The organism is Clostridium guangxiense, from assembly GCF_021043395.1.
In the GTDB taxonomy this organism is placed as follows: domain Bacteria; phylum Bacillota; class Clostridia; order Clostridiales; family Clostridiaceae; genus Clostridium_S; species Clostridium_S guangxiense.
Genome location: NZ_JAJNKE010000008.1, coordinates 1 through 57,671, shown reverse-complemented (window position 1 = coordinate 57,671; position 57,671 = coordinate 1). Strand labels below are relative to the sequence as shown.

The following is a 57,671-nucleotide window of genomic DNA, read 5'->3' as shown; positions in this document are numbered from 1 at the left end:
GTTACATCCATCTATGCTGAGTTTTAAATATGCGATTAAATCCTTACATATAAAATGTTGAAAAAAATTATACTCTCTGTCTAAAAATGTAAAAGGAATATTTCTTCTTATAAAACTATCAATTAAACTTCTACTTTCCACATTAGTTCTATAAAGCACAGCGATGTCAGAATAATTACACCCCGATGCCGCCTTTATCTTATGTATTTCCAAGGTTATTTTTTCCGCTTCACCATTTTCATTTTTACTATTAATAACAGTTATGTTTCCATTAGAGCTCTTAAATGAATTTATATCTTTTGAGTTTCTCATAATGTTATTACCTATAAGTTTCTTTGATATTTCAATAATATTATTTACACTTCTGTAATTAGTATTTAAATACTCCTTCTGTCCACCATTAAATATATTTTGAAACTCCACCATACATTCAGGTTTTGAACCTCTAAAGGAATAAATGCACTGATCCTCATCACCAACTGCATATATGTTACTTGTATCATTAAACATTTTAAGAAGTTCTATTTGAAGCGAATCTACATCTTGAAATTCATCTACTAAAATATGCTTAAAAAGCTTGCCATAACCTTGAAGAAGCTTTTTATTTTCCTTAAATAATTTTATGCATTCTATCTGTAAATCATCAAAATCCATAAGTTCATTTTCTTCTTTATATCTATTATAGCCTTCAACACATTCCTTAAAAACCTCTAAATCGACATGGGATTTAAAATCGTTTATAGCTTCCTGCCTGCTTTTCATCAAAGATATATCATTTACAACTTCTTTTATTTTATCATCACTTATTTCGTCCATATACTTTAATAAAATACCTCGAATAAGTCTGTACTTTTCATACTCCTCAATTATTTTTATGCTTCCCTTGTATCTTTTCAATATTTTATAAAACAAGCCATGAAAGGTTCCAAAAAAAGGTGTATACTTTTCTCCATAAATCTTAATATACCTTTCTTTCATATTTTTAGCTGCGGCTTTAGTAAAAGTTATAACAATGATATTTTTAGGTGATATCCCTCTATTTTTTATCAAATATGCAGTTCTATTTATTATAACAAGCGTCTTTCCAGAACCAGGCGCTGCAACAACAAGTATATTCTTTTCATTTGCAATAACTGCATTCTTTTGTGAATCATCTAATTTGTATTTCATAATTTCTCCTTATAATATATATTCTACATTAATTATGTGCATTTTTTTCATTTTAGATAACATATGTGCTATTTTTTAATAGTTTTTTATTTTTTTATATTTTCTATTGACATACTACTCGTCAGTAGTAAAATTTAAATAATTATTTTATATTTGTATATAAGAAAAGCAGTTTAATTATTAACTTATATATTCTGAAAGACTCATCCATGCTAAGTCTCTTCACAAATATATAAGTTAAATTTTATACTCGTTTTTTCTTTAATACAATTATAACATTTATGAAAAGAGGGCTATTATGGACAAAAAAATGAAATACGGAAATTTAGAAATAGATATTCCGGTACATGAAAAAAACGTAATTCAAGTAATAAAAAGCAATAAATTTGAAGTTACAAAATCAGAAGATCAAATTATACAGGATGCAATAGAACACCCAACAGATAGTGCTAGATTAAAAGAATTAGTACATTCTGGGGAAACTGTTTGTATAGTCATACCAGATGTAACAAGAGCATGGCAAAGAACAGATAAGTATCTTTCTCACCTTGTAGACGAAATAAATGCTGGTGGAGTGCAAGACAAGGATATAACTTTTTTATCCGCTACAGGAACTCATAGAAGACAAACAGCTGAAGAACATGAAAAACTTTTAGGAAAAGAGCTTTCTAAAAGATTTAAGGTAATTGATCATGACTGCCTTGACAAAGATAGCTTAGTTTATTTAGGCAAAACCAACTATGGCACACCAGTTTCAATAAATAAAATAGCATTAAATTGTGATCATATCGTTATAACTGGTGGAATAATATATCACTTTCTAGTTGGCTGGAGTGGCGGTAAGAAAACTATACTTCCAGGGATAGCTTCTTATGAAACAATAATGGCAAATCACGCTTTGTCCTTAAGCAAGGATTTTGGAGGCGGGACTTACCCAACTGTTCGTTCTGGAAACATAGAAAATAATCCTGTACATATAGACATGCTTGAGGCTGCAAGCTTTGTAAAACCTGATTTTATGTTTAACGTAGTAGTAGATAAGGATGGTAATATTGTTGGTGCAGTATCCGGGAATTACATATCTGCACATGCTAAAGGACGTCAGATGGTAGATGATAAGGACGGTGTTAACATATCTAAAAAAGCCGATATTACCATTGCCACCGCTGGAGGATATCCAAAAGACATTAATTTATATCAATCTATAAAAACCATGATAAATGCTAGAACAGCAACCAAAGATAATGGTACAGTCATAATTTTATCTGAATGTAGTGAAGGTCTTGGCGGCGACGAAGAAATGCAATCTATGCTTTTGAACTTTGATACCTCAGAGGAAAGGGAAAAGGATCTTAGAAATAAATACAGCATTTCAAAATACGTTGGCTACTATTTCTGCGAAAGTGCAGATAAGTTCAATGTCATTTTAGTATCTTCTTTAAATCCCGATTTACTTAAAAGGACAAACGTAACCGTTGTTAAAACCATAGAGGAAGCTTTAGAGCTAGCTTATAAAACAAACAGCAAAGATGCCGCAATCACCCTTATGCCACAGGCTGCTAACACTCTCCCTAAGATTAAGGTAAGTAACAATGCTTTCTAACATTAAAAAAACTCTATAAATTTAAGGTGGAAAAATCGTAAAATCCTAAGATATTTTAATAACTCGCTAAATGCTTGGTTACAATATCCTTAGAATATTCTTTGTATATACAAAAGTATTGTAATAATAACGATATGGTATTAAAATATATAATAAACATGCTCGCATGATTAAATGTAGGGCATGCTTGTTTAAAAATAAATAAACTATGATTAGCCTATTTAGTTTATGATGGGAGATTTTTTTATGGAATATAGAAAGAACTTTGATGTAAGAAATGAACGTAATCTAACTATGCTTGTTGATTTTTACGAACTAACTATGGGAAATGGATACTTAGATAAAAAACTTGGAAACAAAACAACTTATTTCGACATGTTTTTTAGACAAATCCCAGATAACGGTGGATACTGCATAATGGCAGGCGTTCAACAGCTAGTAGAGTATCTGTCAGCTTTAAAATTCACTGATGATGATATAGAATATTTAAGAAGCAAGGGTGATTTTTCAGAGGAATTTTTAACTTATTTATCAGATTTCAAATTTTCCTGTGATGTATGGGCAGTTCCAGAAGGCTATCCTGTTTTTCCAGGTGAACCTATTGTAACTGTAAAAGGTCCTGCAATTCAGGCACAACTTGTTGAAACCATGGTACTGTTAACTATTAATCATCAAACTTTAATTGCAACAAAAGCAAATAGAATATGCCGTGCTGCTAAAGGACGACCTGTTATGGAATTTGGTTCTAGAAGAGCACAAGGTTATGATGCTGCAATATATGGTGCAAGATCTGCTGTAATAGGTGGCTGCAGCTCAACCGCATGTACAATTTCTGAGCAGATGTTTGGTATAAATGCTGTAGGAACAATGGCACACAGCTGGATACAGTTATTTGATACTGAATACGAAGCTTTTAAAGCTTGGGCTGAAGTTTACCCAAATAATTGTCTACTTTTAATTGACACTTATAATGTGCTTAAGTCTGGACTTCCAAATGCTATAAAGGTTTTTGATGAAATATTAAAACCACAGGGAATAAGGCCTGCTGGAATAAGAATAGATAGTGGAGATATAACTTATTTGACAAAGTTATGTAGAAAAGCACTTGATGATGCTGGTTATGAAGATGCTAAGATTGTAATTTCAAATTCCCTTGATGAGCACATAATTGAAGATGTTCTTACACAAGGTGCCTGCATTGACAGCTTTGGTGTTGGTGAAAGGCTTATAACAGCAAAATCAGAACCAGTTTTTGGTGGTGTATATAAGCTCGTTGCTGTTGAAAGCAATGGTAAAATAATTCCCAAAATTAAAATAAGCGAAAATGAAGCTAAAATAACAACTCCCGGCTTTAAAAAGATATACAGAATTTTTGACAAAAAAACAGATAAAGCTGTAGGTGACTTAATAGCTTTAGATGATGAAGTAATAGATGAAGGCAAGCCTCTTGTAATATTTGATCCAGTTTATACCTGGAAAAAGAAGAAGCTTACAAACTATTATGTAAAAGATTTAAGAGTTCAATTATTTAAAGCTGGAGTTCAAAAATATGAAAATCCTGATGTACTTGAAATAAGGGATATAGCAGAGAAAGAAACAGAAAAGCTTTGGCCTGAAGTTTTGCGTCTTGAAAATCCTCATACTTATTATGTTGATTTATCTTCAAAGCTTTGGAACTTAAAGCACAATTTACTTCAAGGTTACTCTGATACCTTTAATGAGTAAAAAGGTTAAGAAATAATATTTCAGAACATTAAATAAAATTAATAAATCTAGAGGGGTACATTTTAAAAGTTCTAATTCTTTTCAAAATGTACCCCTAAGATTTATAGAATTTTATTTAAACTGTTCTTTCAATACTATTCCTTAACCTACCCAACAATCAAGGAAAATTTTTCTCCGTTTTACTAAGAAAAATAAACCCCAAACTTTTATAAGTTCAAAAACTTTTCAACTATATTTTTCATTTCATCTTTCTTACAAGTGTTTTTGTGGAGAATTTCTCTTTCTTCTATGCCACGTATTCCTGCTGGTATATCTGAATTCATTAAAGCACTCATTTTTTTCATAAGTTCAAAACTATTGCAGTTTAAATATTTATCATCTACCGCTTCCATTACTGCATTTGTAAATTTATATGGGCTTGCTGTTGAAGCTATTACAGTTTTTGTACTGTCATTCTTCTCATCTTTATATTTTTCATACACACTGTATGCCACTGCTGTATGAGTATCAATTAAATAATCATTCTCATTATACATTTTTGATATTGCCCTTTTAGTCTCTTCTTCTGTAGCATATCCTCCATAAAAATCCTGAAGCTTATCACTCATCTCACTTGTTATTTGATATTTTCCATTTACCGAAAGTTCACTCATAAGTTGAGATACCTTCTTAGGAGTTCTACCGCTAACAAGATATATAAGTCTCTCGAGATTGCTTGATATAAGTATATCCATAGATGGTGATATTGTAGTTACAAATTCTCTATCCCTATCATAAACTCCTGTTTTAAAGAAATCAAAGAGGACTTTATTATCATTTGAAGCACATATAAGCTTATTTACAGGAAGTCCCATGTTCTTTGCAAAATACGCAGCAAGTATATTTCCGAAATTTCCTGTTGGAACAACAAAATTTACTTTTTCACCACACTCTATCTCTTTCTTTTTGCATAAGCTTCCATAAGCATAAAAATAGTAAACAATTTGAGGAACAAGTCTGCCTATATTTATTGAATTAGCTGATGAAAACCTATAACCATTTTCCTTAAGTTTGTCTCCAAATTCCTTGTCAGTAAAAATTTTCTTAACGCCACTTTGAGCGTCATCAAAATTCCCCTCAATACCTACAACATGAGTGTTTGAACCTTTTTGAGTTACCATTTGCAGTCTTTGAACTTCACTTACACCATCTTCTGGAAAAAACACTATAATTTCAGTATCCTCTACGTCTGCGAATCCTTCAAGTGCTGCTTTTCCAGTATCTCCAGAAGTAGCTGTCAAAATAACTATTTTATCTTTAATATTGTGCTTCCTCGCTGAAGTTTTTAATAAATGTGGAAGTATTGAAAGTGCCATATCCTTGAAAGCAAGCGTAGGACCATGATACAATTCAAGAAAATAAGCATCATCAGTCTTCTTTATAGGTGCTATTTCTTCTGTATCAAATTTAGCATCATATGCTTTTTCTATGCAGTTTTTAAGTTCTTCTTCAGCAAAATCTGTCAAAAAGCTGCTCATTACAGTATATGCTGTTTCTTTATAGTCTAGTTTTGAAATTTCTTCAATAGTGCATTTAAGCTTAGGGATTTCATTTGGTATAAAAAGTCCACCGTCTTCTGAAATTCCCTTTAAAATTGCTTCTGAAGCAGAGACTTTAGTTTCACTTCCTCTTGTACTACTATAATAAATATCTTCCATATTAAAATTCCTCCAAATCTATTGTATGTTTTCTATTCTTATTATGTTATCCACACATTTTACATGAGCCGAAGCATTTATCTTCTCTATAGCTCTATTTATATTCCCTTCAAATGTAGTATGAGTAAAATACACTACAGATGTAAACTCTTCACGTTTACCTTTTTGCATCACTGAAAGTATGCTTACATCTTCTTCTCCAAAGATTGTTGAAATTTCACCAAGAACTCCTGGTAAATCCATGACCGAAATCCTTATATAGTATTCACTTTTAGTGTTTGCCATCGGACTAGGCTTTATATTCCAGTAATTGTTTTTAACCGCACTTATAGCCTCTACATCTGTATTTCCTCTTAATATTGATATTATATCAGATACTACTGCGCTTCCTGTTGGAAGGTCTCCTGCGCCCCTTCCATAGAGCATCATATCTCCAACTGCATTTCCTCTTATAAATATAGCATTAAATGAATCATTTACACTTGCAAGTGGATGCCTTTCTGGAAGCATTGCTGGATGAACTCTCATTTCAAGCTTACCAGAAACTTCTTTTACTATAGCTATAAGTTTGATAACATACCCAAAATCCTTCGCATATTTTATATCTATTGGTTTTATGTTTGTTATTCCCTCTCTATATATATCCTTTATATTAATTCTTGTTCCAAAGGACAAGGAAGTTAGTATAGCAAGCTTATACATCGCATCATATCCTTCAACATCAGAGGTTGGATCAGCTTCAGCGAAACCTTTCTCCTGTGCTTCTCTTAAGGCATCTTCAAAAGTCATATTTTCAAATGTCATTTTTGTAAGTATGTAATTTGTAGTACCATTTATTATTCCTATTACCTGTTCTATTTTATTGGCAGTCAAACTTTCATTTATAGCATGTATTATCGGTATACCACCTGCAACACTAGCTTCATAATAAAACATTACCCCCTCATTTTCTGCCTTTGCAAATAGTTCATCACCTTCCGTTGCAAGAAGCATCTTATTTGCAGTAACCACATGTTTTTTATTTTTCATAGCTTCTAATATATATTCCTTCGCAGGCTCAACTCCACCCATAAGTTCTACTACTATTTCAATAGAATTATCTTTTAACACATCATCTGGATTATCTGTTAGAAGCTCCTTTGGAACATCGATTCCTCTATCCTTATTAACATCTCTTACTAAAATTTTTTCAATTTCAATATCATATCCAGATCTTTTTCGTATCTCCTCTTTATTTGTATTTAATATCTTCCATACACCTGTTCCTACATTACCTAAACCCAAAATACCTATTTTAACTTTATTCACGTCAACCAAGCCTCCTAAATATACATGTAATAAATGTTTATTTATAACTTATTATATATTAACATGTTTAGTGTCAAAATACAATTGTTTGCCCAACATCTACAATTTTTATTGAGCCATCATTGATAGTATTAAGTCTTTTTAACGTTTCATTATCATCATCTTGAGCTAAAATATATGTTTTATAGTGTATTGGAATCATTTGCTTTGCTCTCATCATTTTAAACATTTTAAAGGCCTGCTCAGGTGAACAATGCATCTTTAAAAACTCATCTGGTTTATAACATCCTACTGGCATAATTGCTGCATCCACTTTTATATCCTTATATACTGTTGTATAAGCAGTATCTCCTGCAAATAAGACACTTTTTTTATTTCCTTTAATAAGGTATGAATTACTGTCCTTGTATCCAAAAAAATAATATCTTTTTCCATTATGATTAGCTTTTATAGCATCAACCTCTATATTTCTATCCTTATAAGCTTCATTTTCACTAAGCACATTTACTTTTTTAAATCCTATAATTTTTAGTGTCTTTTTAACTCCTCTTGAAGTTATAACAGTAGCATTCTTATCAAGTCCTGCAAGAACACTATAATCAAGATGATCCATATGTCCATGGGTTATGAGAATGTAATCTATTTTTAGATTTTTTAAATTCACAGATGGTTTTACAAGTCTTTTCATGTAACCTAAATGTTTCGTAACAGGGTCTGTCAATATAATTTTGCCTTCCATGTTTATTATGGTAGTTGCATGCCCAACCCATTGAATTGAATTTGTAACTATTTTTTCAGATTTAGGCCTTACTGGCTTTTTCAAATAAGCTTTAAGATTCCTTTTATTAAGTTCAAATATATCTCTAGTTTTCATAATAACTTTAGATTTACCCATATAACCACTTTCCCTTGATTTTTAATAAAGATAAACTGCCTAAAATTCAAACTTCATTGTACATTGAATTTTTAAGCAGTTTATTTGAAAGCTGTATTTAATAAATTTATATATTAATAGATTTTTTCTCATCGAAAGCAACTTTACTTACTATGTCTGGAAACCATATTGCTATTTCTCTTTCTGCATTCTTAAAATTATCCGAAGCATGTACTAGATTTTTTGTTCTATCATCGGCATATTTTCCTCTTATACTTCCCAATTCAGCTAGATTAGGGTCCTTATTCCCATTAATTTTTCTAACTATGTTTATTGCTTCTTCTCCTTCTATAATCATTGCACATAATTTTCCGCTTGTAATATAGTTTATCAATTCCTCAAAATAAGATTTACCCTTATGCTCCTCATAATGCTTTTCTGCTGTTTTTCTACTGCATTGAACAAGTTTTAACTCAACTATATTGAGATCCTTTTGTTCATAAAAACTTATTATTTCTCCCATTATTTTTCTCTTTATTCCATCTGGTTTTATTAAAACTAATGTTCTCTCAATCATAAAAAACACCCTTTCAAATATTTTTCCAGGCATACAACTATAAAATTTAAATGAAAATTTACACTATTTTTTAGTTATTCTATCCACATATTTAATATATATTCCTAATTATTAAAAATTGGCACCAATGTATTTTTTATAATGTTCAATTATATCATTTTCATCATCTTTCATTGAAACATACTCATATAAACCTGCTGAAGTGTTTTTACTTGATTCTAACCTTTTAAAGGGACATAAATTATGATTACCCTTTTCTTTAAAAAAAACACATTCCCTAAAACATTCCACCTTTTCCTCAGTTGTGGTTAAAAATGGACAATCATCCATAGCACATACCCCCCTATTGCTAATCCAAAAAATAGAAATTAATTTTATTTATTACATTATACAGCCATACAAATCAAAATTAAAGTATTTTCTTAATTTTTAGAAAACTATTTAATAGTAAAAATTAAAGAGGGCATAAACCCTCTTTAATTTGATGAATATTTCCATTCAATTTTATCACCTTGCTTAAGTTTATAACCACCGCAGCCAACTTGTGGTGAATTTCCATTTACAAAATATATCCACCCACTATTTTTTCCATGCTCTCTTTCCCTTATTCCAGATATCGATGAAATATATAAAGCATATCCTGAACCTGTGCTTTCAACTGGTATTCCCTTTGACCTCAATGCATCTAACGTAACTTCTCCAACAGTTTTTCCATTTACATCAATATATGTCGAAAGAATTGTCTTGTTATTCAAAGCATCTACTACAGTGAGATTAGGCTCCTCACTCGGCTTAGGTGAAATTGGTGACGATACACCAGTATTACTAGTACTACTACTTACACTTTTATTACTAGTATTACTGCTCTTATTTACAGCACTTGACTTATTACTTACAGCAGTTTCTTTACTATTATCAGTACTTTGTTTTTCCTTTGTATACTTTTCATCACTTGACGTTTTTGTTTCTATTTGTGAAACATCCTTAACCGGAGTACTTTTTACTTGTTTTTCCTTAGCTTTATTTACAGCTGTAATCTTTTTAGAAATATTATTAGGCTTGTTATCTTCCAAATTATTTCTTAACGCATTGCCACCTAAAATTAAAACTAAAGATAAAACTATTATTGAAATACTTAAAACTATCTTTTTCTTCAATATGATCCCTTTCTCCCCTTAGAAATATATCCTATAATTTTTTTAATTTGAATTAGTATATATGCCCTTTTCTGCAGTATACCTATTATACAAAAACCTATTGCCATAAGAGCTATTCCCATTATAAATAGCAACTTGAAATCAAAGAAATATCCTGTTTTAGGAAGTGTTCCTCTAAAATCTGTACTTCCTTTTAACACTTGATTTTCACTTACATTTTTAGAATTATTTACATTAGTATTAGTGTTGCTTGCCCCTGAACTAATTGCTACATTATACACTGGTAATTGAGCAGCATTTATGTTACTTTCATAATAATTATAGACACCTTTGCTTTTACTAAATTCATTAAGTGAAAAAAGAGCTCTAAATGCTTCCTCAGTTGAAAAGTCATTTCCTTCTTCATCTTGAAGATTGTGCTTATAATGTCCATCTGAAGTTTTATATGAAAGAAGAGCACTAACTAAATTTCCTTTTGGCTTTTGAAAATTAACTTCTCCACTTGAAATTTTAGTGGTACCATATGGATCAACATTTACCGATAAAAGGCCTATTATAGCAAAAGCATTTGTTTCACTTGAATCTCCATAAGTTCCAGGTATATACCCACTGTCGTTTTCAATGTCATTTAAATGTTTAATAGCTGAATCTACAGCCGAAATAACTTCCTTATCGCCAGAATTATAATAAGTAGATAAAGCAGAAATAGTAGCTCCTGTCATATCTGCATCTGCAGTTTTAGTTGAAGCATCATAAGACCAGCCTGCAACATTTCCATTATCATCTTTTATAGCATTTTGAAGTATATAATTTTTAAGTGTATCTTTTTTTATTTTATAATTTTCATCGTTTATATTGGCAAAGTTATACGCCATTAGCCCATAAATAGCATCATTGACGAGAAAATCATCTATATTTCTATTATAAAGTTCAGATGCTAAGTTTATTCCTGCAAAGTTATATGGTGTATATCCTGCTGCTGTTAATCCTATTATTAGCTTTTCAATTTGAGTATTATAATATTTTGATATTCCATTTTTATTTATGTTATTTAAGGCATCCGTTATAAATTGCTTATTTATGCTGCCCTGCATTCCAGTTTTATAAAAATCTAGTGCAGCCCACTCATCAGTGTAATTCTTTACTACATTTTCTGTAAGCTTCATTTCATTTTCGATATTAAAGTTGCTATTACTGTTATTATCACCATTGCCATTTTGTGTATTGCCTTGCCCATTTCCGTTACTCGTAGTATCTTCTTTTGTAATATTAAATTCAAATCTATCTGCTGCAACTTTAGGTATTGAAGTATTACTATAATCGCTTAAGTCCAAATAGTAATTTCCTTCCTTAAGCCCACCACTTATATTTATTGTATTTTTATCTAAGGAAACTGGCACTTCATCTCCATTTTCGCTGATAACTTTTGCAGTTATATTTTCAATTGGAGTAGTAACAGTTTGGTTTGTATTCCAGTCTAAACTTTTATTGTTAATTGAAATAGTAACAGGTTTATTCGCTTGTTTTGTTGAAAACTCTATATCATTTGCAAGATAAGTAGTTCCCCAAAGTGAAAAGTACACCAAAAGCTCATCCATACTATCTAAATTTGTGTTATCAATAGAATTATCAGGACTAACGTAAGTTCCATCTGATTTTTTAATTGCATACATCCACCCTGAGCCTTTTTGAACATCATTGGTTTTTAAATCGCCTATGCTATCTATAAATTTTCCATACTGTCCATCAGGAACGCTATATTTTATTCCTTTACTATCTAAAACATCTTTCATAGCTTCTAATGCATTATGTTGCTCAGTTACACCACTTGCAATTTGACCCTGAGTACCATCAACAACAACCTTTATTGTTGTTACATCAGCCTTTGCAATTAAAGGTGAAGCACTTAGCGCATATGCAAAGATAATAATAAAACTTAGTAAGCAGCAAATACACTTACCCATAATTTTTTTTAATTTCATGTCTTTTCCCCCTCTTTTATATATGTTACTTTCATTTTCTTCTTAAATCTAAGAAGTATTTTATAAAATTTATCATAAAACACAATACAAAATACAAAATTACCTACTGCATGCATTACATCAAAGGTAATTCCAGATGCGTAAGCCAAAAATACAGTTTTTATATTTATAGGCCTTATGAAGCCTAGGACATGCCATAAATTCATTATCCAATCAAACATAAATCCATATAAAAAACATATCACAGAAAATAGTTCAACAGATAATTTTTTATCCTTTTTACCAATAATACCAGACAAATATCCCACAATCCCCCATGAAAACATCTGCCATGGTGTCCATGGTCCTTGACCTAAAAATATATTAGATATGAAGGCTGTAGTACTTCCAATGAGGAACCCCTCAAAAGAGCCAAAAACGATTCCTGAAAGTGCCACAATAAAAGTTACAGGCTGAACATTTGGTATAGCTGCCAATACAACCCTAGAAGCAGCTGCAAAGGCAGAAATCCCTCCAATAAGCGCTATTTCCTTTGTGCCCATATAACTTTTTTCAAAATAAAAATATGAAATAATGACAATACAAAAAACTATCAAAGTAATTATTAAAGGAAAATAATTTTCTCCTCCATACTTAAATGCTATTGCCATAAGAAAAAGAACAAACATCATTATCAAAAAAGAAAGCAATCTTTTCATTATAATGCATCTCCTTTTATGTCCTCAATGACAAAAACATTTGGCTCCACATCCCTAAACAGCTTATTTATGTTTGTTGTATAGTATATTCCATCTTTAAGTACATCATATTTACTACCGCTGCTGATTACCTTTCCATCAAACATTAAAATAAAATTACTACAAAACCTAGCTGCAAAATCCAAATCATGCGTAATCATAATTATAGTAGATCCATTGTTATTTAAAGTTTTAAGGATGCTGCCCAGCTTATACTTTCCTTCTTCATCAAGTCCCCTTGTAGGTTCATCCAATATTAAAATTTCTGGTTTAAGTACAAGCACTGAGGCAATAGCTGCCCTTTGTTTTTCTCCTCCGCTTAAATCTCTAGGATTTTTTGATTTAAGCTTATATATATCAAGTTCTTTTAAAGTATGGTCTATTAAGTTGTCATCATTTATTCTATAATTGTTTAATGTAAATTTTAACTCATCATAAACCGTATCCTTTGATAAATAATCATTTGGGTTTTGTGATACATAACCAATTTTAATTCCTATATCTTTAAATTTTAATTTTTTTACTTCATGTCCTAATATTTTTATGTTCCCATTATAATTTACAAAACCCATAATCGCCTTAACCAACGTACTTTTTCCTGCACCATTAGAACCTATAATTGCATTAAAGCTTCCACTTTTTATATTTAAGTCAATATTGTTATTTGCCGCAATATCTCCATATTTGCAGGTCACTTTTCTCATCTCAATAGCACAGTCTTCTCGCACTGAATTGATTTTTTGCTCATCTAAATTAGTTATGGAAACTTCAGATTTACTTAAACTCTTTCTAAGGCTTTTAAAACTTTGTGGCATTTTTTTTCTTCCTAAAATTTTAGAAGCCTTTAAATATGATGGCAAAAAACTTTTCACCTCATTTAAATTATCACTGTACATTTTCACTTTATCTCCATAAAAAACTATTCTTCCATCCTTCATAACAGCTATTTTATCTGCAGCATCAAAACATCTATCTATTCTTTGCTCTATTAAAACAACTGTAATGCCAAGTTCACTGTTAATTTTTTTTATGAGATTTACAATTTCATCTGAAGCTTCTGGATCCAGCTGCGAGGTTGGCTCATCAAATACAATAATCTTAGGCATATATGCTAAAGCCGATGCTACTGCTACCTTTTGTTTTTCTCCTCCAGAAAGTGTATTTATAAGCCTATCTCTTAAATGTAATATATTACAAAACTGCATGGTTTCAATTACTCTTCTTTTTATAACTTTGCTTTCTACCCCAACATTTTCAGGTCCAAAAGCTATTTCTCTAAATACTCTATCCATTAAAATTTGTTTTTCAGGATCTTGAAATACCATTGTTACATAAGAGGCCCTTTCCCTTTCAGAAAGTTCGTTTAATCTCTTTCCGTTTATTATTATATTTCCTCCTATTGTCCCTCCATAAAAATTGGGAACTGCACCTGTGAAACATCTCCCAAGAGTTGACTTTCCAGACCCTGATTTTCCACAAAGAAGAAGTATTTCCCCATTATCAATTTCAAGATTTATGTCACAAATGCTTTTATTTTTTTCGTCAGGATAGGAATAATTTAAATTTTCCACTTTTATGTAAGACATATCTTTTCTCAACTCTCCACTCTGCTTAATTTCAATTTTTTGCCTACTAAGATTAAGCTTAATAAGGTCATAACTGCAAATACATAGACAGATGAATTTAAAAATGAACTTTTATTTATACCTTGAGAATATATATCAAATTTATCTAGCTTTAACAAGTGTACTACAATAAAACATGTTAAATAGCTTGAATATATAATCATTAATATATAATCCTTTTTATGAAACTTTTGCTTTTCATACATAGTTCTTTTTCCACTTAAAAATCCTCTTACATATGAAGTTTCAGCTATATTAAAAAAAGTCTCTAAGGAGTCCTCCAAAAGCACTGATAATATTTCCATATTGCTTTTTACTTTGTCTTTTAAATTTCCACTTTCAAATTCAACGCCTCTAACTTTATATATCATTTTTATGCTTTTTAATCTTTCTTTCATTGCAGGAAAAAACTTAATACCAATCATCATAGCTAAAGTCGTTTTAGGCATTTTACTTAAAAAGTATGACACTGCTGCATCTGAATCTATAAGAATACCTAAGAATATAAATATGTATATTACTACTAAAAGCTTAAAGGTAAGTGTAAAAGCATAAATAACTGATTCTAGGGTAAAATATCTTCCAGAAATGCTTAAAAATACAAAACTTCCTTTAGATACAAAAAGCATATTTATTATTATATTTATGGTCGCTAGTGGTACGAAATATATAAATCCATTTTTTAATTTTAAAATTTCATGATTTCTAATAAAACCTATTATTATAAAAACAAATATACAAAATATTATGAGTGGATTATCTTCTAAAAAAATTATTATAAGCAGTACCAAACACAAATTAACAGGACTAATAACATGAATTTTCTCCAAATTTACCACCTTTAATTATTAAAAATATATTGACAAAAAAAACAAAAGAACCCTAAGGTTCATAATACAACAAAAAGCCGCTCACAGCTATTTCTCATAAAAACCTTAACCTTCCCTCCGAAGGTGGAATTACCATAATGGAAAAACCAACTCAACTATTAACTTATGTATATCGCTGATAATTCAATATTTTCACGATGTATAAATTAATTTTTAAGTTTCAAGTAGTTTATCTTTAATATAAGATATCCTGGCTTTCACTTCATCCTCATGATTTACCTTCCCCAAATTAAGATAATTACTATAGAAATCACCTTAAAAATGAGTGGCGTTAAAGATATACTCATTGAAACCAGCTCAAGTAAAATCTATATATGTACCATAATTCCTTAAAAATTAGGATTTTAGAACATAAATAGATTAGTTTTACGGTGGTTCCACCATATACCTACAAATCATTCGTCTATGATTACAGTAGCGGGGGCTGCTGTGGCATATACCACATTCCCTTATATTAAAGCTAATATTAAATATTAAGCTTATGTTACCATATATATTTTTTTTTTTCAAATATATATATAGTGAGTTTACTTAAACATTTAAAACACCAAAATTGTTCAAGTACTACTCTTTAGTTCACAGTTAATATAAATTTATGCTTTAAAAATTTTATTTTTTATTTTATAATTTTACTATAAAGTATTATATGGAGATGATATTATGAAAAATAAAATACTAAACATAATTTTAACTTTACTCATTTGTATCATAATTGCACCAGCCATTCTTTATGCTCTTTTAAGCACATCATCTTTTGAACATATAGTATACTTAGTCCCTAAAAAAAATATTGTTACAATGTATATATTTGTAAGTTTGTTAGGGCTAATTATATATAAAATATTAACATATATAAAAAATTCAATACTATATAGAATAAGTAAAAGCCCAGTTATACGCTCTGAAATTATTTCTATCGAAAAAGTTTCAGAAAAATCACTTTCACTTGGATTTGTAGAAATAGGTTATGATTCTGAAGATGTTTATGTAGTTAAATTTAAGCATAAAAATCAGCTAATCAACATAACCATCCCAAAAGATGATGTAGAAAAAGATTTGCCTAAAAATGAAAATCCATATATAGAGTATCAATATATAAAGTGTATAAGATTGTTCAATAAATTTAAAAATATAAAGGTTCACACCAATAAAAATAGAGTATAATTTTCTAGTTTAAGGATAAACTTATAGTAAAGTAAACAAAATCATATTTTATTCACTTTACTATAAGGAGCGATTTTCATGAATGTTACAACTATATCTTTATCATATTGGTTCTTAGGAATAGCTTTAATTGGAATTTTATTTTCAATATATTTTAAATCGTTAGTTACAAAAACTTCTCCCGGAAATAAATCCAGAGATAAAATTTTAGGTACTATGAAGGATCCTATGTCTTGGCGTCAAAAAAATAATATGTTATCATATATATCCATATTTTGGACCGTTGTTTCTTTAATACTATTTATATATTTAAAGTTTTTATCTACTGCTGGTTTGCTTCCAGCTTATTATGTATTCGCATATGTCGCTTTAATTGCAATCTCATTGCTTTTCGTAAATGTAAAAAACAAAAGTGCGGAATAATTCTAAGCTTTGTTTTAAATAAGTATTGGCTTTACACTTATTTAAAGCAAAGCTTTTTATCACTCTTAGCTATATTTAAAAAATGTTGATATTATATTACGAGATTTATGCACTTTTAGAATTATTGTTTCAAAAGCTATAATTTTATTATATTTTTGAAACAATGTTTTTTTTACTACTTCCATTATGATATACTTTTTATATAATTTTAAATACTTAAATAAATGGAGCGATGACATTGAAACACAAATTTTTATCTACCTTAATAAGTTTTACATTATTATTTTCTATATCTTCAACTGCATTTGCTGCTGCACCCACCTCTTCGGAGCCAAACATAGTTGGAAAAACTGCTATCTCAATTGATGCAGATACTGGCGAGGTAATTTATTCTAAAAATTCAGATAATAAAATTTATCCAGCAAGTACTACCAAACTATTAACTGCTCTTTTACTCGCTAAAAATAAAAAACCTACTGATATATTAACTTATTCAAATAGTGCAAAAGAGCAGCCAGAATTTTCACTCAACAAAAATATTCATCCTTTAAATGTAGGAGAAAAAATTTCTGCCGATAGCGTTATGCAGGGACTTTTAATTTACTCTGGAAATGATATGGCATATGTTATTGCGTCAAACTTATTAGGAAAAACAAATGATTCCACTGATGAAACAAAAAACAACTTTTCATCCATTATGAACAAAGAAGTACAAGCTCTTGGATTAAAAAATACACATTTTGTTACTCCAAATGGCCTTCATGATGATAATCATTACAGCACTGCTTATGATATGAGTAGACTTGCTAAAGTAGCCTTTGAAAATAAATGGATATATGACACTATTTCAAAACAAAAATCAACTGTATTTACTGAAGACAAAGTAAAATTTCCAATAACAAACACAAATAAAATAATAGACCCTAAACAGCCAGTTTATGATAAAACTTGTATAGGCGGTAAGACAGGTTCAACTTCAAATGCTGGCAAATGTCTTATAGCATTATATAATAGGAACGGCAAAAGAATAATAGGTGTAGTAATGAAATCCGTGTATGATAGTCAAGATCTTCAAGTATTTAAAGACATGGAGAATTTAATAAATTACAGCTATGAGAGTTTACCTACAACACTTTATAATAAAAATACCCCTTATAGTTCAATAAAGGTATCTTACAAACTTTTTAAATTTTTCGGACCTGAAAAAACAGCTAATATTAACTTAACTTTAAATAAAAACATAATTTATTATAAAAACCAGCTAAACGACAGCGAAAAGTCACTTAAGCAAAGCGTTTCCAGCATAGATCCTTGGAAGCTAAATTCGAATAGCGCAGTTGGATCAGTAACTCTTAGTGAAAGAGGAATCACCAAAACTTATAAATTATATTCATCCATTTCTACAAAGGATTTATTAGCTGCTAACAAGCTTTTATATGGATTTAGCTTACTTTGCATAATCGCAGTAATTGGAATTTTAATTACTATAATTTACAAAATAGCTAAAAGATCAAGAAGCAAAAAATCATACTTTTAATCTTTAAAACAACGCGTTAAAATTAAAGCTGCTCCAAATATTTAGGTTGACTAAAATATTTGGAGCAGCTTTTAACTTTTATATAGAATAAACATATAATTCTATATATTTTACTTGTTCTTAATCCATTTATCTATAAAGTAATAGCATTTTTCTCTAATATCCTGTGGGAACGAACTTTCGCTGTTAAACACTATGCTGCTGTATTTATTAGGTACCCTCATATCTAAATATCTTTCTCTAACTTTGCTATTTATTTTTTCAAAAGATAATTCAAAGTCATTTTTACTATTTTGGGTAAAAATAAAAGGCCTTGGTGCAATACCTGAAAGTATGTCATATTCAGCAGCATACTCTTTTAACCCAGGAATAGAAATGCACATATCAAACCCTTTAATAAATTTCACATTATTATCATTATACAAGTTGGTAGTAAAATACATATTGTAATTACAGCACCCAACCTTTATCCTTTTGTCTAAAAACATAGTCAATATTGCAAATAATCCGCCTTCTTCAGATCCAATTATACCTATTTTTTCACTATTCACCTCCTCGAAACTTTGCAGAATATCAATTGCTCTTTTCATTTCAAACATTTCATTAGCCATTTCAGTACATCCGCTATACAAAAGCTCATTACATCTAAATATCCTATAGTTCTCGCTTACATTTGCTTTTCTACCTATAGAATTTTTTTTCATAAAATCATCATATAAATTAGATTTTTCAAAGCTTCTACTTTCATAAGGAAATCTATCAGGACATATAACAACATATCCATTTAGACAAAGTTCAAGCCCATAATTTAGTTCATCGTTTTTGCATATTCCAGCAGCAGTACTTTTTCCAAACTTATAATCCTCATCATTTTTATTTCCATGTATAGCTAAAATCCCCGGCACCTTATTTTTTATATTTTTAGGAATAAGCGCGTATGCCTCCACTCTTTCATTTACATTAACTTTATACCTAATTAATTTTATTGTGTACTTATCAAATTCTTCTTTTGAAAGCAGCTCAATTTCATTGTCCAATTTCACTTCATTATAACCTATAAGTTTCTTAAATTCTTCAGGAGTTAACTTCAAATTTTCACATTTTTCATACTCTGACACATGATTAAACTTCACAATTATCCCTCCCAAACGTAAACGTTATCGTCATAATAATTATAAAATTAATTTTCATATTTTGCAATAATTTAGGAAAATGAAAACTATTTTTATTTTATATATTTTTGTTCAACTCGGCATTTCTCACTCTATAAGCTTCCTCAACCATTTCATTTTTAAAGTCTCTCTCATCCATATCTAGATCTACATTATTTTTAATACTTTTTATGGATAACTCTGCAACTTTTTTTATGAGCTTAACACCATATAATTTCAAAAGTTCTTCCTCAACATCACTTTGATTTTTTAAACTTTCTTTATTAATTATATGCTCTAGTCTTATTCCTCTATTCTTAAGTACATAAGCTATAATTACGCCTCTATTGCAGCAAATAGGCTCTTTCTCTATACCCATAACTACAATTTTAAAGCCTTTTCTAATTCCATTTTCTATCCTAAGTATTCCATTTATAAATTTTTCATTTGAACGTACTTTTTCAAAGTCATTGCCGTCAAACTCATAATTTCTTAAATCAAATTCCTTTCCCATAGGTATATAATAAATTCCAAGCTTGTTGAGAAAGTTTTTAATATTGTCCCCATTGTATACACCACTTATATCATTTCTCATAGCTCTTATATCTACCACACAATTAATTCCGTATTCTTTTAAAATCTCACTAAAATCTTTTAATTCTCTTTTATCATACCCTATTGTATAACATAAATTTATCATATAATCATCTTTCCTTAATCTTTTAATTATGGATAAACCACTACGAAACTTAAACTTAAAATTAATAAAAAGCTTTCTGTTAACATTTCATTATAATTGTAGTCAAATAAAAAAAGACTGTCAATGCCGTAATTTTATATGATTTCTCATACATAATCTTGACATAAAATACGTTATATTATATTATTAGATTAGCATTTTATGAAGCCTTTCGTCCCTTTGGATGGGAGGCGTTTATTATTAATAAAAATAGGAGTGATTTTTTAATGGTTGCAAAAGAAGTAAGAACAAGATTTGCACCTAGCCCTACCGGTTATATGCACATTGGAAATTTACGAACTGCTTTATATACTTATTTAATTGCAAAACATGAAGATGGTAAATTTATATTAAGAATTGAGGATACAGATCAGGAAAGATACGTTGAAGGTGCTGTAGATGTAATTTATAACACCCTTAAAACAACTGGTTTAAAGCACGATGAAGGTCCTGATATAGGTGGTCCGGTAGGTCCATATATCCAAAGTGAAAGAAAAGGACTTTACCTTGAATATGCAAAGAAATTGATTGAAAAAGGTGAAGCTTACTATTGTTTCTGTAGTAAGGAAAGACTTGACATTTTAAAGACAAATTCAGAAGCACTAAAAAGACCTTTTAAGTATGATAAACACTGCATGCATTTATCTAAAGAAGAAATTCAAGAAAAGCTTGATGCAGGAGTTCCTTACGTTATAAGACAAAACAATCCAACAGAAGGTACTACAAGTTTTGATGACGTTATTTATGGAAGAATTTCCGTTGACAATTCTGAACTTGACGACATGATTTTAATAAAATCTGATGGATTCCCTACATATAATTTTGCAAATGTTGTCGATGACCATCTAATGGGAATAACTCATGTAGTTAGAGGAAATGAATACTTATCTTCTGCTCCAAAATACAACAGATTATATGAAGCCTTTGGATGGGAAGTTCCTATATACGTTCACTGCCCACCAATAATGAAGGATGCTCACAGCAAATTAAGTAAAAGAAATGGCGATGCATCTTTTGAAGATTTACTTGCAAAAGGTTATCTAAAAGAAGCTGTTTTAAATTACATAGCACTTTTAGGTTGGAATCCTGAAGGAGAAAATGAAATACTATCTCTTTCCGATATGATAAAGGTATTTGATTATAAACATATAAACAAATCTCCTGCTGTTTTTGACCCTGTAAAACTTAAGTGGATGAACGGAGAATATATAAGAAAGCTTTCCTTAGAGGAGTTCCATGAACTTGCTTTACCATATTACAAAAAAGTTATAAAAAAGGAAAACATAAATTTAAATGAAATAAGTGAACTACTTCACACTAGAGTTGAAGTATTCAGTGAAATTCCAGACATGGTAGATTTCTTTGATGAACTTCCTGAATATGATATAGAAATGTACACTCATAAAAAAATGAAAACAAACACTGAAAACTCTTTAGATGGACTTTTAAAATCTCTCCCTATTCTTGAAGAATTAAAGAACTGGAATTTGGAATCCATTCAAACTACGGTAATGGGATTTATTAAAGAATTAGGTGTAAAAAATGGTTTAATATTATGGCCTTTAAGAACAGCTCTTTCAGGTAAAAAATTCACACCAGGTGGCGCTTTTGAAATTGCAGATATAATTGGCAAAGAAGAATCCATAAAAAGAATAAAAATTGGTATTGAAAAATTAAAAAATGGCAAGTAACAACATTTTGGAATATTAAATAAAATTAATAAATCTAAGCGTCAAATTGTTAAAAGCTTAAGAGGTTTCAATAACTCGTCTTTGACTCAAACAAATTGAAATTTCTAAAGCTTTTAACAATTTGCCACTAAGATTTATAGAATTTTATTTAAACTATTCCTTCAATGTTGTTACTTCGCTGTGCTGACGAAAATCAAGGTAGATTTTTCTCCGTTTCTTTACGAAAAATACACTGTAAACGTATTTTGATGAAATTGTACTAGTCTATTTCAGAGAATATATTATAAAAATTTAAGTGATTACAAGAATTCATACCTAAAATTCCGTAGGCACGGAGGAATTTTTTCCTTGCACTACCGTGAGAGCGAAATAACAATGCTGAAGGAACGATTTAAAAAAATACTAATAAATCTTGGTAAAAAAATCATAAAACACTTAGATATTTCAATCTGTCTGAGCGATAGCGAGTTATTGAAATATCTTAGTATTTTATGATTTTTTTACCTTAGATTTATAGGATTTTTTTAATGTGACAAAGCATTGTTATTTCGCATTTTTATTTAAATTCAATTAAATCTTTTCCAAGCTTTTTTATACGTGCAAGAGAATAAACATCATATCCTCTTTTTTCCAATGTTTTACGTCCAGGTTGAAATGACTTTTCAATAACAATTCCTATCCCAGAAACCTTTGCCCCACATTCTTCTACCAAACGTATTGCACCTAAAGAAGCTTCTCCATTGGCTAAGAAATCATCAATTATAAGCACATTATCTTCTTTTGATATATACTTTTTTGACAAAGTAAGTTCATAATCTGAACCCTTAGTAAAGGAATGTACAGTAGTTTGATAAAAATCATCCTTTAATACTTTTGATGTTTGCTTTTTTAGTATAACCATAGGTATATTCATTTGCATTGCAGTCATAACTGCTGGAGCTATACCTGAACTTTCAATAGTAAAAACCTTCGTAATTCCTTTATTTTCAAAATATTTTTTAAAATATGTCCCTATTTCATACATCAATTTAGGATCAACTTTATGATTCAAAAAAGAATCTACCTTTAATACTGACTCATTAAGTGCATGTCCTTCTTCTAAAATCTTTTTACGTAGTTCTTCCATATTTAAACACCTCGTATATTTTATTTTTAGGTTTTGTTTTAAATAAGCATAAAAGTTAATTTTTATGCTTACTTAAAACATATCTTACTTTTTCTCTTTTAGTATAAGATTTAGTATAAGTGCAACAATTGTTCCAGTTGAAATTCCAGACGAAAAAATCATTTTTAAACTTTCTGGAAGATTCGATAAAATCTCTGGTCTAAAAGTTACTCCTAACCCTAATCCAATTGAAGTTGCTATTATAAGTATGTTTCTATTATCTAGTTTTACATTACTTAAAGTCTGAATTCCAGCAGCAGCTACTGTTCCGAACATAACAATTCCAACTCCTCCAAGTACTGGCTGAGGCATTACATTTATAATTGCTGCAAATTTAGGAAATAAGCCTAGTATAACAAGAAGTATTCCAGCTGTCATAGTTACAAATCTACTTGCAACCTTTGTAAGGGGTATAAGACCTACATTTTGACTAAATGAGGTGTTCGGCATTGCTCCAAATACACCTGCAAGCACACTTCCAACTCCATCTGAAAGTATTCCTTTAGAAATTCTACTATCGTCCTCTTTAATACCAGAAATCTCATTAATAGCCCTTAAGTTTCCAACAGTGCTTATAACAGACACACAGTAAGCTGGAATAAAAGGCAAAAGCACATCTAAGTTAAATTTTATACCATGACCAAAAACCTGTGGAAGAGATATTATGTTTGCCTTAGATACCGATGAAAAATCAACCATGCCAAGGCAAATGCAAATCACATATCCTACTGCCATTCCTATTAAAATTGATGCACTGCTAAAAAGTCCTTTTCCATAATGATTTAATAGCAGTGTTATTAAAGTAACAACTAGCGCTATGCTTATATTTCTTAAGCTTCCATAATCATGCGCTCCAGAGCCTCCTGCTGCCCAATCTATTGAAACTGGTAAAAGAGTAAGCCCTATTAAGCAAACTACAATACCTGTTACAATTTCCGGAAATAGCTTCATTATATACTTAATAAAAAAACTTAAAATTATTACTAAAAAAGCTCCTAATATGGTAGCTCCAAATATACCTGCTAAACCAAATTTTTTACCTACCACTGCAGCAGGCGCAACAAATGTTATATCTGTTCCCATAATACATGCTACACGTGCTCCAATAGGTCCTATACCTTTAGATTGTATAAAGGTAGCAATTCCGGCCATTAAAATTGCAGCGCTTATCAAGGCTGTAGATGTTTTTACATCAAGTTTTAGTGCAGCTGCTATAATTATTGGTACTACTATGATACCACCAAAAGCAGCAAAAATATGCTGAAATCCCAATAAAATTTGAGATAATAACTTTGGTTTATCGTCTACTTCATAAGCTAATTCAATTTGTTTTTCATTTTCTTTTTGTGTCTCCATCTTTTTCTCCCTTACATTTTATTATTGTATGCAAAAAATACCTCATAAATATATAAGGTATTTTTGAAAACAATAGCATAATAATTCAAAAACACCTCGTAGTCTGCTCATTTAAGGTTAGCAGGTAGAAACTTTCGGACCATATTACCGATTATATACGAGTTTAAAAAATTACAATAAAAATTATATCATATTTTATCAACTATTGTTTATATTTTTAATTCAATTTTAAATTTAATATAGAAGACCACTTTCTTTTTTAATTACTTTTATATTTTTAGTAATACTTATGCTATCATCTTTCTCCAAAGTAACAGTTATATTAGTATTCTTGCCTCCCGCTCCATCAATTCCAAATGCAGTTAACACATCAGCTCCAGCTATAACATCACTTTTACTTTGATCTGAATCGCTAATATCTTTGCTATTATTCGCCACTTTTATTATATTACCATCATCTGATTTTACTACAACTTTTACATTATCATCTTTTGATGAATATATTGGTTCTCCTTTTTCATCTGTTCCTATTTTAACCTTTACTATAAAATCAACACTTCCCCCTTCAGGTATAGTATTAAAAGTCAAACCTTCTAATTCAATATCGTTGTTTGTTATATTTATGATATTTACTTCAAGTTCAGCAGTATCAGAGTAATTTCCTGCTTTATCTTCTTCTCTTGCATATACAGTGCAACTATTTGTAACTTTAATGCTTGTGTTTTCAGAAGCACCTTCCGTCCAATTTACTCCATCCAAGCTATACTCTCTCTTGTCAATACCAGACCCATTTTCTCCGTCATTTCCAAATTCTATTAAAATGTTCGCCTCTTTTATAGAAATGTTTCCATCCTTGTTTGTTATCTGAGGCTTTGGAGGTTTTATCTTATCTATTTTAACCTCCTTTTGATTTATAGCGCTCTCGCCTAAAGTAATTTTATCAACAGTTTTTGCCGCAATTTCATGTTTTCCATCATCTCGCATAACAACTGGTTCTATATAATCAGTCCAATCCCCATCATCTATTTTGTACTGAATCTTTTGTAAACTATCAGGGAAATTAGCAGGTTTCACTAAAGTAGCAGTAACATTAGTATTATTCCATCCATTCGTGTTAGGAGCAGGACTTAATTGTATATCTGGCGCCGTCAAAGTTTGAAATTCAAATATGACAGTTGGTTTAGGATTATCATAAGATAAATTTATATCTTGAGTGCTACTGCCAACTAAACTATATCCAGTGGTATTGTCTACAGATACTTTATAACTACCGGAAGTCTCCTTTAAAAACTGTGTTTGCCCCGTATTATCTGTATTTTGACTCACGACCTCACTATTCGGTCTTGTAATGTTAATTTTAACTGATGGAGTAAATACCCTTCCAGAGCTATCAACACACTTTACGTAAATGTCTCCCTCTTTAACATTAAGGTTGTAGTCATATTCATAATTCTTCTGAACTTTGCTATCGAGATTTAAGAAATTGTATTTAAATAAATTTTCAACTTTATAACTTCCTTCACTGTTAAGCTTAAGGGTAAAGTTTTTTGGTGTGTTTGGATTATCGATATTTCCTGACTTAAAATTAATATCCTTTAAATTTAGATCCGAGCTTTCTACTACATCAGCATTACTGCCATTTGAAGTATTTATACAATTTAAAGATAGCCCATCATTTTGTAATGCTGCAGCATTATTATCACTAAGAAACATTGTATCTGTAATTGCGCTAGTAGAATTTATAGCATTTATGCTAAGACTTGTCTCTGCAGTATCGCCTACTAAATATCCATTTTTAAGCCCAGATACACTTGCACTAAGAGTTGGTTCATCTACGTATTTAAAATTAATAGTTTTTTCTCCTTTTGCATTTTGAGTATCCAAAACTTCAATTTTAATTGATACATCTGCATTTGTTCCAGCTAATTCTTTTAATTTATCCTTCGGTATAGATACCTTTACTTCATCTCCAGAAGTCATTGTTTTATAATCACTTATACCGTTACCATTCTCATCTACCAATTTATCATTAATATAAATATTTCTTCTCAATGCATCTTTTTTTTCATCATTTTGATCTGAATCCTGTGCCATAAAACTAAAATCAAGTGAATTTTGACTTTTTGATACCAATTGTCCCTCGTTTAAATTAAACACATTTACAGTAGGTGCATGATTTGCCGTCCTAGCAGCTTTAACAATGGTATTTAAGAACATTTCCTGCTCATCTTGACTATCCCTAGGAGAGCTATGACCTGTACCTGAATAAGTTATATTGCCTTTAGAATAAGTGTAATAATAATTTCTAGGGTCATTTACATTTCCTGCACTTCCACCAGTATTTATTACCCCACTTAAATCATACCATGGCACAACATCTTCATCCTCTAAATTAAGCTGAAAATATTGATGATGCGTTTGAGATATATTTAAAGTTTTAGGATTAACGTTATTTCTGCCTAAAACATATGGATATTCAGAAAAAACTCCGTCATTCACTTTAGCCGCCTGTTTGTGATCAAAATAATCATGAGCCCCCCAAGATTTAGGTTTTTCATTATTATAATCATTATGAGATAATATCATATCTGTTGTAAAACCATATGATGGTATTCCATCAGCATCTGGATAGCTATCATGAGAAATTTCACTTCCATCATAATCAGTTTCATTAGGATTATTTTCATCTACATATCTACTTTGTCCTAAATAGTCCCTAAGCTTTTTATTAAATTGGAATCCATACATATTCTTTTTCTCAGGACTTAAATAAGCAGAAAGAGTATCATGTGTAAACATAACGCTTTGACCAGTCTTTATAAAATCAATTATAGCATCCGTCGCATTTTCAGTAAAACTAGATTTTCCATACATATCTGCAAATCCAATTATGACCATATCATAATTTCCATTAAGAGATATCATTGAATTTTTGACTTCATTTAGATTAGCTTTGGCATCATTAAGTACTTCAAGATAATCTATTGGATTCCACCATGAACCACCATACCTTCCGTATTTGTTGTAATTATTTAATGCGGTATTATAATCATTTAAAGCCTCATTATAGGTTGACTGATATTCTTTATCATTGTATTTATTAAACTCATCACAACTCTTTTTAGTTATTTGAACATTATAGTATCCTTGTTGTTGTAATTGGATCTTTGTTAAATCTTGTGTCAAATCCAATGAATTACCTTTAGGATATATCTGCAGTACTCTTATTGGGACCACATTATCGCTTTTATAAAGTGTATATCCATACTGATAACTTTTGACATTCGTAACATCATCCGTAACCTCAAGCTTCCATGGCATTAAGCCAACAAAATAGTCAGGCACCATATAACTCAATTGCAGGTTAGCCCCACCTGTCTGTTTATTTACCGATGCATAACTTTCATAATCCTTAAAAAGCCCGTCCCCATTCATATCACAATATAACTTAGTAGTAAAAGTATGAGAAGTGTCACCACTTATATCAAATACAAAATTCATATTTCTGTCCGGATTATAATTTTTCAAATCACCAGTATAGGGGAGTGGAGAACTTTTTATTGTAACAATAGGTCTTTTGTTAGAATTGTTATAATAATTCGTTATTAAGCTTGAAGTTAAATTTGAATCCACAGCTTTAAAATTAGGCATATTCTGATAGTTTTTTAGATTATTCCACAGCTTTGATCCATCAAGTTCTTCATCCTTGAATATTGAACTGTCAAACAAAAACAACTGTCCTGATTCTATGTATTCCTTAAGTTCTTTGGCTTTTTTATCCGTAATATCATTTTCGCTATAATATTCTACATGACCAGGGTCATTCTGATTGCTTTCACCAAAATCGACACCTGTTTTTGGAGCTTTTGTACCAACTTTACTGTACTTAATTGCATATGCATTTTTACCTGATACTTTATTTCCACTATAGGTTGTAACATATTTTGTGTAGGTTTTATTCCCAACATACACAATATCATACATTCCGTTTACTTTATCTATTTTGCCTATGAATTCTGACATAGGCATTTGTGTAATATCAACATTATTTGAAAACATGTTTTTGCTTAAAACATACTCATCCCCTGGTTCTATTTCAAGTATCTTTAACTTAGCTGCATCATTGTTATCTGCTGCCTTTACATTTTTCACATTTATATTTAAATTAAATTGAACTGTTATAAGCACTAATATAAGCAGCAAACTAAACATCTTTTTTACACGATTATCCATGGCTTCACCCCCTATATAAATTTAACTTTCTACCCAACCTATAATTCTAAACTTAAGACCATAAGCATACTCATTTATGTTATTTAAAAGAATTTTATTTACAGCCACTCTATCCGCTGGATTAAACTCACCTGCGGCACTTGCTGGGAAAACTGCATCTGCATGTTTAGTGGCATCAATTGCATTATAATAATTTTCAAGCCTTGTGTACGGCTGAGAATCAACGTCATAATTCATAATATGCTTCAAGATTGAAGTTTTAGCTTTATCTGAATTTATCCCCATTATTTCTATATTTGGCTGTGGACTCGCTTCTTCTCCATTACTTCTAAAAATCACCTTTTGCTCATTCTTATCATAATAAGCAATATTTGAGTTGGCATCTCCTGCATTATCTATACTTTGACTATCATTTAACTTATAAACTGTACCATTTTGAGTTGTTATGGATTTTGCATAAATATTACAGTTCCAAAAACAACTTGGATTTGAAGAGTTGAATTTAATAGAGCCATCGCAATATATTATATAGTTTACAAGAGGCCTATTTAGATCACCAACCTCAATATCACCCTTAATAAATATAATTTTATAAAAGGTTGAATATTGAAGCATATTTTCAAAATCATTTGTACCTTTACTATTTTTAATTTTAATATAATCATCTAAGCTATAATCTTTAATTCTGTCAATTTCTTCTTGAGTTTTAGCATTTTTCAGCATTTCACTAGTTGGAATCCAGCTTTCTTCAATATTATCAATACTAATTTCCGAATTAACCTTGCCACTCGCAATGCCATTTTCAATATCAGTATACATATTTGACACAATATCATCTAACTTCTTAGGCGTATCACTAGTATTATCATATTTATAAACCATTAAATCAGATTTTCCATCTGAATTGTTTTTAACGGTATCGCTATTTAAAGGAATTGCACCATCTTCCATAGCGTTGTTAAAGGTAAAATCACCTGAGTTTTCTTTGTTTGAATCTATACTTGTTAAAGTGCTGTTAAACATCCTATTAAAGTATGCATTAGAAATATTCGCTACATCTATGTACGCTTCTATAGTTTGGGTTGATAATTGATACTTTCCAGTTGAAGTTATTTTAATACATTTTTTATCAGTTTCCGTTACAGTATCCTTATAGGAAGCTGCATTATCGAACTCCACCTTGTATGATGCACCACTTTCTAGTGTAGTATCAGCTATATTATCTGGGACATCAAACTTATAATTTCCAGCAGGATTTTCTTGAATATCAAGGTATTGTTTCCAATCATCTTTTGCTATTTTAGCCTTAAGAGCAGAAATACCTTTGTCTATTCCAGTTTCTGCAGCTAATTTTGCTTTATCAGTCCTCTCTATGTGCGCTGTTGTAATTCTATTAGTAGATAGCAGTAATAAAGCAGAAAGCGTTAGGGCACTTAGAAGCATAATTACACATATTACATATATAAGGGCAAAACCTCTATTTTTGCTTTTTCTCACTTCTAATCATCTCCACTATATTTTATCTTTGAAACACACATGGTATAACTTTTTGTTATACTTGGGTATTTTTTACTTGTAAGAGTGATAAAAATATTATAAGCATTGCTTTTATAATCCTGGGTATTATTATCAGCTTCACTAGTATCATCCTTACCCAAAACATAATTAAGAGGTTCTACATAATTTTTATCGCTAGGAAACACATCTACATTTTTAGCTATAACTTTTTCACTGTTTGCTTTCAATATATAATTTGCCTTTTCCTCCAACCGAACTTCATAATGTTTTCCATCATTTATATTATATACAAGATAAAATTCTCCATTTTCTTCGTAAATAAACTCTCCTATCCAATTTGAAGGAACATCTAAATGTCCAATTTCGTTGTTGAATTTATCAGCAGCTAATTTCTTTCCTACATAATCACCAGTTGTATTATCATCATTATAGTTCAATATACTTCTTGTATTTTGAACATTATTATCAGCATCCTTATCTAGCGAAAAAGAATTTGTGGTAAGCTCAAGTCTTACAAGCTCTGTTTCAGAGCCGATTTTTTTCAAAGCGTACATACAACCTTCACCATCTATTTGTTCTATATAAATAAGTGGTGTATAATTGCTGCCAAGCTGAATATTAAACAAATTATCAAACCTTGTGCCAATGTCAAACCTTTCCGTTTTTATTGAATAAGGGCTTTGTTTCGCCTGTTTAATATCTTGTGCTATTTGCGTAACTGCTGTTTTACAATCAAATTGTATATCTGCCTCTTCCTTTTCGTAGCTATATACTTTAAAATTTCCACTTTCAAAATAATACACTCCAAGTGAAAAAATAGCCATCATTGCTACTACTGTTATTACCTCTATTAATGTAAATCCCCTATGTCTCTTTTCCACACTATCACCTACTTACACTTGTGCTTGCACTTGACATAGAACTGTCACCTGCACTCATATCCCACACTTTTACTTCTGCCGTATAGACATTATAAAGCCACTCAGTATTAAGATTAATCTCACCATTTTCATTATCTATTTTACGGCTGTTATCTACAGCTTTTTTTAAAGTTATATAAGCAGCATATTTTTTAGAAGAAGCTTTTTGTTTATTGAAATTAATCACAGAATCAAAATCTGAGTTTACATTATCTGCAGCATTTATATATTCAGTATCTTTTAACACATCTTTTAAATCGCCATAATTAAAGTAAATTATATAAATTTTTTTAGCTATGCTGGCATCATTATCAATGGAGTACATATCTTCTACATTGTTGATTGGCTGTACAGCTTCTCCTGGAATACTAGCAGTCTTCTCTCCAATACCCTTTGCCTTTAACTGCTGCACTAAACTATTGGCCGCAGAGTATGTTGGGAATTTTACATTTTCTTTTTTATAGATTTTTGCTGAACTATCTATTGTAAGAACTATAACAGAAGATGCTATTGCAAATATGGCCATAGCAACTAGCATTTCTATTAATGAAATCCCCTTATGTTTTATATTTATCATTACATACACCTCATACTATCGTTAATTTCCAGAGCCAAAATTATATTGGACATTATTCTTATCCTTGCTTACAATATAAAAATAGCTTACCGTTACGCTGAGAGTAAATTTTTTATTTTGAGAATCATCACTATTTAAAATTATATTGGCATTATCTATTTCTGAAATTCTATTGGTTGATTCAATACTTTTAAGAAATGACATAACGCTGTCTTCATCATTGCCAACTACGCTTATATTTACTGGTATTTGCATTAAATCTCCATTTTTTTTAGAGTTATTACTCTCTATTTGCTCATTTTTATCGCTGCTAAATCCATCAAACAGTTTAACATCACCAAAGATCATACTTGAAACAGTAACCTTACTATTTGCAGCTATATTTTGTATATCGTATTCAATTTCAGGATTTCTCTCATTTATCGGCAGCTTACTTTGTGAATCATTATATTCATCAGTAATTTTTTTTAACTTTTTCTTCATTGTTAAATTTTGTAGTTTAGTCATTTCCATTTGATTTTCCTTTAGTTCTAAATCATTTATAGCGCTCTTACTCTGGCTTATAGATTTTAATGATGGCAAAAGCACAAACTGACAGTATACAAATAATACAATAACTGCCGCTAAAACTATTAATATCTTTTTATCCCTTTGCGTTATTTTTTGCATTTAAACCATCCCCTAAGTCTATAGTAAATTTATAAACATTACTAACATTGTTATTACCTGAATTATTATCTTGTGAATTTGTCACCTTGATAAGTCTTGAATTTTTATAGGTGTCTGACATTTGAAGATTGGCTACTAATGCAGCTGGTGCTTTACTATTAGTGGTTTCTCCTGATATGATTATTCCACCTTTTTTATCAAAATCTATGGAATCAAATTTGACATCTGATGGAACGTATTTATTTATATCCTGAATTTTTTCATTGAGCATTGTTTTGCCTTTTGTAAGTTTATCTACGAGTTTTATTCTAGAGTTATATGTATTAATCTTTTTCAAAAGCACATCATGTTGAGCTTGTAAATTTGTAAATCCTTTAAGCTTATACTCATCATCTTTCTCCCTACTAGAATAAATATGAGCTATAGTTATTGGAATTACACATGCCGCAATAAATACAACCATTAAAGATGCTGCAACTATCTTAGCAAAACTAGAGCTTAAAATATTTATTTTATATTTTCTTTTATTGTCAGGAACTAAATTTAATTCCTTTTTGCCTTTCCTTAATAATGAACCATAGACATTTAAATAATTATTAAAATTATTTTGATTTTGAAAGTTAACCTTTAACTTTATGCTTTCTGGATCCTCTACTGTAGTTACATCTGTCCCCATAAAATCTTGAAGATATGCTTCTATACCATATATTTTTGCACCTTCACCTACTATGAATACTTTATCCAAAGTTTTTTTCGTTTTACCAGCTGTATAAAACCTAACAACTCTATCAAAAGCCTTAAATATATCATCAAAATTATTTTTGAGATTTCCATATATTTCATCAGAATAATCTTGTTTTGCAAAATTAAATTTAGACATAAAATAGGAATATGCTTCTTCATAATCCTTATGGATTTTATCCTCAACTATCCCAACTGCATTATATATGCCTTTATCAACTTCTTTTTCAATAAAAATTTTTCCTCTGTCTAGTATAACTATGCTGCTAAATTTATTTTCTATATCTATAATTCCAACACTTGTTACATCGCTTTTCTCAAAGTAATTTTTAAAAGTTCTAGATACACTAATAGGAAGTATATCTATTGCTTTGAGTTTCATGTCCAATTTTTTAGTTAATTCAACATATCCATTAATTTTAACTCTCGGGACTGCTGCAACAAGAACTTTATATATTTTCTTTTCATCATTATTTACTTTATCTATAATCTGATAGTCTATGTAATAATTAACCCCCTGTCTTGGAAGATACTGACCTATTTCTCTTATGGCAGCCTTTCCAACCTGTACCTCTTGCATTATGGCTATTTCTGTATGCCTTATTATAGTATCCTGACCATGGACCGTGTATATAACATTATCTACAGCAACTTTATTCATTTCTATAAAATCGTTTATTACTTTTGCAACAGCTTCTACATCAACAATTCTATCATTTTCAATAGCTCCATTTGGCGTGTTTAAAATTTGGCTTTTTGAAATCTTTCCCCTAGTTCCAATTACTATTTTTATATATCTATTTTCTATCTCTACAGCCATAGTATTTTTTGCCATACAACTTTCCCCCAATCATATATAGCGAAATTATCTCAGCAACAATTTGCATATGCATCATGATGCCTTAACACACGGCATTTTGATACAATAATTGTGAACTACTTACAGCATCCCAAGGTACCAATTAACTATTCCTTGACCAAATAGCACGGAAACAATAGCGCTAACTGCTATAAATGGTCCGAATGGTATGTAGTCCGTTCTTTTTCTTTTTCCAAGTAGTACCAGTGAAATTCCTACTATTCCTCCAATGACTACAGATAAAAGCAGCATAAAAATTACACTTTTACTTCCTAAAAAAAGTCCACAAACAAGGCATATTTCAGCATCTCCGCTTCCCATTCCATGAGTGAAAAATATTATAAGTAAAATAAAACCTGCTCCGATTATTCCTCCTAAAATGTAATCCATAATAGAAAAACTAGTATTTAAATTTACTTTATATAAAATGTACTCTGATAAAATTAAAATTGCAGCACCTACTATTCCTATAATTATAGTCGAAGTATAAACATCCGTTGTATCTAAATCTATAAGTCCTATAACAATTATCAGTGAAACAAATGCTAAATATTTAATTGTTTCAAAGCTAATTCCATATTTTAAATAAACAAATAAAAAAATAATCCCCGATATAACTTCAACTAATGGATATCTATAAGAAATTTCACTTCCGCAAAATCTACATTTTCCCTTTAAAATTATCCAGCTTATTATTGGAAACATATCATACCACTTTAACCTTTTTCCACACTCCATACAATGTGAAGGTGGAAAAGCTATAGACTGCCCTAGTGGTATTCTAAATATGCACACATTCAAAAAGCTTCCAATGACAGTACCAAATATGAAAACAAATAAGTATATGATAAACATAGTAGCCTCCTAATATAAGTTAACAATGCCAGCACACAATAATTGTGCACTAGCTTCAAATAAAGTTAAATACCGCTAAAAACTTCTTACTAATTTTAATATTTCAAGCAGTTTATCTATATCAAGTAACAAGTTAAAAATGATTACTTGTCACTTGATTTTGGATAATTAAACTATACTTCGCCGTAATACAAATATTAGTTTGTAAAAACATATATTTGCCAGTTTATAGATATATAAAAACTTATGCCTTTTTAATGATTACTTCGAATTAATTACTTGAAGTCGTATTATATGCTGAATAATTACCCCAAGATGTACTGCTATTGTCAATTATATCTTTTTGAAGTTCATTTTCTGTCATAGTAGTCAAAGGTGTCGGAACAGCAGTTGATGGAGCTAAATCATTATTAGCTGCAATAGCTTGAGCATAAGTAGTAATACTATCAGGAGTATCCGAATCTGCCTTAGCTGTTCTTATTACATTGAGTACAGTTTTAGCATCACTTTTTACTGTTGCTATTTTTGATTTATTTACATAGCCTACAATGTTAGGCACTAAAATTACTGCGAGAATTAGCAAAATTGCAACAACAGCAATAAGCTCAATTAGTGTAAAACCTTTCTTTTTTCTTTTTCTAATTATTTTCATACAAATTCCCCCTATTTATATATTTATATTAAAACAGATTCAAATAAAATAATTTACACTTCCCTCCTTCATTTTTATAAAATTATAAATATGAACCTGCCATATGCATTATTATTCCTAAACTTGATGTGTCATTGTACATTTGAAAAATAGGCAAGATTATAGACAAAACTATAAAGCCCACAACAAATGCTAGTACAACAATTATCAAGGGTTCAATCATTGTCGTAAGCTGTGCTACAGCTGTTTCAACTTCTCCATCATAAAATTCAGCTACTTTCTTCAAAACATCCTCCAGATTTCCAGATTCCTCTCCTATTTTTATCATCTGCGTTAACATTGGAGGAAAAAGCTTTTTTTCTTCTAAAACACTGCCTATACTTGAACCCTTTTTGACATAGTCCTTAACTTCTTCAAGAGAATTTTCTATAAATTTGTTATTAACTATTTCACCGCATATATCCATACTTTTTATAAGAGGTATACCGCTTGATACAAGCATTCCAAAAGTTCTAGCAAATCTAGAAGTTACTACTTTATAGCTAAGCTTTCCCACGACTGGCAACTTAAGCTTTAATTTATCTATGTTTTTAATATTAACGCTGTATTTTCTAGCTATTTTAAATAAAATCACCAGAGCTACAGCACAAATAATTATAAGAATAAAATTGTGTGTAACTAAGTTACTAAAACCAATTGAAACTTTAGTTGGCCATGGTATTTCATTCTTACCCGAAATACTTACAATATTCGTTATAAGCATTGGAAGTATTTTAATTGCCAAGAAGTTTACTATAAGGAAAGCAAATATAGCAACTATTATTGGATATGTAAGTGCTTGTTTAACTTTTTGCCACTGCTTATATTCACTGTAATAATAATCAGCCATCCTAGTCATGATTAAATCAAGAGTTCCACTAGCTTCTCCTGCTGCCACCATACTAACAAGAAGATCTGGATACTCTTTATTTTTCTTCATAGCTTCAGCTAGCCCTTTTCCACGTTCAACATCCTCAAAAATCTTTATTGTTGCTTTTTTCAATCTTTTATTTTCAGTTTGCTGTTCTACAATATTAAGAGCTCTATTTAAGCTTATCCCAGCATTTAAAGTATAGGAAAGCTGTCTGCAAAATATAGATATATCTTTTATACTTATTTTTGAAAACATATCTATATCTGCATTTAATCCTGATTCATTTTCTTCTCTAATTGAAACAAGCCAACAATTCTTTTTTCTTAAATAAGTTGCAACCTCATTTTCATCTTCTCCTTCTATTCTTCCATTTTCAATCGTTCCTTTTATTGTTTTAGCCTCATACAAGTATACAGACATCAACTTCCCCCCTACTAATTGCCTAAGAATGCTATTTTTATCAATTCATCTATAGTAGTTTTCCCCTCATAAACCAACTTCTCACAAGAACTTCTTATAGTGCTCATACCATTTTCTATTGCTTGCCTTTCAATGAAATCGATATCAGGATTTTCTACTATTTTATCTCTCATTTCTTTTGTTATCTCCATTATCTCATAAACTCCAGTTCTACCTAAATATCCAGTTCCATTACATTTAGGGCACCCTTTTCCCCTATATAAAATTATTTTTCTACTGTTATCAATTCCTAATATTTTTTTTTCATAAGCTTTTGCTTCATACTCTTCCCTACAATTAGGACATATACGTTTAACAAGTCTTTGAGCTATTATTCCACTTAGTGAATTTGCCACAAGATATGGTTGAATTCCCATATCAAAAAGACGTATTATTGAAGCTGCCGCCCCATTAGTATGTATTGTGCTTAAAACCAGATGTCCTGTTATTGCTGCCCTTACCGCAATTTCAGCCGTTTCATTGTCTCGCATTTCTCCAATCATTATTATATCTGGGTCCTGCCTTAAGATTGCTCTTAACCCACTTGAAAAAGTAAGTCCAGCTTTTACATTAACATTAACCTGATTTATACCTTCCATCATGTACTCAACTGGATCTTCAACAGTAACTATATTTCTGTGTTCATCATTAAGTTCTTTTAATATGGCATAAAGAGTTGTAGATTTTCCGCTTCCCGTTGGTCCTGTTGTAAGTATAATTCCATATGGGCTTTTAATTATATTTTCTAGCTTTTGCATACTTTCTTTGCCCATACCTAACTTTTCTTTACTTATATTTTTACTGTCATTTTTTAAGATTCTTATTACTGCCTTTTCACCAAAAATAGTTGGCAAAATAGATACTCTTAAATCAATGTTTTTTCCATCTATAAAAACCTTCATTCTTCCGTCTTGTGGAAGCCTTTTTTCTGCAATATTTAAATTGGATATTATTTTTATACGTGTCATTATCGCCTGCAATGATTGTGTTTGAATTTTTTGCTTTTCGTGAAGCTCGCCATCAATTCTATATCTTACCCTTATGTATTTTTCAAAAGGCTCTATATGAATATCACTGCTTTGCAGCCTTACCGCTTCTCTTATTATAAAATCAACGAGTTTTACTATAGGCGCTTCGTTTACATTTTCTCTAGAAATGCCAGCTTCATTGTCATCTATTTCCTTAGGGCTTATATTATAATTTTTTGTTGCTTCCGCTGCTGCTTTTTCAATCTTTTGTGATGTATAATAAGTTTCAATAGCTCTTCTAATTTGTGTTGATGTAGCAATCATAGGTACAACTTCATAACCGGAGGCTATTCTTACATCATCCAAAGCAAACATATTCATGGGATCACTCATGGCAACATTTAGCTTGTCCCCATTAAATGATATTGGAATTAAATTATACTTTTGTGCAAGTCCTTCTGGTATAGTTAATACTGCTTTTTTATCAACAAAATATTCATCAAAATAAGCTTTTGGTATTCCTGTTTGCATTTGAAGAACGTCAACTATTTCATCCTCTGTAACAATTTTTTCACTTACCAATATTTCTCCAATTCTTTTTCCCCTATATTTTTGCTTTTTAAGTGCGCTTTCAAGCTGCTCTTTAGTTATTATTCCGTAATCAACTAATAAATCACCAAGCTTTTTACTTGCCACATATTTCATCCCCAGTACTATATGTAATTTAATTGTATTTAAAATAATATTTCTTTGTTATTACATAGAATGAATTTTATTCCATATTTTTATTATATATCTTTATATTTTTATTTACAACCATATAATATACGTTATATACATTTATTACATTTTTTATTAAATTTTGTATTGTTTTTTACAGTATAATACTATATTATAGTTGTATTGTTGAAATAAGGGGGTAATAATTTTGCATTACAAATTTTTAAATAATAAAGCTTCAAATGGTAAGTTAATACTAAGTTTACTGTTTATAATAGGCATTATAACTTCCTTTTGTATTGGTTCTAATTTTAATGTTATAAATGATGGTTTTTGGCATATAAAATCTGGAGAGTACATTTTAAAAAATGGATTTATACCTAAAAATGCTGTATTTTCATGGTATGGTCTTGAAAAAAATCTTAAGTGGATAAATCACGAATGGCTTTTTGGAATAATTGCTTATTTAATTTATTCTATAAATGGCTTTACCTCCGTTACAATATTTATGGGATTATTTAATGTTGCATCATCAATTTTAGTATACATATATTCTTTTAAACGCTGCAAAAATTTTTTCTTATCTCTTATATGTTTATATTTTTACGTACTTTTTAGTTTTTATACTATGTCTTTTAGACCAATGATGTTAACTCGAATTATGCTTCTAACTTTTTGCATATTACTTGAAAATAAAAAATTTATGCCAAGCCTTATAGTTTTAGTCTTAGGAATAAATATCCAGGGTGGAGTTTATCCATTATATCTATTTATATTGGGATGCTATACACTTTTTAAACACTATAAATACTTTATTGCAGCATTTATATGCATATTAATAAATCCATACACCTACAATCTATATTTATATGATTTTAATCTTTTTTCTTCTTTTAAGGGTACTCCTAAAATTTCTGAATGGAATTATACTCAAATTTATAATTACAAAATGCTGCTCCTAGTTATAATTCTAAGTGTTCTCATATACTGGCTTTCTAATATATCGCTAAGAAATGTTATTTTTTCTGGCGGGCTCATTTTTTTGTCTATAACTGCCGTAAGGCAAATACTTGTATTATTTATGCTGCTTCCTGCTGTCATATGTCCTTTCTTTGAAGAAAGCATATGGAAATTTTGCAAATTATACTATAAGCCTAATATTACTATAAAATTTTTAGAGGATAAATTTAAAAAATCAAAAGAGAAGATAATTATAAATACTTTTTACGCTTTAGTATTAACTCTGTGTTTTTTTGCTTCAGTAGCTTTTCTTGATGACTATACAAATAAATTATTTATAAAACATCAAAATTATTCAATTACTTTGTATAACTCTCAATATCCTATAGATGCTTGCACCTACATAAACAATAATCCTAAAATTAAAAATTCCAAAATATTTAATGACTATAATACAAGTCCTTACTTAATTTTTAGGGGGATTCCAACTTTTGTTGATAGTCGAACCGATATATTTATCAATGGTTTTAATAAAACTAATTCCTTTATCGACCAAGGTAACGCTACTAATGATTATAGGCAAATGCTGTCTGTTTTAAAAAATTACAATATTGATTTTATTTTTATGAAAAAAGACTATATGAATATACGAATAATAAAAAGAACGAATATAGTGAGTTCTGTATATGAGGACCCTTACTACATTATTTTGAAGGTAAATAAAACCAATCTTAAAAATGCAATAAATAGAAATGAATTTTTTGAATAAATAAGATCTTTTTTAATCAGTTGCCATAGTATTCTTTATATATATCCCAATTAGAACTATTATTATCGATAATAGCTTGCAATTCATTTTCGTCGGCGTTTTTTAAATTTGCTGCTGGATCCTTAGAAGTTTTAAAAGCTGAGTCTCCTCCTTTTGAATTATCCACCGCATCATCATAAGTTGCTATATTTTCAGAATCTGGTGAAGAAGCTCTGGCGGTTTTAATTACATTTAGGACTGTTTTAGCATCATTTTTAACAACCGCTATCTTTGATTTATTTATGTATCCAATTACATTTGGCACTAATAACAAGGCAAGAATCATTATAATTGATACCACCGCAATTAATTCTATTAATGTAAATCCCTTTTTTGTATTTTTTAAGTGTAAAGCCATTTATTGCTGCCTCCTGTCACAATTTATTAATATCATAAAGATCATTCTATAAATAAATTGTGACCAGATTTTGCAAAAATAATCATACGTAATAAATAAATCTTACTCGCCTAATTTGTGTGCATACCTAGACCAGCTAATTAACATATAAAATAAGCTAATTACATCCTGACCATTATATCTTAAAATTTTTGTTTTCTTTTCATCTGGCATTCTACTAAAATAATCATCATCTTTAATTACCCTATAAAATGTCTTTGCAAGAGTTGCTCCACTTATTAGCTCACTTTCTCTTGAAATATTGAATATCTTTTCTAAATTCTTAAGTCCTATAACCTTTCCTGCAATTTTTTCATATTCTTTTTGTAAATCAATTGACTCAAAATATTCATTTACTTTAATGTTGATATTATTTTTTTCAAATAAATAATTTATAATTGTAAAATCGTTATTTCCCGAAAAGGTTACTATGTATTCCTTATCAAGCTCATTTTTAGCTTTATAAAAGTATTCTTTTGCCAAATCAAGTATCCTTAAAGCATCGGATTTATTTTCTATCATATATTGAGTTATTTTTATTTTTCTTAAAGCTTCATCATAATATGCACATCCGAAAACTCCAATACAAACTGGCTTCTTATAAATATAATGTTCTAAATCAAAAAATAGTGCTTTTTTATATATTTCATTATTACCATTTTTCTCAAGGCATTCTTTATTATTTATACCATTTACATGTATATATTTTTCTTCTACTATCACTTTTACCACTCTTTCTAAAAGACTACGTAATTATTATGTCCTATAAATATTATTGTAACACAATATATGCATAGTTTGCACAATGTGTTTTCTGTTTATAAAATAAATATGCAGGATTTGGACTTACACCAAAATCCTGCATATAATTTAATCTTAAAGTTTTGTTTCTATATATTTTCTTATAGCCTCTATTTGTACAAGTGTTTGTAATATAAATTCACAGCCAGCAACATACGAATTGTCATCAATATTAACCCATTTTACTAGAGCCATACACCAAAACGAAGGATTATCATCAATTCTAAGAGAAAAATTAATAAAATCTCCAACATTTAATTTAATTTTACTTTTAAAGCAAATCCCTTGCTCTGATAAATTTATTGCCTTTAATATGAACTCGCCTGTTCCATATTTTTCATGAACACTCTCATTATTTACTCTTGGGTATAAAATTTCAACTGGAAATTTAATTCTGTATTTTTTTCTTTTTTCACTTTTATACTTATATTCTCTATTATCGTAAAAGCTTGATTGTGAAGTTAATGACACATAAATCCCCCCTAATAATTTACCCTTTTATTCATAAGACAAGGAAACCAGACTTTAAGCATAATTTACTTATGCAGCATAACATATTAGAAAATTATTATGCACAAATAAATTTATGATTAACCTAGTTTCCATGTATAATACAACATTATTTTATATTATTAGGGATTATTTTTCAATAAATCTTTAACATAATCTTGAAATTTCAATGCTACTTCTTTATCCATAGGAGGTATATCCTTAAGCCTATATTGAATTCCTAATTTATCGTATTTTGTGTTTCCAAGAGTGTGATATGGCAAAATTTCAAACTTTTCTATAGACCTTAACCTTTTTATAATTTTCACAAGGTCATCCATAGCCTCATAATCGTCCGTAATACCAGGAACCATAACATGTCTTATCCATATCTTGCATTTAGCTTTATTAACGGCCTGCAAAAATTTATAAAATTCACCCATGTCTCCACCAGTAAGGGTTTTATATCCATTCTCATTTACATGCTTTATATCTAGAATTACTGTATCCGTATAGCTTAATATTTCTTCATAATCTCCTTGTCCAAACCCTGCTGTATCAAGTGCAGTATTGATTCCATTTTCTTTACACAGTTTTAAAAATCCAAGCAAAAATTCTGGCTGCATAAGAGGTTCCCCTCCTGAGCATGTAACTCCTCCACCTGATGCTTTAAAATACGGTTTAAATTTCTTTACCCTATTTAAAAGTTCAATAGGACTTATCTCCATACTCCCACCGCTAAAATTCCACGTATCAGGATTATGACAAAATGCACATCTAAGTTTGCAACCTTGAAAAAATACAACTACTCTTATACCTGGTCCATCAACAAGTCCCATCGTCTCTATAGAATGAATTTTACCCATATAATCACCCTCTTATACTCTTTCGTGGAAGGTTCTGTTTACAACTTCAAGCTGCTGCTCCCTTGTAAGTTTTACAAAATGAACTGCGTACCCAGATACTCTTATTGTAAGTGTAGGATACTTTTCAGGGTTCTCCATAGCATCGAGAAGCATTTCCCTATTCATTACATTTACATTTAAATGATGAGCACCTTGCACAAAATATCCATCTAAAAGTGCTTTAAGATTGTTTATTCTAGAATCCTTATCTTTTCCAAGCGCATCTGGAATGATAGAAAATGTATTTGATACTCCGTCCTGACATACACTTCTGTAAGGTATCTTAGCAACACTATTTAATGATGCAAGAGCTCCATTTTTATCTCTGCCATGCATTGGATTTGCTCCTGGTGCTAAAGGCTCTCCAGATTTTCTTCCATCCGGTGTTGAACCTGTCTTTTTACCATACATTACATTTGAAGTTATAGTTAAAGCTGATAATGTATGTTCTGCATCTCTGTATGCCTTAGTTTTTCTAAGTTCTTTTATGAACTTATTTACAATTTCTACTGCTATATCATCTACTCTATCATCGTCATTTCCGTATTTAGGGAAATCTCCTTCTATTTCAAAATCAACTGCTATACCTTGTTCATTTCTTATAGGTTTAACCTTTGCATACTTTATAGCACTTAAGGAATCAGCTGCAACAGAAAGTCCTGCTATACCACATGCTAAAAATCTATGAACATCAGTATCATGAAGGGCCATAAGTCCTGCTTCATATGCATACTTATCATGCATATAGTGTATAGTATTTAGAGTATTTACATAAAGCTTAGCTACATACTCTAAAGTTTTAAAATAATTTTCTTTAACCTTATCATAATTTAGAACTTCGTCATCTATTTTTTCAATATTAGGAACTACTTTATCAAACTTTTTCTCATCTATTCCTCCATTTATTCCATAGAGAAGAGATTTTGCGAGGTTACATCTAGCACCAAAGAACTGCATTTGTTTTCCTATTTGCATTGCAGATACACAACATGCTATTCCATAATCATCTCCATAAATAGGTCTCATTACATCGTCATTTTCATATTGAAGTGCATCTGTTTCTATTGACATTTTAGTACAATATTTTTTAAATGCTTCTGGAAGTTTTTCAGACCACAAAACAGTCATATTAGGTTCTGGTGCTGGTCCTAAATTTGTTAAGGTATGAAGAAATCTAAATGAATTTTTACTTACTAAGGTTTCTCCGTTTATTCCCATTCCACCTATAGATTCTGTAACCCAGTTAGGATCTCCTGCAAACAATTCATTGTATTCTGGAGTTCTTAAATGTCTTTCTAATCTTAATTTTATTACAAACTGGTCTATAAGCTCTTGAGCTTGCTTTTCTGTTATAACTCCATTTTTTAAGTCCCTTTCGATATATATATCAAGAAAGGTTGATACCCTTCCAAGAGACATTGCTGCACCATTATTTTCTTTTATTCCAGCTAAATATCCCATGTAAGTAAATTGAACAGCTTCTCTTGCATTTGAAGCAGGCTTTGAAATGTCTATACCATAACTTTCAGCCATAGCTTTCATTTCCTTGAGAGCTTTAATTTGCTGTGAAATTTCCTCTCTTCTTCTTATTAATTCTTCTGTCATATCACCTTTTGATTCATTTAAATCAATTTTCTTTTGCTCTATTAAGTAATCTATACCATACAATGCTACTCTTCTGAAATCACCTATTATTCTTCCTCTTCCATAAGCATCAGGAAGTCCAGTAAGAAGTCCAACGTGTCTTGCAGTTCTCATTTCCTCAGTATATGCATCAAAAACGCCTTCATTGTGAGTCTTTCTGTATCTTGTAAATATTTCATATACATTGTCATCAATTTGAGAGCCATAAGCCTCTAGTGCTTGCTTTGCCATTCTTACTCCACCAAATGGATTTACCATTCTCTTTAATGGTTCATCAGTTTGAAGACCAACAATTACTTCATTATCTTTATCTACATATCCAGGTTTAAAACTATTTATACCAGAGATTGTCTTAGGGTCAGTCTTTAACACTCCACCTTTTTTAATTTCTTCTAAAATTAAGTTTTCACATTTATTCCACACAGCTTTTGTCTTTTCAGTTGGATCCTCTAAAAAATTTTCATCGCCCTCATACGGCGTATAGTTTTTTTGTATAAAATTTCTAACATCAATAGTTTCATTCCATGCTCCTGTTTTAAAATCTATCCATTCTTTTCTCATTTTATCCCATCCTCTATTTATTATTTTAATAGTTGATAATCATTTTCAATCGTGTTATAAGAATATCATATTTTAAATTTAGAGTCAATATTATTTATTTTCATATTTGTGAAAATTTTCTTACAATTATATTTAGCATATTTGAATGAAATATTATATCTTTCATAAAGAAGCTATATATTTTCAAAGTGCGGCCAACACTTATTTTCATTTTTACCATTTTATAGATTGTATAGAATAAAAAAAACGCCCAGGCTAAATTTGCCCAGGCGGTCGGCTCTCTATCAAAATCATACTCCCTGTGGTTATTCCACTTCCGCCGGTCATATGATCGATTCTATTTAAATCTTATGACAATAAAATATCATATTTAAAACTTTATGTCAATACTAAATTATATAGTTTCAATTAACAGTATTTTTCTATAATTTCTTTAAGTTCATCTTCATCTGTTTCTCCACCTAACAAAGCCGATATAACTTTTGAAGCACTTTTTTTAGATATTTTTTCTAATTCTATATTTATGCTTACACCACTTTTAGACATCAAATGCTTTAAATAATTTAATTGTTTGTCTGTAATATGATCTTCTCTTATAAAATTGCTTTCATTTTCAATTTTCCAAACTACTTGAAATATATTAGGAAGATTAAAAACATCTTCAAAATTATGCAGCATGATTTTTTTTCTCAATTTTTCATCTCTTTTTTGGAGATATTTTTTATAAAGTTCAACACTCATTCCACCATCAATAGTATCTTTTCTCACTATGCCAGCATACTTTTCCACTGATTTTAAATTGCATCTCTCAAGGTTAAGCTGCTGCTTGTATGGCTTTATAATTCTGTATAAATCAATATGCTCATCTGGTAAATTAACTTTTATTCCATACTTATCCATTCTACGTTTTATAAATGGTTCATCAAAGGCTTTACCATTATATGAACACCAAACTTTAAAATTCTTTAAATCATTAAGAAAATTTTCTAATATATTTTTTTCATCTTCTAAATTTTCCCCAAAGTACTGCTTTACAGCAAAAATGCTGCCTTTCACATAATATCCTAATGAAATTAAAACTATATTATCCTTTTCTTTGTCAAATCCAGTTGTTTCTATATCAAAATATGCTATATCGGACATGCTATAGTGCAATACTATTTGAGGAGAGATATTTATTTCATTTTCCTTTTTATTTATATACATATTTTACTCCCCCTAATAATCTACAGATTTTTATTATACACTAATTAAATTTATAATAAAATATGACGAATATAAATAATATACCTTATTTAGCTAAATTATAAAATAAAATTTTCGATATATAATCATTAAGTTTGATATATGGGTGGTAAGTTTGATATAATATTAATGTCTACTTAATGTATAGGAGTGATTTAAATGAATTTGCAAGTTAATGGATTAGATGATTTGGATTTACAAATATTAGATATTTTAGTTAAGGACTCAAGAACACCTTACTTGGAGATAGCCAGACAATGCCATGTAAGCGGTGGTACGATACACGTAAGAATGAAAAAGATGGAGGAAATGGGCATAATAAAAGGCACAAAGCTTATATTAAACAACCCAAAACTTGGTTATGATGTTTGCTGTTTTATAGGCATATATCTTGATAAGGCTGCAACTTATACAAATGTACTCGACTCTATGAGTGAAATTAAAGAAATAGTTGAACTTTATTACATAACTGGTGAATTTTCAATTTTTGCTAAAGTAATATGTAAAAGTATCAATGACCTTCAAGATCTTTTAATTAACAAAATACAAATGATTGAGGGCATACAAAGAACTAATACATTTATATCTCTTTCTCAGCCAATAGATAGAAACATAGAAATATAAAAATATTTAATTTAAACATAATATATTAAAATTTGCACATAATAATGCTGTAAAAACTATTTAAAGGAGATGTAAAACATGAAGACTTTAGACATAATTGCACTGCTTTTAGTTATAATAGGGTCTGTAAATTGGGGATTAATAGGCTTCTTTAATTTTGATTTAGTTGCAGCATTATTTGGCACTATGACCTCACTTACTAGAGTAATATATGCGATCGTTGGCATAGCTGGATTATATGCTATATCATTCTTAGGAAGAGATAGAGAAGTAAGGGTAGAAAAATAATATAATTTCAAAATTTATATGCTTTATAACAAAAGGCTGGTTCAAATTAAATATTTGTTTGAACCAACCTTACTTTTTTCATCATAATGTTTTAACTATATCTAAAAGTCGAATAGCCGCCTTTTTAGGCCCCTCTTTTTCTTCTCCCTTTATTCCAAGACGTGTCCTTATTTGTCCAACTTTGACACCTGTTTCAAAAAGCTTATTAAAATACACATCTATTAACTTCTCAGTTTCACTTTGCTTTTGAGTTGGCCCAAATGGATTTGCAAAAAATGTCTTTACAAGTCCTTTTTCTGTTGTTGTTCCTTTAGCCATTCTCGCCCCATCCTTAAACACGCCTATTGCCTTATCTACTGAATCGAAAAATTCCAATTCACTTCCGCCATCTTCGTAGTTATTAGCATATAGAAATATATCTACAGGATATCCTCTTGTTATATCGTTATAAGTAGCAACTGGTATTACAAGTCTAGCATTTGTCTTATCCGGATTCATAAATATACTTCTGTCTATCTCCCTAAAAGCATATCCAGGATCAAGATCATCAAGCCTTACGAATGCACCTGTTTCAGTACCATAACCCTTTGGCTTGTCATTTTCATTTAGTTTAATTACACCCATGTCGTCAAATATTACTGTCATATCGCTTATATATTTTTCTCCAAGTTCTCTAAATGCCTCAAGGCTTTCTGATTTTCCAGCTCCACTATCCCCCATTATTACTGCATTCACTGTTTTTCCATCTTTAGTAATTATATTTACCATGGCTCCATGGATTGGTAAATATCCTCTTTTTATCATGATCAAATTATGCAGTGTAAGCGTCATTTTTTTCATATATCCAAAGTAATCTATATCTTCGCTATAGTTTATATATCCAAGCATAATATCATTTTTCTTGTCATCATAAAATATAGTTCTAGTAGCTTCACTATTATCTTTTGCCCCAAAAACAAATATTATATCTGGTTTAGAATTTGTATATTCCTTTTCCTTAGCTATTTCAAATAAATTACACAGAGTAATGCCATGGGCCATAAAATCTCTATGGAAATATACAAAAGCGAGAAGTTCTCCAACCTTTATAGGAAAACAAAACCAATGATCTCTATTTATCCTACAGTTTAACGGATTCTCAAATACCTCCGAAAAAGTTCCATCTCTTTTTATTTTTTTAGGGTAAGATATAAAAGGTGGATCTATGAAAACAGAATCAATCACAGGAACTCCATTTAAACATTCATACCCCTCTGGATACTTCCACTTTATACTATTAACTATAAGTCCTGCATTCGCTCCTGCTGGAAGCTGTCTATAAACTTTAGGCTTTTCTCCTTGAATATTCTCCTCAACTTTTCTATATGTGCTAAGTATAAGCTGTGAAAACTGCGTATTCGAATCTACAAAACTTACATTTTCTAAACCATCATTAATTTTACTATTATGAATTATGGTATATCTCTCAAGTTTTCTCCAAAATCCATATATATCTTCCGTTATTTTCGTAAGTGAATCTGGATTTTGTAGTAAAGTTTCATATTTAGGATTAATTTTGATGACCTCTTCTCTTGTAAAAACAAGCAATAGTTTAAATATTTCCACTACCTTATCTACAATTTCATCATCATCATTTTCCTTAATTGCCTTTTCAATATATTTGAAATCATTTGAATTTCTAAATTTTATATTTTTTATAAAGGCACTTATGATTTTTTTAAATCCACTACTATTTAATACTTTTTCTGAAGTATCACAATATTTAGCTGTGAAATTAATTATTACTTTATCATTGCTCATGGAAAATTCTTTCTGCATATTATTATAACCCCCTAATGCGAAAAATGAAATCTGAACAGTTGTAATTATTCAATTTCAACCACAACAATGAATATTATACCACAACTATGAAATTTTTTCATTACAAACACTTCATTTTATGATTTTTTGTTAATGTTTTCCGTTATTATTTCATTATTTTCTTTATTCCTTTTTTCAAAATTTCATTATAATCTATGGAATCATAAACATCTTTTTCAAATAAATCACTAAATTTTTTAAATTCTTCTATTGATATGTCTTCTATACTTTTCTGATTTTCTTCACAATAAATCACTATCTCACCAGAAATTCTATGCGCATCTCTAAAAGGTATTCCTTTTTTAACAAGATAGTCCGCGACATCTGTTGCATTTAAAAATCCCTGTTTTACAGCTTCCTTTAGTTTTTCTTCTCTTACTGCCATTGTTGAAATCATTCCCTGCATAACCATTAGACACATTTCTAAAGTATCTGCTGCATCAAAAAATTGCTCCTTATCTTCCTGCATATCTTTATCATATGCAAGTGGCAATCCTTTCATTACAGTAAGCATTGCCATAAGACTTCCATAAACCCTTCCTGTCTTTCCACGAATAAGCTCAGCTGCATCAGGATTCTTTTTTTGAGGCATTATACTGCTTCCTGTTGAAAACTTATCATTCATTTCAATGAAGTTAAATTCTTTAGTACTCCAAATAATAAGTTCTTCACTTAATCTGCTTAAATGCATCATACAAATTGAAAAATCTGAAAGAAGTTCAATTATATAATCTCTATCACTAACTCCATCCAAAAAATTATCTACCGGCCTTTTAAAACCAAGTTCTTTTGCAGTAAATTCTCTATCTGTATCATATGTAGTTCCTGCAAGTGCACAACATCCAAGCGGACTTTCATTTAAAATTTCCACTGCATTTTCAATTCTCATCTTATCTCTTTTAAGCATACTATAATAAGCCATCATATGGTGAGTAAATGTAACCACCTGTGCCCTTTGCATATGGGTATAACCTGGCATTATATATTTGTTTTTTTCACCTTTTTCTTTTAGTGTTTCAAGCAAATTATCTATACATTTTATTATATTCATTGATGTTTTTTTAGCATACATTTTCATATCAACTGCTACCTGGTCATTTCTACTTCTAGCAGTATGAAGTTTCTTACCATCTTCCCCAATTCTCTCAATCAAATTGGTTTCTATAAAGCTGTGTATATCTTCATAATCGCCATCTATTTCAAGTTTTCCTGCATTAATATCTTCTAATATACTTTCTAGGCCATTAATTATATTTATGCACTCATTTTCATTTATTATTCCACATTTAACAAGCATTTTTACATGTGCAATGCTTCCAGTGACGTCTTCTAAAAACAATCTTTTGTCAAAGCCTAGGGAGGCATTAAATTCCTCCATAAGCTTACTTTCACTTTCTCTAAATCTTCCACCCCAAAGCTTCATTATTTATCACCCAAATGTTTCATAGCCTTTATTTTACTTGGAAGACTGAATAAATTTATAAATCCTTCTGCATCTTTATGGCTGTATAACTCACTAGCACCAAAAGAAGATATTCCTTGATCATAGAGTGCATATTCTGTATCTATTCCTGCCACTTTTATATTTCCTTTATATAATTTAAGCTTTACTGTTCCTGTTACATTTTCTTGAGTTTTATCTACAAATGCATCAAGTGCTTCTCTTAAAGTAGTAAACCATAATCCATCATAGACAAGTTCTGAATATTTATGTGCAAGAACTTGTTTATATTGATATGAATATTTTTCAACTGTCAAAAATTCAAGTTGATTATGAGCCTCATAAAGAACTGTTCCACCTGGAGTTTCATACACACCTCTTGATTTCATTCCTACAAGTCTGTTTTCTACAAGATCTGCAACTCCTATGCCATTTTCTCCAGCTATTTTATTTAATGCCTGCATAAGTTCTACTGGAGATAATTCTTTTCCATTAACCTTGTATGGAATTCCTTTTTTAAATGATATACTTAAATAAGTAACTTCATCTTTTGCCTTTTCTGGTGGTATAACCATTGAGTACATTTCTTCCTTATGCTCATTTTTAGGATCTTCAAGATCTCCACCTTCATGGCTTGTATGCCATAAATTCTTATCTTCTGAATATATTTTTTCTTTTGTTACAGGAACTTCTACTCCCTTAGATTTTGCATAATCTATTTCTGCTTCTCTTGAATCAATATCCCAAATTCTCCATGGTGCTATAATTTTTATATAAGGGTCCATTGCTGCTATTGCTGTTTCAAAACGAACCTGATCATTTCCCTTTCCTGTGCAGCCGTGGCATATATAAGCTGCCCCTTCTTTATGTGCAATTTCAACTAATTTTTTTGCTATGAGAGGTCTTGCAAATGATGTTCCTAAAAGGTATTTGCCTTCATAAACAGCATTCCATTTTATTGCCTGATATAAATAATCTGTTACAAACTCTTCCTTTACATCTTCAACATATATTTTAGCAGCACCACTCTCTATTGCTTTAACTTTAACTTTTTCCATATCATCATCTTGACCAACATTAACACATACTGCTATTACATCTACATCATAATTATCTTTAAGCCATGGAATTGTTACTGAAGTATCCAATCCTCCTGAATATGCTAAAACAACTTTTTCTTTCATAATAACAATCTCCTTTTCATATATAATAAAAAATTAATTTCCATTAGTTAATGATTATTATTATACAACTTCTATCATAAATATTCAACATAATTTATAAATATTCATCTAAAAAACATAGAGATAGCTCTTTTAATTTAATATCTCAGCAAATTTTTAAGCATGGTTTTGCATAAAAAATAGCAGATAATTTTGTTTTTATGCAAAATTATCTGCTATCCCATAAACCCTGCTAAAGGTTTTTAATTACTTCTTCTGTAAATTCATCAGTGGTAGCTTTTCCACCAAGATCAACTGTAACAGTCTTGCCCTCTTTTAGAACATTTTTTATTGCCGTATCAATTTTATCAGCAGCTTCCATTTCGCCAATGAATCTAAGCATCATAACACCTGATAGCATTGCAGCAGTTGGATTTGCAATATTTTTGCCTGCAATGTCCGGTGCTGAACCATGAATAGACTCAAAAACTGATATTTCATCACCTATATTAGCTCCAGGAGCCACACCAAGCCCTCCAACAAGTCCAGCAGCCATGTCAGACAATATATCTCCATAAAGATTAGGCATTACTAACACATCGTAATTTTCTGGGCTTTGAACAAGTCTCATGCTCATGGCATCTACGATCATATCTTCAAAATTTATATCTTCATACTGTTTTGAAATCTCTCTTGCACATTCCAAAAATAATCCATCAGAGTATTTCATAATGTTAGCCTTATGAACAGCAGTAACCTTTTTTCTATTTTGTTTTTTAGCCATATCAAAAGCAAATTTTGAAATTCTTGTACTTGCTTCTCTTGTAATAATTTTTATACTCTCTGCTGCATAATCTCCTATTTTATGTTCTACTCCTGCGTAAAGATCTTCTGTATTTTCACGTACGATTATCAAATCAACATTATCATATCTTGTAGGAATTCCTTCATACGTCTTTATTGGTCTAACATTTGCATATAAATTAAAAGCTTGTCTAAGTGCAACATTTACACTTCTAAATCCTGAACCTACTGGTGTAGTAACTGGTCCTTTAAGTGCTATTTTATTTTTTCTTATACTTTCAAGAACGTAATCTGGGAGTGGAGTTTTATATTCATCCATAACCTTTGCTCCTGCTTCAACCACATCCCATTTAACCTTAACTCCTGCTGCTTCTATTACCTTTCTTGCTGCTCCCGTAACTTCTGGTCCTATTCCGTCGCCAGGAATTAAAGTTATCTCATGTACATTTCCCATACTTTTACCTCCAAATTTATATATTATATCCTATGCATTTTGCTTTTTTATTTGATTTAACTTTCCACCGCAAATAAGCATATCCTTTTGTCTTTCCGGTATATCTAAAATCATCTCATAATTTTCATTCTTTGTTTCATTGTATACAGTAACAATTCCATCATTAATTTGTTTTACAACATTATCTATCACAAGCTTATCATTATTTTCTATCTTATCATAGTCATCACTATTCTTAAATACAATAGGAACTATACCATTGTTTATTAAATTTGCCTTGTGTATTCTTGCAAATGATTTAGCAAGTACAGCTTTTATTCCAAGATACAAAGGCGCTAATGCCGCGTGTTCTCTACTTGAACCTTGTCCATAATTAGCTCCTCCAATTATAAAGCCTCCGCCATTTTCCTTTGCTTTTTTAGGAAAATCAGGATCACATGGAGTTAAGCAGTAATCTGCAAGATGAGGAATATTTGATCTAAATGGAAGAAGTTTTGCATTTGAAGGCATAATATGATCTGTTGTTATATTATCCCCAACCTTCGTAAGTGCAATTCCTTCTAATTTAGCTGCTATAGGTTTCGCCTTAGGAAATGGCTTAATATTAGGTCCTCTCACAATCTCCACTTCTTCCCCATTTTCAGCTGGTGGAACAATTAAATTATCATTTACAAGAAAATGTTTCGGAAGTTTTACTTCAACCTTACAATTAAAGGTAGTAGGATCTGTTAAATATCCTGTTAAAGCTGATACCGCAGCTGTTTCCGGACTCAAAAGATAAACCTGCGCAGAAACAGTTCCAGATCTTCCTTCAAAGTTTCTATTAAAAGTTCTTAATGATACACCATTAGTACATGGTGACTGACCCATTCCTATGCAAGGGCCACATGCACATTCAAGTATTCTAGCTCCCGACGCTACAAGTTCTGCTAATATTCCATTTTCAGCAAGCATAGTTAGAACCTGCTTTGAACCTGGTGCTATTACTAATGAAACATTTTCAGCTATTGTTTTTCCTTTTAATATTTCTGCAACTTTCATTAAATCAAATAGGGATGAATTAGTGCAACTTCCTATAGCAATTTGATTTACTTTTAAATTAGTTATTTCCGAAACCTTCTTAACCTTATCAGGACTATGTGGACACGCAACTAGAGGCTCCAATTCATTTAAATCTATAGTTATAGAATCATCATATACTGCATCATCATCTGGTTTTACAACTTTAAAATCCTCTTCTCTTCCCTGAGCTTTAAGAAATTCAACAGTATTTTCATCACTTGGAAAAATTGATGTAGTTGCTCCAAGCTCTGCTCCCATATTACATATGGTTGCTCTTTCAGGCACAGATAAAGATTTTACTCCTTCTCCAACATACTCAAAAACTTTTCCAACCCCGCCTTTTACTGTAAGCATACTTAATACCTTTAATATTATATCCTTAGCAGATACCATGGGTTTAAGCTTTCCTAATAAATTAATTTTAATTACCTCAGGCATTATTATATAATATTCTCCTCCGCCCATTGCTACAGCAACGTCAAGTCCACCTGCTCCTATTGCAAGCATTCCCATTCCTCCTGCTGTAGGCGTATGACTGTCTGAACCTATAAGTGTCTCTCCAGGTACATCAAATCTCTCAAGATTAACCTGATGGCATATTCCATTTCCAGGCTTTGAGAAGTATATTCCATGTTTTTTGGCTACAGTTTGAATATACAAATGATCATCTGCATTCTCAGGACCAGTTTGAAGTATATTATGATCAATGTAGGCAACAGATCTTTTAGTTTTTACTTTGTCTATTCCTAAAGCTTCAAACTGTAAATAAGCCATAGTGCCCGTTGAATCCTGTGTAAGAGTATGATCAATTTTTATTCCAATCTCATTACCTTTTTTCATTTCACCAACTACTAAATGATTTTGTATAATTTTTTCTGTCATTGTTAAACCCATTATATATATCACTCCTTGCATAAAATTAACTTGCTCTAGTTTTTTCTATATCAATTAACTCCTCAAAATATCTTTTAACTTCAATTTCAAGTTCTTTATTTGCTATAGGTGTTGTCCTGCCTTTTTCATACTGCGCATCAACCCAATTTTTTATTTTCAAGATTCTTTCATCTTTTTTACTTACTTTGTCCTTTTGCGGAAGCTTAAAATAAGTGTTAATCCATGCTGCTATACCAGCAAGTCCTGAATATTCATTAACAGCTACAACTACAGGTCTGTTTAATATTTTATCTGTATCAAATATATTATAAATTTCCTCATCCTTCAATATTCCATCTGCATGAATTCCAGCTCTTGTGACATTAAAGTCATCTCCAACAAAAGGAGTTCTAACAGGTATCTCATATTTCATTTCTTTCTTAAAATATTCTGCAATTTCAGTAATCACTTCGAGATTTATATTCTTCTTACCTTTTAGTTGACAATATTGAAATATCATGCCTTCTAATGGACAATTTCCAGTTCTTTCACCTATACCAAGTAATGTAGTATTCACCGATGAACATCCATATAACCACGCTGAAACAGCATTTGGTACAACACAATAAAAATCATTGTGTCCATGCCATTCTAACGCTTCTGATGGCACATTGCAAATTCTTTTAAGTCCACCTATTATACCTGGAATACTTCTTGGCATTTCTACACCTGGAAAACTTACTCCTAATCCAAGTGTATCACACGCTCTTATCTTAACTTGAATATTATACTTTTTACTCAAATCCATAAAGTTATTTACTAAAGGAGCAACAAATCCAAAGAAATCAGCCCTGGTGATGTCCTCCAAATGACATCTTGGAACTATTCCATTTGAAAGAGCCTCTTCAACAATTTCACTGTATTTTTTCAAAGCTTCTTGTCTATTAAGACCTAACTTCTTAAAAATATGATAGTCGGAGCATGACATTAATATTCCTGTCTCTTTTACATGCATTTGCTTTACTAATTTAAAATCATTTTTATTAGCTCTTATCCATGTAGTTATTTCAGGAAATTTATACCCCTTATCCATACATCTTAAAACTGCTTCTCTATCATGTGCGTTATACAAAAAAAATTCAGTTTGTCTAATTACACCAGAATTGTTATCAAGTTTATTTAAATAGTCATATATTTTAACTATCTGTTCCACTGTAAAGGGAGTCATAGATTGTTGACCATCCCTAAATGTAGTATCTGTTATCCATATGGATTCCGGTAAATCTATGCGGTTTTCACTACCATCAAATCTAATCTTAGGAACTTCAGAATATGGGAATATCTCTCTGTAGAAATTCGGTTCTTTACCTTCATTTACATAATTAAAATTATTCATTTTAACACTTTCACTTCCTACCCAAAAATAAAAATGACTTATTTTTTTAAAATTATTCATCTTAAAACATTAGTATATACAGCATTTATTGTATAAATATTATACATATTGAGTTTATATTAATTATTTATTTAATATCTATAGGTTTTTTAATAAGTATAATAGCTTTTATATGAATATATTAACATATTAAATTTATTATTTCAATTATGAATTTTGTATTTTTTGAATTTATTTATATATAAAATTTCATTTTATTTTAGAATCTACATGCATTTATAGATTTTTGCAAGTGAATTATTATTAGCATGAAATTTAATTTATAGGTATTACAAAATATCACACTTATTAAAACAAAGCCTAAAAAAAATACATACAAAATGATTAAATCGTTTTGTATGTATTTATAAATACAAATCCTATTTTATTGTTTAATAACTTTAAGTTCATCATTTATTTTATTCCTAAGCATTTCCGACAAATCTGCTCTTTGTTTTCTATCCATCTCACTAATATTAATTGGCTTTAAAATTGACATTTCAACGGTCCCAGATTTTAATTTACCGTTTCCTTCTTCAAAAATTTTATAAGTTCTATCTAAAACTATTGGAACTATAGGTACATCTGTTTTAGTCGCAAGCTTTAATGCTCCCTTTTTAAATTCTCCAAGTTCACTTGCCTTGCTTCTAGTTCCTTCCGGAAAAATAACCATAGAATAACCATTTTTAATATTTTCAACACCTTGATTAATAGCCTTAAGCGAATCTCTCACATCACTTCTATTAATAAAAACACAATGCATTTTTTTCATCCAGCTGCTTACAATTCTTAATTTTAAAATTTCTTTTTTAGCTAAAAAGCCTATGTGCTTATCTATATTGGCAAGTATTACTAAAAAATCAAAATTTCCTTGATGATTGGAAACAAAAACACACGTTCCATCAGGTATATTTTCAAGTCCCTTTATATTTACTTTTACTCCAACTGTCTTAAGTATATTTCGGGACCAGCTCATAACAATTTTATGAACTAATTTTTCATACTCATCCTCACCTTTGTATCGTTTTACATATGCAAGTCTTATTTGAAAAAATAATGTTATAACTATATAAATTCCAAAATAAACATATAAAAAAATCGTTTTCATATTTATACCTCTAATTCTTCAAAAAATAAAATGGCTCCGCGAAAAGGATTCGAACCTTCAACCTATCGGTTAACAGCCGAGTGCTCCACCGTTG

General features: G+C 30.1%; 47 protein-coding genes and 3 riboswitches (1 of these 50 running past the window's edge). Of the genes, 9 read left to right on the top strand and 38 right to left on the bottom strand.

Translation table 11 applies throughout. The annotated features are described in order from the left end of the window. On the bottom strand, nt 1-1,170 hold the 5' portion of the coding sequence (locus tag LQK79_RS07350) for an ATP-dependent helicase (protein WP_231016080.1). Its footprint begins 831 nt before the window's first position; only the first 1,170 of its 2,001 coding nucleotides appear in the window; the start codon lies at nt 1,168-1,170; its stop codon lies off the left edge, out of view. 295 nt (nt 1,171-1,465) lie between these two features. On the opposite strand from LQK79_RS07350, the gene LQK79_RS07345 reads away from it, so the two are divergent. Then, a complete protein-coding gene (locus LQK79_RS07345; protein WP_231016119.1) occupies nt 1,466-2,773 on the top strand; it encodes a lactate racemase domain-containing protein in 1,308 nt (435 codons plus the stop codon). 246 nt (nt 2,774-3,019) lie between these two features. After that, a complete protein-coding gene (locus LQK79_RS07340; protein ID WP_053241387.1) occupies nt 3,020-4,498 on the top strand; it encodes a nicotinate phosphoribosyltransferase in 1,479 nt (492 codons plus the stop codon). Between the two features lie 206 nt (nt 4,499-4,704). Here LQK79_RS07340 and thrC read toward each other — a convergent pair whose 3' ends face one another. From thrC to LQK79_RS07290, 10 genes are all read right to left on the bottom strand, one after another. Continuing rightward, nucleotides 4,705-6,195 carry a threonine synthase gene (thrC, locus tag LQK79_RS07335; protein WP_231016079.1) on the bottom strand — a complete coding sequence of 497 codons (1,491 nt, stop codon included), beginning with the start codon at nt 6,193-6,195 and terminating at the stop codon, nt 4,705-4,707. Between the two features lie 18 nt (nt 6,196-6,213). Continuing rightward, nucleotides 6,214-7,503, bottom strand: a complete 1,290-nt coding sequence (locus LQK79_RS07330) for a homoserine dehydrogenase (protein WP_053241386.1) — start codon at nt 7,501-7,503, stop codon at nt 6,214-6,216. 73 nt (nt 7,504-7,576) lie between these two features. Further along, on the bottom strand, nt 7,577-8,398 hold the full coding sequence (locus tag LQK79_RS07325; protein WP_231016078.1) for an MBL fold metallo-hydrolase: 822 nt from the start codon (nt 8,396-8,398) through the stop codon (nt 7,577-7,579). Between the two features lie 106 nt (nt 8,399-8,504). Next, nucleotides 8,505-8,951 (bottom strand): nucleoside-diphosphate kinase, encoded by a 447-nt coding sequence (gene ndk / locus LQK79_RS07320; protein WP_231016118.1) that lies wholly within the window; start codon nt 8,949-8,951, stop codon nt 8,505-8,507. Between the two features lie 114 nt (nt 8,952-9,065). Beyond that, a complete protein-coding gene (locus LQK79_RS07315) occupies nt 9,066-9,284 on the bottom strand; it encodes a hypothetical protein (RefSeq protein WP_053241384.1) in 219 nt (72 codons plus the stop codon). A 146-nt stretch (nt 9,285-9,430) separates the two neighbouring features. Beyond that, nucleotides 9,431-10,111: a DUF4430 domain-containing protein gene (locus tag LQK79_RS07310; protein ID WP_231016077.1), complete on the bottom strand. Its 681-nt coding sequence runs from the start codon at nt 10,109-10,111 to the stop codon at nt 9,431-9,433. Next, the gene (locus LQK79_RS07305; protein WP_231016076.1) at nt 10,108-12,093 is read right to left on the bottom strand and encodes a DUF4430 domain-containing protein; all 1,986 of its coding nucleotides are present in this window, start codon (nt 12,091-12,093) and stop codon (nt 10,108-10,110) included. The genes LQK79_RS07310 and LQK79_RS07305 overlap by 4 nt, the downstream gene beginning before the upstream one ends. Beyond that, nucleotides 12,090-12,791 (bottom strand): ECF transporter S component, encoded by a 702-nt coding sequence (locus LQK79_RS07300; RefSeq protein WP_231016075.1) that lies wholly within the window; start codon nt 12,789-12,791, stop codon nt 12,090-12,092. The genes LQK79_RS07305 and LQK79_RS07300 overlap by 4 nt, the downstream gene beginning before the upstream one ends. Further along, a complete protein-coding gene (locus LQK79_RS07295) occupies nt 12,791-14,416 on the bottom strand; it encodes an ABC transporter ATP-binding protein (protein ID WP_053243281.1) in 1,626 nt (541 codons plus the stop codon). The genes LQK79_RS07300 and LQK79_RS07295 overlap by 1 nt, the downstream gene beginning before the upstream one ends. A gap of 8 nt (nt 14,417-14,424) precedes the next feature. Then, nucleotides 14,425-15,285, bottom strand: a complete 861-nt coding sequence (locus LQK79_RS07290) for an energy-coupling factor transporter transmembrane component T family protein (RefSeq protein WP_231016074.1) — start codon at nt 15,283-15,285, stop codon at nt 14,425-14,427. Between the two features lie 243 nt (nt 15,286-15,528). Continuing rightward, nucleotides 15,529-15,795, bottom strand: a riboswitch (cobalamin riboswitch). Nucleotides 15,796-16,005: 210 nt separating this feature from the next. On the opposite strand from LQK79_RS07290, the gene LQK79_RS07285 reads away from it, so the two are divergent. The 3 genes from LQK79_RS07285 to LQK79_RS07275 all read left to right on the top strand — a co-directional run bounded on the left by LQK79_RS07285 (nt 16,006) and on the right by LQK79_RS07275 (nt 18,469). Continuing rightward, nucleotides 16,006-16,509: a hypothetical protein gene (locus LQK79_RS07285; RefSeq protein ID WP_231016073.1), complete on the top strand. Its 504-nt coding sequence runs from the start codon at nt 16,006-16,008 to the stop codon at nt 16,507-16,509. 78 nt (nt 16,510-16,587) lie between these two features. Next, entirely contained in the window at nt 16,588-16,932 is a 345-nt protein-coding gene (locus LQK79_RS07280) for a hypothetical protein (protein ID WP_053241380.1), read from the top strand. A 238-nt stretch (nt 16,933-17,170) separates the two neighbouring features. Beyond that, nucleotides 17,171-18,469, top strand: a complete 1,299-nt coding sequence (locus tag LQK79_RS07275) for a D-alanyl-D-alanine carboxypeptidase family protein (RefSeq protein WP_053241379.1) — start codon at nt 17,171-17,173, stop codon at nt 18,467-18,469. 110 nt (nt 18,470-18,579) lie between these two features. Here LQK79_RS07275 and LQK79_RS07270 read toward each other — a convergent pair whose 3' ends face one another. Together LQK79_RS07270 and LQK79_RS07265 are read right to left on the bottom strand one after the other, a co-directional pair. Then, nucleotides 18,580-19,602 carry an acetylxylan esterase gene (locus LQK79_RS07270; RefSeq protein WP_053241378.1) on the bottom strand — a complete coding sequence of 341 codons (1,023 nt, stop codon included), beginning with the start codon at nt 19,600-19,602 and terminating at the stop codon, nt 18,580-18,582. 97 nt (nt 19,603-19,699) lie between these two features. Next, nucleotides 19,700-20,320: a DUF488 domain-containing protein gene (locus tag LQK79_RS07265; RefSeq protein ID WP_231016071.1), complete on the bottom strand. Its 621-nt coding sequence runs from the start codon at nt 20,318-20,320 to the stop codon at nt 19,700-19,702. Nucleotides 20,321-20,586: 266 nt separating this feature from the next. On the opposite strand from LQK79_RS07265, the gene gltX reads away from it, so the two are divergent. Next, the gene (gene gltX, locus LQK79_RS07260; protein WP_053241376.1) at nt 20,587-22,050 is read left to right on the top strand and encodes a glutamate--tRNA ligase; all 1,464 of its coding nucleotides are present in this window, start codon (nt 20,587-20,589) and stop codon (nt 22,048-22,050) included. 556 nt (nt 22,051-22,606) lie between these two features. Here gltX and LQK79_RS07255 read toward each other — a convergent pair. From LQK79_RS07255 to LQK79_RS07200, 12 genes are all read right to left on the bottom strand, one after another. After that, nucleotides 22,607-23,176, bottom strand: coding sequence for a xanthine phosphoribosyltransferase (locus LQK79_RS07255; RefSeq protein ID WP_053241375.1), 570 nt, complete (start codon nt 23,174-23,176; stop codon nt 22,607-22,609). A gap of 84 nt (nt 23,177-23,260) precedes the next feature. Next, nucleotides 23,261-24,571, bottom strand: coding sequence for a nucleobase:cation symporter-2 family protein (locus tag LQK79_RS07250; protein WP_231016070.1), 1,311 nt, complete (start codon nt 24,569-24,571; stop codon nt 23,261-23,263). Nucleotides 24,572-24,650: 79 nt separating this feature from the next. Further along, a riboswitch (purine riboswitch) is annotated at nt 24,651-24,752 on the bottom strand. Nucleotides 24,753-24,805: 53 nt separating this feature from the next. Further along, a complete protein-coding gene (locus tag LQK79_RS07245) occupies nt 24,806-28,804 on the bottom strand; it encodes a DUF5057 domain-containing protein (RefSeq protein WP_231016069.1) in 3,999 nt (1,332 codons plus the stop codon). A 21-nt stretch (nt 28,805-28,825) separates the two neighbouring features. Continuing rightward, complete coding sequence (locus tag LQK79_RS07240) at nt 28,826-30,301, bottom strand: hypothetical protein (RefSeq protein ID WP_231016068.1); 1,476 nt, start codon at nt 30,299-30,301, stop codon at nt 28,826-28,828. Between the two features lie 2 nt (nt 30,302-30,303). Further along, nucleotides 30,304-31,203 carry a PilW family protein gene (locus LQK79_RS07235; RefSeq protein ID WP_231016067.1) on the bottom strand — a complete coding sequence of 300 codons (900 nt, stop codon included), beginning with the start codon at nt 31,201-31,203 and terminating at the stop codon, nt 30,304-30,306. A 4-nt stretch (nt 31,204-31,207) separates the two neighbouring features. After that, complete coding sequence (locus tag LQK79_RS07230) at nt 31,208-31,819, bottom strand: prepilin-type N-terminal cleavage/methylation domain-containing protein (protein ID WP_231016066.1); 612 nt, start codon at nt 31,817-31,819, stop codon at nt 31,208-31,210. A gap of 21 nt (nt 31,820-31,840) precedes the next feature. Next, nucleotides 31,841-32,488: a hypothetical protein gene (locus tag LQK79_RS07225; RefSeq protein WP_231016065.1), complete on the bottom strand. Its 648-nt coding sequence runs from the start codon at nt 32,486-32,488 to the stop codon at nt 31,841-31,843. Then, nucleotides 32,463-34,064, bottom strand: coding sequence for a pilus assembly protein PilM (gene pilM / locus LQK79_RS07220; RefSeq protein WP_231016064.1), 1,602 nt, complete (start codon nt 34,062-34,064; stop codon nt 32,463-32,465). The genes LQK79_RS07225 and pilM overlap by 26 nt, the downstream gene beginning before the upstream one ends. A gap of 105 nt (nt 34,065-34,169) precedes the next feature. Then, complete coding sequence (locus LQK79_RS07215; protein ID WP_231016063.1) at nt 34,170-34,943, bottom strand: prepilin peptidase; 774 nt, start codon at nt 34,941-34,943, stop codon at nt 34,170-34,172. Between the two features lie 271 nt (nt 34,944-35,214). Then, nucleotides 35,215-35,595: a type II secretion system protein gene (locus LQK79_RS07210; RefSeq protein WP_231016062.1), complete on the bottom strand. Its 381-nt coding sequence runs from the start codon at nt 35,593-35,595 to the stop codon at nt 35,215-35,217. An 82-nt stretch (nt 35,596-35,677) separates the two neighbouring features. Then, on the bottom strand, nt 35,678-36,928 hold the full coding sequence (locus LQK79_RS07205) for a type II secretion system F family protein (protein WP_231016061.1): 1,251 nt from the start codon (nt 36,926-36,928) through the stop codon (nt 35,678-35,680). Between the two features lie 14 nt (nt 36,929-36,942). Beyond that, nucleotides 36,943-38,640: a GspE/PulE family protein gene (locus LQK79_RS07200; RefSeq protein WP_231016060.1), complete on the bottom strand. Its 1,698-nt coding sequence runs from the start codon at nt 38,638-38,640 to the stop codon at nt 36,943-36,945. A gap of 223 nt (nt 38,641-38,863) precedes the next feature. Between LQK79_RS07200 and LQK79_RS07195 the strand changes: the two genes are divergently transcribed. Beyond that, nucleotides 38,864-40,384 (top strand): hypothetical protein, encoded by a 1,521-nt coding sequence (locus LQK79_RS07195; RefSeq protein ID WP_231016059.1) that lies wholly within the window; start codon nt 38,864-38,866, stop codon nt 40,382-40,384. A 16-nt stretch (nt 40,385-40,400) separates the two neighbouring features. On the opposite strand, the gene LQK79_RS07190 is transcribed toward LQK79_RS07195, so the two are convergent. The 6 genes from LQK79_RS07190 to LQK79_RS07165 form a co-directional block, all read right to left on the bottom strand. After that, nucleotides 40,401-40,781, bottom strand: coding sequence for a type IV pilin protein (locus LQK79_RS07190; RefSeq protein ID WP_231016058.1), 381 nt, complete (start codon nt 40,779-40,781; stop codon nt 40,401-40,403). A gap of 102 nt (nt 40,782-40,883) precedes the next feature. Further along, the gene (locus LQK79_RS07185) at nt 40,884-41,543 is read right to left on the bottom strand and encodes a ribonuclease H-like domain-containing protein (protein WP_053241356.1); all 660 of its coding nucleotides are present in this window, start codon (nt 41,541-41,543) and stop codon (nt 40,884-40,886) included. Nucleotides 41,544-41,696: 153 nt separating this feature from the next. Beyond that, nucleotides 41,697-42,092: a PilZ domain-containing protein gene (locus LQK79_RS07180; RefSeq protein ID WP_231016057.1), complete on the bottom strand. Its 396-nt coding sequence runs from the start codon at nt 42,090-42,092 to the stop codon at nt 41,697-41,699. Nucleotides 42,093-42,253: 161 nt separating this feature from the next. Further along, the gene (pflA, locus tag LQK79_RS07175) at nt 42,254-42,976 is read right to left on the bottom strand and encodes a pyruvate formate-lyase-activating protein (protein ID WP_231016056.1); all 723 of its coding nucleotides are present in this window, start codon (nt 42,974-42,976) and stop codon (nt 42,254-42,256) included. Between the two features lie 12 nt (nt 42,977-42,988). Continuing rightward, a complete protein-coding gene (gene pflB, locus LQK79_RS07170; RefSeq protein WP_231016055.1) occupies nt 42,989-45,220 on the bottom strand; it encodes a formate C-acetyltransferase in 2,232 nt (743 codons plus the stop codon). 256 nt (nt 45,221-45,476) lie between these two features. After that, nucleotides 45,477-45,557: riboswitch (ZMP/ZTP riboswitch) on the bottom strand. Nucleotides 45,558-45,628: 71 nt separating this feature from the next. After that, a complete protein-coding gene (locus LQK79_RS07165) occupies nt 45,629-46,426 on the bottom strand; it encodes a ribonuclease H-like domain-containing protein (protein ID WP_231016054.1) in 798 nt (265 codons plus the stop codon). Between the two features lie 198 nt (nt 46,427-46,624). Here LQK79_RS07165 and LQK79_RS07160 point away from each other — a divergent pair, with 198 nt between their 5' ends. Together LQK79_RS07160 and LQK79_RS07155 are read left to right on the top strand one after the other, a co-directional pair. After that, nucleotides 46,625-47,089, top strand: coding sequence for an Lrp/AsnC ligand binding domain-containing protein (locus LQK79_RS07160; protein ID WP_053241353.1), 465 nt, complete (start codon nt 46,625-46,627; stop codon nt 47,087-47,089). Nucleotides 47,090-47,167: 78 nt separating this feature from the next. After that, nucleotides 47,168-47,377, top strand: a complete 210-nt coding sequence (locus tag LQK79_RS07155; protein ID WP_053241352.1) for a DUF378 domain-containing protein — start codon at nt 47,168-47,170, stop codon at nt 47,375-47,377. A gap of 81 nt (nt 47,378-47,458) precedes the next feature. On the opposite strand, the gene LQK79_RS07150 is transcribed toward LQK79_RS07155, so the two are convergent. From LQK79_RS07150 to LQK79_RS07120, 7 genes are all read right to left on the bottom strand, one after another. Continuing rightward, a complete protein-coding gene (locus LQK79_RS07150; protein WP_053241351.1) occupies nt 47,459-49,195 on the bottom strand; it encodes a phosphoenolpyruvate carboxykinase (ATP) in 1,737 nt (578 codons plus the stop codon). Nucleotides 49,196-49,343: 148 nt separating this feature from the next. Then, on the bottom strand, nt 49,344-50,660 hold the full coding sequence (gene argH, locus LQK79_RS07145) for an argininosuccinate lyase (RefSeq protein ID WP_231016053.1): 1,317 nt from the start codon (nt 50,658-50,660) through the stop codon (nt 49,344-49,346). Further along, on the bottom strand, nt 50,660-51,862 hold the full coding sequence (locus tag LQK79_RS07140) for an argininosuccinate synthase (RefSeq protein ID WP_231016052.1): 1,203 nt from the start codon (nt 51,860-51,862) through the stop codon (nt 50,660-50,662). The genes argH and LQK79_RS07140 overlap by 1 nt, the downstream gene beginning before the upstream one ends. Before the next feature lie 232 nt (nt 51,863-52,094). Beyond that, a complete protein-coding gene (locus tag LQK79_RS07135) occupies nt 52,095-53,099 on the bottom strand; it encodes an isocitrate dehydrogenase (NAD(+)) (protein ID WP_053241350.1) in 1,005 nt (334 codons plus the stop codon). A gap of 30 nt (nt 53,100-53,129) precedes the next feature. Beyond that, the gene (locus tag LQK79_RS07130) at nt 53,130-55,055 is read right to left on the bottom strand and encodes an aconitate hydratase (protein WP_231016051.1); all 1,926 of its coding nucleotides are present in this window, start codon (nt 55,053-55,055) and stop codon (nt 53,130-53,132) included. A 25-nt stretch (nt 55,056-55,080) separates the two neighbouring features. After that, entirely contained in the window at nt 55,081-56,430 is a 1,350-nt protein-coding gene (locus tag LQK79_RS07125; protein WP_053241348.1) for a beta/alpha barrel domain-containing protein, read from the bottom strand. A 424-nt stretch (nt 56,431-56,854) separates the two neighbouring features. Continuing rightward, the gene (locus LQK79_RS07120; protein ID WP_231016050.1) at nt 56,855-57,577 is read right to left on the bottom strand and encodes a lysophospholipid acyltransferase family protein; all 723 of its coding nucleotides are present in this window, start codon (nt 57,575-57,577) and stop codon (nt 56,855-56,857) included. Nucleotides 57,578-57,671: the final 94 nt, after the last annotated feature.

What these genes read in the sequence shown, in the direction of transcription:
- LQK79_RS07340 (WP_053241387.1), top strand. Translation starts at nt 3,020, where the DNA reads ATGGAATATAGAAAGAACTTTGATGTAAGAAATGAACGTAATCTAACT.
- thrC (WP_231016079.1), bottom strand. Translation starts at nt 6,195, where the DNA reads ATGGAAGATATTTATTATAGTAGTACAAGAGGAAGTGAAACTAAAGTC.
- LQK79_RS07325 (WP_231016078.1), bottom strand. Translation starts at nt 8,398, where the DNA reads ATGGGTAAATCTAAAGTTATTATGAAAACTAGAGATATATTTGAACTT.
- LQK79_RS07315 (WP_053241384.1), bottom strand. Translation starts at nt 9,284, where the DNA reads ATGGATGATTGTCCATTTTTAACCACAACTGAGGAAAAGGTGGAATGT.
- LQK79_RS07305 (WP_231016076.1), bottom strand. Translation starts at nt 12,093, where the DNA reads ATGAAATTAAAAAAAATTATGGGTAAGTGTATTTGCTGCTTACTAAGT.
- LQK79_RS07300 (WP_231016075.1), bottom strand. Translation starts at nt 12,791, where the DNA reads ATGAAAAGATTGCTTTCTTTTTTGATAATGATGTTTGTTCTTTTTCTT.
- LQK79_RS07295 (WP_053243281.1), bottom strand. Translation starts at nt 14,416, where the DNA reads ATGTCTTACATAAAAGTGGAAAATTTAAATTATTCCTATCCTGACGAA.
- LQK79_RS07285 (WP_231016073.1), top strand. Translation starts at nt 16,006, where the DNA reads ATGAAAAATAAAATACTAAACATAATTTTAACTTTACTCATTTGTATC.
- LQK79_RS07280 (WP_053241380.1), top strand. Translation starts at nt 16,588, where the DNA reads ATGAATGTTACAACTATATCTTTATCATATTGGTTCTTAGGAATAGCT.
- LQK79_RS07265 (WP_231016071.1), bottom strand. Translation starts at nt 20,320, where the DNA reads ATGATAAATTTATGTTATACAATAGGGTATGATAAAAGAGAATTAAAA.
- gltX (WP_053241376.1), top strand. Translation starts at nt 20,587, where the DNA reads ATGGTTGCAAAAGAAGTAAGAACAAGATTTGCACCTAGCCCTACCGGT.
- LQK79_RS07255 (WP_053241375.1), bottom strand. Translation starts at nt 23,176, where the DNA reads ATGGAAGAACTACGTAAAAAGATTTTAGAAGAAGGACATGCACTTAAT.
- LQK79_RS07250 (WP_231016070.1), bottom strand. Translation starts at nt 24,571, where the DNA reads ATGGAGACACAAAAAGAAAATGAAAAACAAATTGAATTAGCTTATGAA.
- LQK79_RS07245 (WP_231016069.1), bottom strand. Translation starts at nt 28,804, where the DNA reads ATGGATAATCGTGTAAAAAAGATGTTTAGTTTGCTGCTTATATTAGTG.
- LQK79_RS07230 (WP_231016066.1), bottom strand. Translation starts at nt 31,819, where the DNA reads ATGATAAATATAAAACATAAGGGGATTTCATTAATAGAAATGCTAGTT.
- LQK79_RS07225 (WP_231016065.1), bottom strand. Translation starts at nt 32,488, where the DNA reads ATGCAAAAAATAACGCAAAGGGATAAAAAGATATTAATAGTTTTAGCG.
- pilM (WP_231016064.1), bottom strand. Translation starts at nt 34,064, where the DNA reads ATGGCAAAAAATACTATGGCTGTAGAGATAGAAAATAGATATATAAAA.
- LQK79_RS07215 (WP_231016063.1), bottom strand. Translation starts at nt 34,943, where the DNA reads ATGTTTATCATATACTTATTTGTTTTCATATTTGGTACTGTCATTGGA.
- LQK79_RS07210 (WP_231016062.1), bottom strand. Translation starts at nt 35,595, where the DNA reads ATGAAAATAATTAGAAAAAGAAAAAAGAAAGGTTTTACACTAATTGAG.
- LQK79_RS07205 (WP_231016061.1), bottom strand. Translation starts at nt 36,928, where the DNA reads ATGTCTGTATACTTGTATGAGGCTAAAACAATAAAAGGAACGATTGAA.
- LQK79_RS07200 (WP_231016060.1), bottom strand. Translation starts at nt 38,640, where the DNA reads ATGAAATATGTGGCAAGTAAAAAGCTTGGTGATTTATTAGTTGATTAC.
- LQK79_RS07190 (WP_231016058.1), bottom strand. Translation starts at nt 40,781, where the DNA reads ATGGCTTTACACTTAAAAAATACAAAAAAGGGATTTACATTAATAGAA.
- pflA (WP_231016056.1), bottom strand. Translation starts at nt 42,976, where the DNA reads ATGGGTAAAATTCATTCTATAGAGACGATGGGACTTGTTGATGGACCA.
- pflB (WP_231016055.1), bottom strand. Translation starts at nt 45,220, where the DNA reads ATGAGAAAAGAATGGATAGATTTTAAAACAGGAGCATGGAATGAAACT.
- LQK79_RS07165 (WP_231016054.1), bottom strand. Translation starts at nt 46,426, where the DNA reads ATGTATATAAATAAAAAGGAAAATGAAATAAATATCTCTCCTCAAATA.
- LQK79_RS07160 (WP_053241353.1), top strand. Translation starts at nt 46,625, where the DNA reads ATGAATTTGCAAGTTAATGGATTAGATGATTTGGATTTACAAATATTA.
- LQK79_RS07155 (WP_053241352.1), top strand. Translation starts at nt 47,168, where the DNA reads ATGAAGACTTTAGACATAATTGCACTGCTTTTAGTTATAATAGGGTCT.
- LQK79_RS07150 (WP_053241351.1), bottom strand. Translation starts at nt 49,195, where the DNA reads ATGCAGAAAGAATTTTCCATGAGCAATGATAAAGTAATAATTAATTTC.
- argH (WP_231016053.1), bottom strand. Translation starts at nt 50,660, where the DNA reads ATGAAGCTTTGGGGTGGAAGATTTAGAGAAAGTGAAAGTAAGCTTATG.
- LQK79_RS07140 (WP_231016052.1), bottom strand. Translation starts at nt 51,862, where the DNA reads ATGAAAGAAAAAGTTGTTTTAGCATATTCAGGAGGATTGGATACTTCA.
- LQK79_RS07135 (WP_053241350.1), bottom strand. Translation starts at nt 53,099, where the DNA reads ATGGGAAATGTACATGAGATAACTTTAATTCCTGGCGACGGAATAGGA.
- LQK79_RS07130 (WP_231016051.1), bottom strand. Translation starts at nt 55,055, where the DNA reads ATGGGTTTAACAATGACAGAAAAAATTATACAAAATCATTTAGTAGTT.
- LQK79_RS07125 (WP_053241348.1), bottom strand. Translation starts at nt 56,430, where the DNA reads ATGAATAATTTTAATTATGTAAATGAAGGTAAAGAACCGAATTTCTAC.
- LQK79_RS07120 (WP_231016050.1), bottom strand. Translation starts at nt 57,577, where the DNA reads ATGAAAACGATTTTTTTATATGTTTATTTTGGAATTTATATAGTTATA.